The sequence below is a fragment of the Arthrobacter sp. 10T416 genome, assembly GCF_056394165.1.
The window spans coordinates 166,028-221,952 of record NZ_JBFTHI010000003.1; the positions used below are offsets into that span (position 1 = coordinate 166,028).

Sequence of the window (55,925 nt, forward strand, 5' to 3'; positions counted from 1 at the left end):
ACCCCCAGATAGGCGAGTGACCGGCGGCTGCCCAGCACGGTGGGCTCCGCGGCGGGTACATCGTCGATCTCCGCGTCCACCAGGGTGTCCGCCTGCAGCGGCTGGCGGGCACGCGGGCCGGGCGCGTTCTTCGGTGCTGTCACGGTCCCATTCTGGCAGGCGGAGCGCGCAGCGCCGAAAGGATCCCCGTATTCTGGACGTGATGAGTGAAACCCCAGAATCCCCCGAAACGCCCGAGGGCCCCCGCCCGGTGACACCCGGCAGCCAGGCCTCTTTCGGCACCTACGGCGGCCGGCCGGTCAGCTTCGTGCGCCGCGGCACCCGGCTCCAGGGGCGCCGGCAGGCGGCCTGGGAGGAACACTCGGACCGGTGGGCGGTCGACGTGCCGCGGCACATCGCCAACACCTCCGTCCACCCCGACTACGTGTTCGACGCCGAGGCGGAGTTTGGCCGGAAGGCCCCGCTGATCGTGGAAATCGGCTCGGGCCTGGGCGACGCCGTCTGCCACGCCGCCGAGGAAAACCCGGACAAGGACTTCCTGGCCGTGGAGGTCTACACCCCCGGCCTGGCCAACACCCTCATCAAGATCAACAGCCGCGGGCTGACCAACGTCCGTGTGGTCGAAGCGAACGCCCCCGAGGTCCTCGCCACCATGCTGCCGCAGGGCTCCGTCACCGAACTCTGGGTGTTCTTCCCTGACCCGTGGCACAAGTCCCGGCACCACAAGCGCCGCCTCATCCAGCCGGCCTTCGCCGACCTCGCCGCCCGGGCGCTGCAACCCGGCGGCATCTGGCGGATCGCCACCGACTGGTCCAACTACGCTGTCCACGTCCGCGAGGTCCTGGCCAACTCGGTGGACTTCGAGAACCTCCATGAAGGCGAGCGCAGCGGCGATGACAGCCCGCTGACCCAGGTCTGGGAGTCCGGCGTCGAATCCGTGGTGGGCGGCGCCCCGGTCAAGGAAGGCCGGGCCCCGGTCAGCACCGAGCACACCGGGCCCAACGAGGGTGTGGACGGGACCGGGGGCTGGGCGCCCCGGTTCGACGGACGGATCCTGACAAGCTTCGAGGGCAAGGCCCACGAGGCCGGCCGGATGATCTTCGACCTCTGCTACCGGCGCCGCTGAGACCAGCCGACGGCCGGGCCGGCCGAGGCCAGGGCCCACCCGGACAACACCCGGACAACAGCTGCTTCCAAGGTGCTGTTCCGCGGCTGATTCCCGTGGCACGATTACCGGATACGCACGGCGGGCGAGGGCAAGCCGGCGAGAGCACAGCCAGAAAACGCGAGGGACCGACCATCAAAGAAGAACTTAAAGGCGCCGCGGACGTCGCCGAGGAAGTCACCAACTCCAAGCCGCTGGAATACGCGGCACGGGCAGGCTTCGCCGTCTCCGGCATCCTGCATTTCCTGATCGGACTTGTCGCGATCCGCCTCGCCATGGGCGGGCGGGGGCAGGCCGACGTCAGCGGCGCTGTGGCGGAACTCGCCAGGCAGCCGGGCGGCCCGCTGCTGTTGTGGAGCGCCTTCGTCGCCTGCGTGGCGCTTGCCCTCTGGCAGACCAGCGACGCCATCTTCGACTTCAGCCACCTGCCCACCAAAAAGAAGGTCGGCAAGAAACTCAAGGCCGCCCTGCAGGCCGTGGTCTACGCCGCCTTCGCCATCAGCCTGATCTCGGTGGCCCTGGGCACCCACGCCGACAACCGGCGCTCCACCAGCGACCTGACCGTGCAGCTGATGAAGGCGCCCGGCGGAATCCTGCTGCTCATCGTCATTGGAGCCGCCGTCGCCATCACCGGGGTGGTTTACGCCATCCGCGGTTTCCGGAAGTCGTTCCTCAAATACATCCGTCTGCCGTCCAACCAGCAGGCGCGCACCGGGGTGACCGTCGCCGGCATCGCCGGCTACGCCGCCAAGGGTGTGGCACTGCTGCTGACCGGCCTGCTGATTGTCATCGCGACAGTGAAGGCCAACCCCGCCGAATCAACCGGGCTCGACGGCGGCCTGAAGGCCCTGCGCGACCAGCCGCTGGGGGTCTACATGCTGGCGGCTGTCGGCGCGGGCCTGATTTGCTACGGGATCTTCCTGGCCGTCCGGGCCCGGCTCGGCCGGATGTAGGCCGTCCCGCGCCCGGACCTACGGGCGCGGGACCGTAATCACGGCCACCGTCTGCTGCCGGCCGTCGCGCATCTCAAGGCTCGCGATGCTGGCCAGCTGCAGCGGGGTGGCCCCGGTGATGCGGACCTTGCCGCTGGGCGTTGCCGTCCACGCGCAGGCCCGGTCCTCACCGCCGTCGCGGCCCTTCACCCAGAGCGAGAGGGTCCCGTCCACCGGCATGCTTTTGCCTTCGACCGCCAGCTCGGTGCCCCACGTCTTCTTGACCAGGCCCACCGTGACCTGCAGCCCGTTGCCGGCCGCGATGGAGTAGCTGGCGTCCGGTTTGGGCTGCGGCGTGAGCAAGGGTCCGGCCAGGAACCCAAGCGCCAGGCACGCGGCGGCCACGGCCGCCACCGCCGCGGACCAGAGGACGCGTGCTTTCCTCCGGCGGGCCGCGAGCGCGGCAAGGAGCCCCCGGGGAACAGCCGCCGGTACGGCGCCAGCGAGGGCCACGGCCGGGGATGCCGACGCGGGGACGGCCCGAGCCGGCCCGGTGAGGGCGACGGCATCGGCCACGGGGACCGCGTCCAGCAGCGCCGGAAGGCTGGCGAGTTCATCGAGCTCGCGGCGGCAGTCCCGGCAGCCAGCCAGGTGCTGTTCAAAGTCCGCGGCTTCGGCAGGCGGCAGACCGCCGAGCAGATAGGCGCCGAGTAACTGGTGGAGATCGGGCCCGCTCACTGTTGCACCCCCATTTCGTCGAGGATAGTCCGCAGGGCGCGGACGGCGTAGAAGGCGCGGGACTTCACGGTGCCGGCCGGGATGTTCAACTGTTCGGAGGCCTCCTGGACGGTGAAGCGGCGGTAGTGCAGGGCCACCAGGACATCCCGGTGCTCGGAGCTCAGGCGCAGCAGGGCCTCCTCCATCAGGACCCTGTTGAGCAGTTCATCGACCCGTTCCACCGCCCCGGCGGGATCCGCCATATCCCGCTCCGCGGCCTCCCGCGGGCGGCGCTGCGCCCGGCGGTAGTCGTCGATCATGATGTTGCGGGCCGTCCGGAAGAGGTAACTGCGCAGGCTGCCGGTGATCTGCGGCGCCTGCTGCCAGACGCGGAGCACCGTTTCCTGCACGACGTCATCCGCCTGCTGCGGGTCGTGGCAGGCGCCCAGCACGAACCGCCGCAAGGCGGGCCCGTGGTCACGGTAGATCGCGGCCACGACGTCTTCATCCAGCGGCATACGACACCTCCCGGGCTAAGTGCTGCTGCCCCACTAGGACGTACGTTCCGGCGAAAAAGTTCACCAAGCTTCTTTGAACCATTCTTCACCTGGCGCCGTCGTAACAGCTAGCCGGACTGCGAGAAGGCCGGCACCGAGCCAAGGAGCCAATAATGACCAAGCACTTCGGCGCCACCCTGTCCGCCCTCGCACTCGCCGTGGCCGTTTCCGGCTGTGCTGGGGGCAGCGGGACCACGACGACGCCCCCGGCCGCCGCAACGACGCCTGCCACGTCGGCGGCAAGCACACAGGCGTCCACCTCCGCCACCGCAGGGTCCGGCACCCCGGCGTCGGCCGCGGTACTCAAGACCGCCTCCACCAGCGCCGGGAAGGTGGTGGTGGATGCCAAGGGTATGAGCGTCTACTTCTTCACCAAGGACACGAAGGACTCCGGCACCAGCGCCTGCACCGGACAGTGCATCGCCGCGTGGCCGCCGGTGCTCACCGACTCCGCCACCCCGGCGGTGGACGGCGTCTCCGGAAAGATCGGAACCATCGCCACGCCGGACGGCAAGAAGCAGGTCACCATCAACGGGATGCCGGTCTACTACTACGTCAAGGACCGTGCCCCCGGCGACGTCGCAGGCCAGGGCGTCGGCAACGTCTGGTACCTGGTGAACCCTGCCGGCGACATGATCACCGCCGGCGCCACCGGCGGGTACTAGGCCCCGGCAGCCTCCGGGCCGCCGTCGGATTCGTCCTCGAACTCGACGGCGGCCACCACTTCACGGGTCTCGGGGTGGATCATGTACGCCTCGTCGTCATCCTCGAGCATCAGGAACTCGCCCTGGTCCGTGGTGAAGTGCCAGGCCAGGACCCGTTCGCCGTTGAGGTCGTAGTTCGGGTCGCCCATGGTGATCTTCAACAGGGTCTGCCCGGCCACCTCGCAGAGTTCCCGGATGATCAGCTCGAATTCCGGGGCGCTGGCGATCTCTTCCTCGGCCGCCTCCGCCTGGCGCTCGGCGAGGTTCGGGATGCGGGACACCCGCTCGTGGATGTGCCGGTCCAGTTCGTCCGCGTCCAGGACCAGCAGGTCCGGCTGGCCGCGGAGCCAGGCGGCGTTGAGGGCCACAATGTCCTCGGTTTCCAGCAGGGGCTCGAATTCGTCGTCGAGCTGTTCCAGGAGCTGGACCCCCTCCGATACCGGCGCCGCACCGGCGTCGGCCTCCAGCAGGGAGTCCCCGTCGAGGTAGGCGTCGGCTTCGTCCTCGGAGAGCGAGTCGTAGGCGGCGGCGCTCCGGTTGAACAGGTCCAGGTGCGCGGTGGCCCCCATCGCGGCCAGCCCCTCGCGGACGTAGGTGTCGATCTCTTCGCGTTCCGGCACGGTGAAGACGTACTGGGCGAATCCGCCCCCGAGGATCTGTGTCAGGTAGAAGTCCACGTAGTAGCTGCGCAGGGCGCTGGGGGCGATCTCCTCGGCGTCGAGCAGTTCGGCGTACATTGCGTTGACGACGTCGACGTTCGCATCCACCACGTCCACGTTGCCGCCGGAGAGGCTTTCCCGGGTCAGGACCGGGGCGTTGCCGGTGGCGGTCGGGCTCGAGGTCAGGCTGGTGCTCATGAAATTCCTCACGGTGGTGGTGATTGCTGCTCCGGTCCTTTCCACGGTATGTCCGGCCGGTTCCGCACCGGCCCAGCGGGAGGTGAACGTCAGGCGAAGTTTCCGGGCCCCTCCTGGCTGGTTAAGATGGATCAGATGACCAACTTCTGAAAGTAGTGCGCACATGCCATCCCATCCGGACGAGAGTGCGGCACTGGCAATACAAACTCCCGCGATCAACGACCGCTCCCTCGCGGCCGGACTCGCCTACGCCATGGGGAGCCGGGTCTCCGGGATCTCCTTCGACGCCGCCACCGGGCTCATGCTCGGAAAGGTCCGCGGCGGCGCAGACGTGCCCTACTCGACGACGGCGAAGCTGGTCCGCAAAGGCGGCGGCTGGAGCTGCACGGTGGGGGTGTGCAGCTGCCCGGTCCGCAAGGACTGCAAGCACGTTGCCGCGCTGTTGTTCGCTGCCGAAGACAACCCCGCAACCCGCGTCCAGCTCCTCACCCCGGCAGAATCCTCCCGGCTGTCCCGCCAGCCCTCGGCGCTGGAGCTGACGGACTGGGAACAGGCCCTGGGCCCGCTGCTTGCCCGGCCGGGCAGCACCCCGACCGCCAGCGGTGTTCCCCTGGCGCTGCAGTTCGAGATCGAGGAACCGGCGCCGCACTTTTCCTACACCGGCCGCCGGGATCCGCTGCGCAGCGTCCGCCAACTGAAGGCCCGGCCCGTCATCATGGGGGCCAAGGGCAAGTGGATCCGGGGGGACGTTTCGTGGAACACCCTCAGCTACCTCAACTACCGGCGCGAGTGCAATGAGGCCCACGTCGAGTGGATGCTGGAATTCCTCGCCTCCCACACCGCCGTCGCGAACCGCCAGCACGCCGGGACGGCCCCGTGGCTGGGGCTCAACACGTACGCCGGCAGGAACCTCTGGAGCCTGCTGGCCGAGGCCCGGAAGATCGGCGTTGCCCTGGTCCACGGCCGCGGCGACGAGCCCGTGCGGCTGGCGGACCAGCCGGCAGCCGTCGGGCTCAACCTGACCCGGTTCGGCGCCGGTGAGGCCGACGGCGGGCTGGCGCTCGCGCCGACGATCACGGTGGAGGGCACCGAGATTGATCCCGCGTCGGTAGGGACCATCGGCCGGCCGGCGCACGGCATCTTTTTGACCTCCGACGACGGCGCGCTGCCCGGCGTCGCCCCCGGCGAGTCCGCGATCACCCTCGCTCCCCTGGAGTCCGGCCTCAGCGAGGAACTGCTGACGTTCGTCACCGGCGGCACCACGCTGCACATCCCGGCCCGGGACGAAGGGCGCTTCCTCACGGGGTTCTACCCCAAGCTGAAGCAGAGCGCCCGGGTGACGGCCTCGGACGACTCGGTGGAGCTGCCCACCCTGGCCGTTCCCACCCTGTCCCTGCTGGCCAACTACGGCGCCGACCACCGGGTCCGGCTGCACTGGGAGTGGCATTACAAGGCCGGGACCCTGGTCACCGCCCAGCCTCTCTGGCGGCACCCCGGCGACCACGGCTACCGCGACGACACCGCCGAGGCGCGCATCCTGGAGACCGTCGGGCAGCCCTGGGACGTGGTGCCGAAGCTCGGCGAGTCGGCCACCGGCGGTTGGGGCACGCCGCGGCTGGCGGCGTCGGCGGAACTCAGCGGGCTCGACACCCTGGGCTTCACGGAGGAGGTCCTGCCCGCGCTCCGCGAACTGGCGGACGTGTCCGTGGACACGGCCGGGGAGATCGCCGACTACCGCGAGGCCGAGGAAGCCCCCGTGGTGTCCATCTCCACCAAGGCCACCGACCAGCGGGACTGGTTCGACCTGGGGATCCAGATCTCGCTCGAGGGCCAGCCGGTGTCCTTCGCCGCCGTCTTCTCCGCCCTCGCCGCGGGCCAGACGAAGATGCTGCTGCCCAGCGGCGCTTATTTCTCCCTGGACCTGCCCGAACTGCACCAGCTCCGAGCGCTCATCGAGGAAGCCCGGGAGCTGCAGGACAACAAGGATGCGCCGCTGCAGATCAGCCGGTTCCAGGCCGGCCTCTGGGACGAACTGGCGCAGCTGGGGATCGTTGACGAACAGGCAGCCGCCTGGCGCGAGGCCGTCGGCGGCCTGCTGGAAGGTGGCGTCAAAGGACTTCCCCTTCCGGACACGCTCGACGCCGAGCTGCGCCCCTACCAGCTCGAGGGCTTCAACTGGCTCAGTTTCCTCTACCGCCACGGACTGGGCGGGGTGCTGGCCGATGACATGGGCCTGGGCAAGACCGTGCAGGCGCTGGCGCTGATCTGCGCCGCCAAGGTCGCCGCCGCGGAAGCCACCGACGCCGAGGCATCGGACAACGCCGCGGGTGCCGGGGCGCCCGCCGGCGCCCCCTTCCTGGTGGTGGCGCCCACCAGCGTGGTGGGCAACTGGCAGGCCGAAACCGCCCGGTTCGCGCCGGGACTCACGGTCCGGGCCATCAGCGAGACCTTCGCTAAGAGCGGGTCGGTTCCCGCCGAGGCGATGGCCGGGGCCGACATCGTGATCACGTCCTACGCCCTCTTCCGGATCGACTACGAGGCCTACGCCGCGCAGCAGTGGGCCGGCCTGGTGCTGGACGAGGCGCAGTTCGTCAAGAACCACCAGTCCAAGGCATACCAGTGCGCGCGGAAGCTCCCCGCCAGCTTCAAGCTGGCCATCACCGGCACGCCGCTGGAGAACAACCTGATGGAGTTCTGGGCGCTGACCTCGATCGTGGCGCCCGGGCTGTTTTCCAGCCCGAAGCGCTTCGCCGAGTACTACCAGAAGCCCGTGGAGAAGAACGGCGACAAGGCGCAGCTGGACAAGCTCCGGCGCCGGGTCCGGCCGCTGATGATGCGCCGCACCAAGGAGCAGGTCATCCACGACCTGCCGCCCAAGCAGGAGCAGATCCTCGAGGTGGTCCTGAACCCGCGGCACCAGAAGGTCTACCAGACGCACCTGCAGCGCGAGCGGCAGAAGATCCTGGGTCTCATCGAGGACGTGAACAAGAACCGGTTCACGATCTTCCAGTCCCTGACTTTGCTGCGCCAGCTCAGCCTGGACCCGTCACTGATCGATCCCTCGCTCTCCGGGGTGCGCTCGAGCAAGCTAGACGTATTGTTCGAACAGTTGGAGGATCTGGTGGCGGAGGGGCACCGGGCCCTGATCTTCAGCCAGTTCACCGGTTTCCTCGGCAAGGTCCGTGAGCGCCTCGTCGAGGAGGACATCGAGTTCTGCTACCTGGACGGCGGCACCCGCAACCGTACGGACGTCGTCAACGAGTTCAAAAACGGCGCGGCGCCCGTCTTCCTCATCAGCCTCAAAGCCGGCGGCTTTGGCCTGAACCTGACCGAAGCCGACTACGTGTTCCTGCTGGACCCGTGGTGGAACCCGGCCTCGGAGGCGCAGGCGGTGGACCGGACGCACCGGATCGGCCAGGCCCGCAACGTGATGGTCTACCGGCTGGTGGCAAAGGACACCATCGAGGAAAAAGTCATGGCGCTCAAGGCGAAGAAGTCCCAGCTGTTCGCGGACGTGATGGAAGGCGATGCCCTCTCGGGCGGGGCCCTGACGGCGGAGGACCTGGCCGGGCTGTTCACCGACTGACGGCCCGCGCCGGAATTCTTCCGGCGGCGCTCCACAGCCGGTTCAGGCGTTGACTTATGCGGCGGCCGGGGCCACCAGGGGCGGGAGCGCCAGGTTCGTGCGCAGCCAGCGGCCCAGCGCCTTGCCTTTGCCCGTCCACCAGCTGTCCTCGTCCGTGCTGTGGTGCCAGCGGAAGATCACGGCCACCAGGACAAAAACGCCTCCGGCCACCTGTTCCCAGGCGCCGGATGCGGCGTAGACCAGCACGGCCACGCCCATGCTGACGGCGGCCGGCAGCGCCAGGGTCCGGAACACCGTGTTGGCGACGTATCGGCGGCGCGAACGCGGCACGGACACGGCCCGCACCAGGTCCGAGCCCATGCAGGCGACCACCACGACGTGACCGAACGTGAGCAGCAGCAGCCCCGGAAGCGAGTTCCCGAAGAAGGCGACGGCCTGCAGCCCGGTATTCATGGCCCGCCCGGGATCTCTGCGGCCACGTGTGCCGTTATGGCTGGAATTGAAGTGAACATGCGCTGCCCCCCGACAGTTTGTTCCCAGGCATCTCCGGGCTGAGACGTTTTGTGACTGAGACCTTCGAGACTGAGACCTTCGTACTGGCGGCCAGCTAGCCGCCAATACAATTCAACCGGCAGCCAGGGAGGGAAGTCACGACCCTCCAGTACCCGACTATGGCCCAAACGCCACGTGACTTTGCGCGCGTGTACTCAGTCCGGCCCTGCCCGCTACTTGTCCAGCGCTCCCGGGCGCCACACCACGAGGGCCTGCGACCGTGCCCGGGGGCGCTGGCCGCGGGCCAGGCTGACGACGTCGCCCGCGGTTCCGGCGGCGAAGATCCGGGAATCGAGGGACCGGGGCCGCCGTCCGAGCTCGTCGGTCAGCTCGGCGACCCGGCGCTGCAGGGCGTCGACCTGGTTCTCGAGCTGCAGGATCCGTTTGATCCCCTCTAGCGAGACACCCTCGTGCGAGAGCCGCTGCACCTCGCGGAGCATGTTTACATCGCGCTGCGAGTACCGGCGGGACTTACCCGGGGCCCGGCTGGGGGAGACGATGCCGAGGCGGTCATACTGGCGCAGCGTCTGCGGATGCATGTCCGCCAGTTCCGCGGCGACGGAGATGACGAAGATCGGCTGGTCGAACTCGATGTCCATGCCAGGACTCCTACAAGCGGGCCCTGGCTGCCAGCCCGGCCCGGACGTCCTCGCCGGCGGTGGCCGCCGCGAAGGCCTTCACGGCCTCTTCGGCGTCCTTGTTCAGCTTTTTCGGCACAGCGACGTCGATGGTGACCAGCAGGTCCCCGGTGGCTTTGGTGTGCTTGACGCCGCGGCCCTTGACCCGCAGGGTCCGTCCGGCGGGGGTCCCGGCCGGAACACGGACCCGGACCTTGTCCCCGTCAATGGTCGGAACCTCAATGTCGGCACCGAGGGCCGCCTCGGCGAAGGTGACCGGGACGTGGATGCGCAGGTTGTCGCCGTCGCGGGTGTAGAAGTCGTGGGGTTTCACGGACACGGTGACCATGAGGTCGCCGTTGCCTGCCGGGCCGTACTGCCCCTTGCCGCGGACGCGGACCTTCTGGCCGTCCTTGATGCCGGCCGGAATCCGTACGTCGATGATTTCGCCGTCGGGTTCGCGCAGGCCGATGGTGGTGCCGCGGATGGACCCGGCGAAGGAGATGCTGGTTGACGCGGTGCGGTCCGCGCCCTTCTGCGGGCCGCGCTGGAACGATTGTCCGCCGCCGCCGTAGCCGCCGCCACCAAACAGGTCGGCGAACTCGGGCGGAATGCCGCCGGCGGTGCTGTAGCTGCCGGAGTGGCGTCCGCCGCCGCCGGTGAAGAGGCCGCCGAAGAGGTCCTCGAAGCCGCCACCGGCCGCCGCGCCGGGAGCGCCCGGGGCGAAGCGTGCGCCACCACCCATCGCCCGGATGGCATCGTACTGCTGGCGTTCATCGGCATCGGAAAGCACAGAATAGGCCTCGGAGATGTCCTTGAACTTCTTCTCCGACGCAGTGTCCCCGGCGTTGGTATCCGGGTGGTGCTGCCGCGCCAGCTTCCGGTAGGCCTTCTTGATGTCGGCGTCGGAAGCGTCCTTGGCGACACCAAGGATCTTGTAAAAGTCCTTGTCCACCCAGTCCTGGCTAGCCAATGGCGTTTCCTTTCAAAAAAAGCGTTAAGGCGAGATTACCGCGGAGCGGAGCGAGACAAGGGGCCCGGGAGTGGCATCGGGCCTGCCGGAGCCGGGTGGCCGAGGATCGCAGATCCTTGGCCACCCGGCGCAGGGGCGGGGCCCCTTGTCTCGCTCCGCGAAGGTGACTACGCCGGAACAGACACGATCACTTGGGCGGCGCGCAGGACCCGTTCGCCGGACTTGTAGCCCGAGCGCAGGACCTGGCTGACCGTGTCGGTTTCGACGTCGGCGCCGGGCTGCTGGATGAGGGCCTCGTGGATCGTGGGATCGAACTCCACTCCGGTCTCATCAATGCGCACCAGACCGTAGGTCTTCAGCGCATTCTCCAGCTTGGCGGCAATCGCGGCGAACGGGCCGTCGGCGAGGTCGCCGTGCTGCCGGGCGGCGTCGACGTCGTCCAGCACCGGAAGCAGGGCGTTCAGGACGCCAATGACGGCCATCTCCCCTGCCACGGCGCGGTCACGTTCGACGCGCTTGCGGTAGTTGACGTACTCGGCCTGCAGGCGGCGGAGGTCGTTCTTCAGTTCCTCCGCCTCCCCGGCTCCCACGCCCTGCGCCACCGAATCGGCGGCCGGGACGTCCACGCTGTTGAGGATGTCCTCGGCCTGGGACAGTGCGTCCCCGGACTCGGCTTCCCCGGCAGCGGCACGTTCCTGGTCGGGATGGCGGGCCTCGCCGGTCTTCGGATCAACCTTGCGGTTGTCGTGGATCACCGGCTTCTGGCTCTCGTCCCGGTTGTCGCGGCGGTCCCCGGAAGCGCCGTGCTCTTCTTCGTTACCGTGGTGCGGCATGGTTACTTCTTCTCGTCTTCGTCAACGATCTCGGCGTCAACGATGTCTTCGTCCGCGGCGGCCTGCTCGCCGGCCGGGGCACCCTGTGCGCCTTCGGCGCCGTCGGGGGAACCGGGCTGCGAGTAGATGGCCTCGCCGAGCTTGGTCTGGGAAGCCTGAAGCTTCTCAAACGCGGTCTTGACGACGGCGTCGTCCGTGCCTTCGAGGGCTGCCTTGAGGGCGTCGACGTCGGCCTGGACCTCGGTCTTGACCTCTTCGGGCAGCTTGTCGGCGTTGTCGGCGATCAGCTTGTCCACGGAGTAGGCGAGCTGCTCTGCCGAGTTGCGGGTGTCGGTCGCCTCGCGGCGGGCCTTGTCCTCGGCAGCGTGCTCCTCGGCGTCACGGACCATCCGGTCGATGTCTTCCTTGGAGAGGCTGGAGCCGCCGGTGATGGTCATCGACTGTTCCTTGCCGGTGCCCTTGTCCTTCGCGGAGACGTGCACAATGCCGTTGGCGTCGATGTCGAAGGTGACCTCGACCTGCGGGACGCCGCGCGGGGCCGGGGCGATGCCGGTCAGCTCGAACGTGCCCAGCGGCTTGTTGTCCCGGGTGAACTCACGCTCGCCCTGGAAGACCTGGATCGCCACGGAGGGCTGGTTGTCGTCAGCCGTGGTGAAGGTTTCGCTGCGCTTGGTCGGGATGGCCGTGTTGCGCTCGATCAGGTGCGTCATAACACCGCCCTTGGTTTCGATGCCCAGGGACAGCGGGGTGACGTCGATCAGCAGCACGTCCTTGCGCTCGCCCTTGAGGACACCGGCCTGCAGGGCGGCGCCGACGGCGACGACCTCGTCCGGGTTGACGCCCTTGTTCGGCTCCTTGCCGCCGGCGAGTTCCTTGACCAGCTCGGAGACAGCGGGCATACGGGTGGAGCCGCCGACGAGCACAATGTGGTCGATGTCGGAAAGCTTGATGCCGGCTTCCTTGATGACGTCGTGGAACGGCTTCTTGGTGCGCTCCAGCAGGTCCTTGGTCAGGTCCTGGAACTTGGCGCGGGTCAGCTGCTCGTCCAGGTGCACCGGGCCGTCAGGGGTGACGGAGAGGTACTGGAGCGAGACGTTGGTGCTGGAGGAGGAGGACAGTTCCTTCTTGGCCTGCTCAGCGGCCTCGCGGAGGCGCTGCAGGGCGATCTTGTCCTTGGACAGGTCGATGCCCTTGACCTTGAGCTGGTTCAGCAGGTAATCCACAACGCGCTGGTCCCAGTCGTCGCCGCCGAGGCGGTTGTCACCGGCGGTGGCGCGGACCTGGATGGTGGAGAAGTCGTCCTCGTCCTTGCCAACCTCGAGGAGCGAGACGTCGAAGGTTCCGCCGCCGAGGTCGAAGACCAGGATGAGCTCGTCTTCCTTGCCCTTGTCCAGGCCGTAGGCGAGGGCGGCCGCGGTGGGCTCGTTGACGATGCGCAGGACCTTGAGGCCCGCGATTTCGCCGGCTTCCTTCGTGGCCTGGCGCTCGGCGTCGTTGAAGTACGCGGGAACGGTGATCACGGCGTCGGTGACCTTTTCGCCGAGGTAGGACTCGGCGTCGTTCTTCAGCTTCATCAGGATGCGCGCGGAGATTTCCTGCGCGGTGTACTTCTTGTCATCGATCGCGACGTTCCAGTCGGTGCCCATGTGGCGCTTGACGGACGCGATGGTGCGGTCGATGTTGTTGACGGCCTGGCGCTTGGCGATCTCGCCGACCAGGACCTCGCCGGACTTGGAGAAGGCAACAACCGACGGCGTGGTGCGGCCACCCTCGGCGTTGGCAATAACGGTGGGCTCGCCACCTTCGAGAACGGAGACGACGGAGTTGGTGGTTCCGAGGTCAATACCTACTGCACGTGACATGTGGTGCTTCCTTCTTTCCGTGGAAACTTGCTGCCCCGACCACCGGGCGGCGGCCCGCTCCCAGGCATTAGCCGGGGGTTGGGCCCGTCGATGACGGGGGCGCGCCCACCTATTGAGCGCTCTGCACTCAACTTTACTCAGCCGGAAATAGATGTCAATCCAAAGTTGAGTCAACTCCACTCAACTTTGGTCGCCGGCAAACCTCGCGCTCCCGCGGGCAGGCCCGGACCCGCGGAATTTCGCGGTTTTTGGCACGGCACAACAACCCCCGGAGGGGATTTCGCTGTGCGTGAACGGTGCCTGGTTAGCGGTGCCGGGCCTTACTGGCCGTCGCGGCCCGCGTCACGGGCCTCGTCTGCCCGTGCGGCGCCATCGCGCGCGTCGCCGTCGCGAGTGTCGCCATCGAGCCGTCCCGTGCGGCGGGGACCGGTGGCCCCGGCCGCGCCGTAGTCGCCCTCGGGGTAGTCCCCCTCCTCGACGACGGGGGCCTCCGGGGTGTCGACACCGGCCGCACCGTAGTCACCTTCGGGGTAGTCCCCCTCTTCGGTTCCTACCGTGGTGCCGGGCGCCACGCCCGCCCTGCCGTAGTCGCCTTCCGGATACTCGCCCTCGGGCGCCCCGGCCGGGTTCTCCCCCGCGACACCCGCCAGCCCGTAGTCGCCCTCGACGTACTGGCCGGCGTCGCCTTCGGCTGCCCCTTCGTCGGCGGAGGCCGGTACCGGGGTGGCCTGGTGCTTCTTCTCTGCCGGCGTTTGATCAAACCCACTGTTGTCAGACATGTTTGGATCCCTCCTGCAAGCCTCGGGCGCCCGCTCGGGCGCAGTCGCAGTCTATCGAGCGCCGCCGGGAGGCAACAGGGGGGGCCGGAGCGGGTTTACGACCGGAAAAGGCAGCCGCCGCCACCGCGGCCCGGTGGGGGGACCAGGGGCAGTGACGGCGGCTGCGGTCAGGGGCGCGGCCTACCGGATTCCCGCCTCCGCGGATTCCGGTTCCGCCTCGGCCGGCAGCGTCCGGGCTGCGGCGTCGGCCTCGGGCCGGCCCGGCTTCCCGGGCCACCAGATCCGCGGACCGATGTCGTAGGCCAGGGCGGGGACCAGCAGCGAACGGACCAGCACGGTATCCAGGAGCACACCGAAGGCAACGATGAAGGCCAGCTGCACCAGGAACATGATCGGTATAACGCCCAGGGCCGCGAAGGTGGCGGCGAGCACCACTCCGGCCGAGGTGATCACGCCGCCGGTGACGCCCAGCCCGCGCAGGATACCGGCCCGGGTACCGTGCTTAAGCGACTCCTCCCGGACCCGGCTCATCAGGAAGATGTTGTAGTCCACTCCGAGCGCCACCAGGAAGACGAAGCCGAAGAGCGGAACCGTCGCGTCCGCCCCCGGGAAGCCCAGGACATGGTTGAACACCACGGCCGAGACGCCCATCGCGGCCCCATAGGACAGCACCACCGAGGCAACCAGCAGGACCGGCGCCAGGATGGACCGGAGCAGCAGCATAAGGATGACGAGGATGACCGCGAGGACCACGGGAATGATGGTGACGAGGTCGCGCTGGGCCGTGGTGTTGGTATCCAGGGCCGTGGCCGTCACCCCGCCCACCAGCGCGCCGTCGTCGACCTGCTTGAGGTCCTGGCGGAGCTTGACCACAACGTCTTCGGCCTCGTTGGAGTCGGCGGCGAAGTCCAGGGTGGCGTTGATGAGCACCCTGCCGTCCCGCACCGCGGGCTCGGTGGGAGCTGCCGGCGAGCCGGGCGCGCCCCGGGCCGGGACGATTGGCACGTTGCCCTCGGCCAGCAGGTAGGCATCGCCGACGCCGGCGGTCGCCTTGGTCTTGGCCAGCACCTCCTGGGCTTTGGCGGTATCCGCGACGATGACGGCGGGGCTGCCGGATCCGGCGTCGAAGTGCCGGGCCAGCGCCTTCTGGCCGTCGACGGCGTTGGAGGCCGCGAGGATGACGTCGGTTTGCGGCACCCCGTTGGCCTTGAGCTGGAGCACGCCGGCCGAGGCTACCAGGAGCAGCAGCACCGACGTGATCCAGACCGTGCGGGGCCGGCGCGAGACCAGGGAACCGGTGGCACGCCACAGGCCCTTCTGGCCTTCGAGGCCCGTGACGAGTTCGGGTTCGCGCTCCGTCGCCGGGAGCAGCTTGGGCCGGAAGGGCCAGAAAGCTGCCCGGCCCAGGAGCGCCATCATCGCGGGAAGCAGGGTCAGTGCCGCGAAGAGCGAGCACAGGATGCCGGCGGCTGCGACCGGGCCGAGGGCCTTGTTCGAGTTGAGGTCGGAGAAGAGCAGGCAGAGCAGGGCGATGATGACGGTGGCGCCGGAAGCCAGGATGGGTTCCCAGGCGGCTTTCCACGCGGTGAGGGCGGCCGCGGTGCGGTTGGTGGTGTGCGTCAGCGCCTCCCTGAAGCGGGCCACGTAGAGCAGGGCGTAGTCCGTGGCCGCGCCGATGACCAGGATGGAGAGGATGCCCTGGCTTTGGCCGTTGAGCTGGATCCAGCCCAGTTTCGCCATTCCGAAGACCAGGAGGATGGCCGCGCAGAGTGCGAAGACCGAGGTGAACAGCACGGCAACCGGCAACAGCAGCGAGCGGTACACCACCAAGAGGATCAGGAAGACTGCGCCGAGGGCGACCAGCAGCAGGATGCCGTCGATGCCGGCGAAGGCGCTGACCAGGTCCGCGGTGAGCCCGGCCGGTCCGGTCACATAGGTGCGCATCCCGTCCGGAGCGGAGGCCGAGACTTCGTCGCGCAGCTCCTTGATGACGGCCTTGACCTCGTCGGAAGAGGCGACCGGAACCACGAACTGCACCGCTTTCGAGTCCTCCGAAGGGATCGGACCGATCACTGCACTGCCGACCTTCAGGGCCTCGAGTTTGGTCTTGAGGGCCGCCGCCTCGCCGAGCTGGGCCCGCGTGAAGGCGGAATCGCCTTCGATCACAATGACCGCGGGAATCTCCTTGGAGTCGCGGAACTTGGCCTGCCAGTCCTGCGCCGCGGTGGCCTCGGCGCCTGCCGGCAGGAATGACGCCTGATCGTTGGAGGAGACTTCGCTGAGCCGGCCAAAGGTGGGGCCGCCGATCCCCGCGATGGCAAGCCACGCGAAAACCAGGACGGCAGGAACCAGCCACCGTAGCCAGAAGGGGACACGGGTTGAAGCAGGCCGGTTGCGATTCATAGCGTCCTTCTCGGAGTGGCGTATCGGAGTACGATTAGTAAATCATAGATTATCTCCATCATGGATATAAGTGTCAGACTAGAGAAAATGGGGATGAGAAAACTGCCGCGGCCGCCGGACAGCCCGGAGGGCGTGCTGGAGTAAACTCCGGAGGGCGCAAAGCGCTCAGGATGTGGCGGGACGAATCAGAGAGGGTGCAGTGTCAACTGAACGGTCAAGCGGACAGCCAAGCGAACAGCCGGTGGGCGCCGACGCCGGCCCTCCGCCGCTGGTCCGGCTGCTTCAGGACTTCAGCCTTGAGGCCAACCGGTACGCTGACGCGGCGGGCAGCCGGAATGACATGCACCGTACGGACCTGAATGCCCTTGCCGTCATCATGGAACACACCGCGAAGAACCAGGTGGTCACACCGGGCGTGCTGCGCAGGGAACTCCACCTCAGCTCCCCGGCCACCACGGCCCTGATCGACCGGCTGGACAAGTCCGGGCACGTGATGAGGGAACGGCAGGGCCCGGACCGCCGGCAGGTGCAGCTCCGGATGACGCCGAAAGCCTACCGCGACGGCGGGGCCATGTTCCTTCCGCTCGCCCGGCATATGGGGGCGGCCATGGCCGGGTTCACACCGGCTGAACTGGAGACCGCCACCCGATTCATCACCGCAATGATCGACGCCACGGTCAAAGCCGGGCAAGAAGCCGCCGCTCCCCCGGCCGGCCCGCCTGACAAGAACCGCGGCGGGGACTGAACCGCAACAAGTACCTGCCGGTTCGGTCCGTCCCGGCCGCGGCAGGCGTAGCGTTCCCTTATGAGCGCCCAGCAGCCCGACGACGTCTACACCCACGGCCACCACGAGTCGGTGGTCCGTGCCCATGCGGCCCGGACCGCGGAGAACTCCGCGGCCTTCGTCCTCCCCTACCTCGCACCCGGGGTGTCAGTGCTCGACGTCGGCTGCGGGCCGGGCAGCATCACCTGCGACTTCGCCGTGCTCGTCGCCCCCGGCGAGGTCACCGGACTGGACCGCTCCCCGGAGGTCATCGCCCATGCTGCCGCCCTGGCCGGGGAGCGCGGGGTGCCGAACGTGAGCTTCGTCGCCGGGGACCTCTACCGGCTTGATTTCCCGGCGGAGACGTTCGACGTCGTCCATGCGCACCAGGTCCTCCAGCACCTCACCGATCCGATCGCTGCCCTCCGGGAGATGCGCCGGGTCGCGAAGGCGGGCGGGATCGTGGCCGCCCGCGACGCCGACTTCCACGGAATGAGCTGGTACCCGGCACTCCCGGAGCTGGACGAGTGGATGGAGCTGTACCAGAACATCGCCCGCCGGAACGGCGCCGAGCCCGATGCCGGCCGGCGCCTGGTTTCCTGGGCGCAGGCCGCCGGGTTTACCGACGTCGCACCCACCAGCAGCAACTGGCTTTACGCCACGGGCCAGCAGCGGCGGTGGCAGGCACGGGTCTGGGGTGAACGGGTACTTCATTCGGCTTTTGCCGAGCAGGCGCTCGAGTACGGCTTCGCCACCGCCGCGGACCTGGCCCGGATCTCCGCGGGCTGGCACCGCTGGGGCTCCACTGACGACGGCTGGTTCCTGATCCCCAACGGCGAGATCATCGCCCGCGCCTGAGCGGGACGCCGTAGCCACAGTGGCAGCCGCCAAGCCATTCCCTGCTGCCCGATCTGGCGCTAGGGTGCACTCAAAGGCCCTATCGATAAGGAAAAAGCATGCGCAAAGTGACGGCCGGCCTGTTCAGCTCCGTGGACGGCGTGGTGGAGGACCCGTTCCTGTGGCAGTTCGACAGCTTCGACGACGAGCTGGGTGCGGGGATGGGCGAGATGATGGGCCGGATCGATACCGGGCTCCTGGGCCGCGTGGGGTACCAGCAGTGGGCGGAATACTGGCCCAACGCCGAAGCCGACGCCGATTTCGGCGGGTTCATCAACCCGCTGCCGAAATTCGTGGCGTCCCGGACGCTGACGGGTGACCTGGAGTGGAAGAACTCCCGGCTGATCGAAGGCCCACTGGAAGACTTCGTCGCGGACCTGAAGAGGGGCGACGGCGGCGACATCGGCGTCTTCAGCAGCATCTCGCTGGTCCGCCAGCTGCTGTTCGCCGGCCTGCTGGACAGCCTTATGCTGATCGTCCACCCCGTGGTCGCCGGCAGCGGGCGGCGGCTGTTCAACGACGGCGATCCTTTGACCCGGCTCGAACTGCAGTCCTCCCAGCAGACCAGCAAGGGCAACATGATCCTGGACTACGCCCTCCGCAAGGACTGACCGCCGGCCCGGACGCGTCATCATGCGGAGTGGGCCGGGCCGGAACCGTAAACTTTTCAGGTGCAACTCTCCCTATGGCTGGCGCTGGCCGGCGCCGGCGTCCTGATCAGTTTTACTCCCGGCGCGGGTGCCATCAACACCATGAGCAACTCCCTGAACTCTGGCTTCCGCCGGTCCATCTGGGGCATCCTCGGCCAGCAGGCCGCGCTGGTGGTGCACATCCTGATCGTTGCCCTCGGCGTCGGGGTGCTGGTGGCGAGCTCCCCGGTGGCGTTCAACATCATCCGCTACGCCGGAGCCGCCTACCTCGTCTACCTGGGCATCCAGCAGTTCCGGCACAAACCGGACCTGGACCAGGAAAAGGCCGCGGCGCTGCGCAATGAACCGGCACTGTCCATGTTCCGCCGCGGGCTGTGGGTGAACCTGCTCAACCCGAAGGCGATCGTTTTCTTCCTCGCCTTTATGCCGCAGTTCATCCGCCCGGACCAGCCGCTCGTGCCGCAGTATCTGGTGCTATCCGGCACCGTGATCGTCATCGACATCCTGGTCATGTGGTTCTTCTTCGCCGCGGCCGCAACGACGTTCCAGCGATTCACCCACGATGCCCGCGGGCAGCGGATCCTCAACCGGACCTTCGGCGTCCTGTTCGTCGCCGTCGGCGTCCTGCTGGCCCTCATCCACTAGCGCGCCCAACGGGCCCTGCTAGCCGCCCGCCCGCAGAGCCGGGAGCAGAGACTTGACCGTGTCCGAAGAGATCGCGAAGCCGATACCGTTCGCGGCGGTCTGTGAGGTGGACATGGCCACCATGGTGTTGATGCCGATCACCCGGCCGCCGGCGTCGAGGAGGGGGCCGCCCGAGTCCCCGGAACTGATCGACGCGTCGGTCTGCAGCAAGTTGGCCAGCCGCGAATTCCGGCCGAAGCCCGACTCGGCTGTGGTGCTCCGGCCGGTGGCCGAAATGATCCCGGTGGTCACGCTGGGCCCGCCCGCCAGCCCGAGGGCGTAGCCGATGGCGACCACCGCGTCGCCCGGCGCCACGGACGCGGAGTCGCCAAGTTCCAGCATGGGCAGCTCCGCCGCGCCGGCAACCTGCAGCAGGGCGAGGTCGTGGTCACTGTCCACGCTGACGATCCGGGCGGTATGGCTGGTGGCGTCATGGAAGGTCACCGTCAGGGTCGAGGCCCCGTTGACCACGTGGGCATTCGTCAGGATCTCCCCCGCGGCGCTGATCACCACGCCGGTTCCTTCCGAAGTCAGCCGGCTGCCCCCGCCGGGGTCCAGGAACGGATTGGCCTGGGTGGCGCCGGCTTTCACGGCGACGACGGCGGGCAGCGACGCCGCCAGCAGCCCCTTGATGTCTGCGGGGTGGTCTGACACGCCGCCGCCGGGCGCGACGTACTGCCTGACTACCGTTTGGGTACCCCAGCCGCTGGACCGCGCCACCAGCAGCGCCGAACCTGCGCCCGCCAGCGCGGCGACCAGGACCACACCCAGCAACTGCAGGACGCCGAGCGAAAACCGGCCCGCCCGGCCGTGGGGAGTATTCGCGGGCGGCGCTCCGGCGGCGGGAGGCTCGGGTTGCGGTTCCCCGCCCGGGTCCGGCGCCGGCTCCGGGTCATCACCTGACCCGTAGGGCGCATCCCCGTCGGCGCCTCCGAAGGCGGCCGGCGGAAGGGCCACCGGCTCCGGATCCGTCATGGCTTCAGTCTGCGGCCGGCGCCGGTGGCAGTCCAGAGCCGAACGGCCCGCGGGAGCCCGGCGGCCCGGGCCGAAATCACCCCCTTCGCACGCTGACAAGCCCGACAATCCATGTGACAAAACTTGTAATACCACCGGACGCCCCGGCTAGCCAAGGCGCCTCCGGATCCGCCATGCTTAGTCATGACCTCAATGTCGAGCCAGTACCGGATCATCACGGTCTGCACCGGAAACATCTGCCGGTCCCCGATGGCCGAACTGATGCTCGCAGAGGCTGCGGCCGCGGCGCAGCTCACCGGGGTCGACGTCGACTCGGCCGGGATCACGGCGTATGAGGCGGGCCGCCCGATCGACCCGAGGGCCGCGCGGAAACTCGCGGCGAACAACATCGCCTCCGAGCAGCACATAGCACGCGAGTGGCGCAACGAATGGTTCCAGTCCCGGGACCTGATCCTGGCCCTGGATGTGGACCACTACGGCTGGCTCCGGCAGGCGGCCCCGGACCAGGCGGCGCTGGCGAAGATTCGGATGCTGCGCAGTTTCGACCCCGCCGCGGCCGGGAAAGACCCGTTGGACCAGGGCATCGAGGACCCCTGGTACGGCGGACACACCGATTTCGACACCACCTGGGACCTCATCCGGGCCGCGGTCCCCGGCATCCTGGCCCATGTCCAGGCCGCCCGGCAGGACGCAGGGCAGCGGGTACGCTCTATTTCATGAGCCAAGCACCCGTCATCATCGCCATCGACGGGCGCTCCGGCGCAGGAAAAACCACGTTGGCCATCGAGCTCGCTGCGCGCCTCCGCGAGCATCACAAGGTTTCCCTCTTCCACCTCGAGGACATCTACCCCGGCTGGAACGGCCTGTCCGCCGGCGTCGACCGCTACATCGCCACCGTGCTCACCCCGCTGCGCCGCGGTGAAACCGCCCGCTGGGTCAGCTGGGACTGGGACCGGCACTACGACGGCGAGATCCGCCTCACCCAGCCTGCCGAGATCGTCGTGGTCGAGGGGGTGGGTGCCGCGTCCGCGGGCGCCGCCCCGTTCCTCGACGCCGTCATCTGGGCCGACTCCCCCGACGGGGAACGGCGTACCCGCGCCCTGGCCCGGGACGGTGCGACCTATGAGCCGTACTGGGATCAGTGGGCCGGCCAGGAAGACCAGTGGCTGGCACTGGACGATGTCCCCGCCCGTGCCGACGTGCATGTGCTCAACCGCGCCGACGGCGCAGCTCCGGCCGAGGTGCTCCAGGCCCTGCAGTACCTGCCCTCCCTGGCGGGGGTGCTGGTACCCGAATTGTCCGCCCGCCGCGGGCTGCAGCTCCGGGCCGAGCGGATCGAGGCGACGCCGGACGCCGCCCTGCTGTTCACCAAGCTCTACGGCAAATCCCCGAACGCGGTCTGGCTGGACTCCTCGCTCCCCGGAGCCGGCGAACGCAACCGCTTCAGCATCCTGGCGGACGACGGCGGCAGTTACGGCCAGTCGGTCCGGCACAGTTCCGGCCGGACCCGGGTGAGCGTCGGGAGTACCGCCGTCCACACCGAAGGCGGGTTCTTCCGGTGGCTCGACGGGGTCTGGGGCCGCCGCGCGCTGCGGGCCCCGGAAGGCTACCCCTGCGAGTTCACCCTCGGCTGGCTCGGCTACCTCGGCTACGAACTCAAGCGCGAGACCGGCGGCAGCGACGTCGCCTCCCCCACCCCGGATGCCTGCCTGATCTTCGCCGGCCGCGCCGTCGTCCTGGACCACCGGGAACGCACGGTGTGGCTGCTGGCCCTCGACACCCCGGACGCCGGGGACTGGCTGGCCGCGGCACGGACCGCCGTCACGGCGTCGGGCGCGGCCGCCGCACAGGATACCGGGCAGGACCCCGGCGCCTCTGACGTCGGTGCCCCCGACCCCGGCACCCATGCCGTCCACGCCCCCGCCTTCCATGCCAGGAACCGTGAAGCCGCCTACAAGGACAAAATCGCCGCGGCCCAGCACCAGATCGCCGAAGGCAACACCTACGAGGTGTGCCTGACGACGGCGCTGACAGCCGCCGCACCGGCCGGATTTGATGCCTGGGCAGCCTACCTGGAGCTGCGCCGGCGCAACCCGGCCCCGTTCGCGAGCTACCTCCGGTTCGCCGGCGTGACCGTGGCCAGCACCTCGCCCGAACGCTTTCTGCGGGTCGCGGCCGGCGGGGCGATGCGCGCCGAACCAATCAAAGGCACCCGCCGCCGGGACGCCGATCCGGGACGGGACGAGACCCTGCGGCGCGAACTCGAAGCCTCGCCGAAGGACCGGGCCGAGAACATCATGATCGTGGACCTGCTCCGGAACGACCTCAGCCATTTTGCGGTCCCCGGTTCTGTCACTGTCAGCCGGCTGTGCGCGATCGAAACCTACGCCACGGTCCACCAGATGGTCAGCACCATCGACGCGCAGCTGCGGGCCGGCATGCCGCGGGCCGAGGCCGTGGCGGCCTGCTTCCCGGCGGGCTCCATGACGGGCGCGCCCAAGGTCAGCACCATGGCCATCCTGGACCGGCTCGAAGCCGCTCCCCGGGGCGTCTACTCCGGCGCGATCGGCTACTTCTCGCTCAGCGGTGCCACCGACCTTGCGGTCGCGATCCGGACGCTGGTGGTGGCCGACGGCGGCGGGTCCGGCAGCACGTTGAGCCTCGGCATTGGCGGGGCCATCACCGCCGATTCCTCCCCCGAAGAGGAATATGAGGAGATCCGGACCAAGGCCTTCGGGGTGCTTTCGGCCCTCGGCGCGGACTTCCCGGCGGCCTAGCCGGGGGAACGGGTACTGCTACTGCAGGGTGGCCGTGAGCCGGGCGACGTTATCGACGTACTTGACCAGCTTGGGCCGCTCCATCCAGTCCTCCAGCTTTAGCTCCCGGGAGATCCCCCGGTAGGTGTCCTCCACAGCGCGGATCCGCTTGACGATGTCCTCGCCCAGCAGCATCACGGACACCTCAAGGTTCAGCGAGAACGACCGCATGTCCATGTTGCTAGAGCCAAGGACGGCAACCTCGTCATCGACCGTGAAGTGCTTGGCGTGCAGGACGAACGGGGCCTTGTAGAGGTAGATCCGCACCCCGGCTTCCAGCAGCGCCTCGTAGTAGGACTGCTGGGCGTGGTGGACCAGGAACTGGTCCCCCTTCTCGGAGACGAACAGCTCGACGTCGACGCCGCGCTGCGCCGCCGTGGTCACGGCGTACAGCAGCGAATCGTCGGGCACGAAGTACGGGCTGCAGATGGAGAGCTTGTGCTGCGCCGAGTAGATCAGGGTGTTGAACAGGCGCAGGTTGTTCTCGGTGATAAAGCCGGGCCCGCTGGGCACCACCTGCGCCGTAACGTGGCCGGGGGTCGACTTGAACTGGTGGGCCAGCTGGTGTTCGAGGGATTCGTCGGTCTCGCTGAGCCAGTCCGTCGCGAACACCACGTTCAGGGTGGTCACGATCGGGCCGCGCATACGCGTCATGAGCTCGACCCATTCCCGGCCGACCTTGCGGTGGCGGGGGTTGTTGTAGGAGGGCTCGATCAGGTTCTGCGAGCCGGTGAAGGCCACCTCGCCGTCGATCACCATGATCTTGCGGTGGTTGCGGAGATCGGGACGGCGCCACTGGCCGTGCACCGGCCGCAGCGGCAGCATGGGGCGCCAGCGGATCTTGCTGGCGTTCAGCCGCGCGGTGAGCTTGCTGTAGCCCTTGATCCGCATGGTCCCGAGGTGGTCGAAGAGGACGCGGACCTCGACGCCGCGTTCGGCGGCCTCCTCGAGGGCGGTCAGGAGTTCGTCCGTCACGTGGTCCGAGCTCATGATGTAGAACTCGGCGTTGATGAAGGACTTGGCCTCGCGGGCCGCGGCAGCCATCGCCTTAATGGAATCCGGGTAGCCGGGGAGCAACTCCACGCTGTTGCCGTCCACCATGGGCAGCGAGCCGAGCGTCTTGTTCAGCTCCGCCGCGGACGCCACCCATTCGGGCCCGTCATACTCGCTCTCGACGGCGGCCATTTCCGAGGTGCCGGCCCTGATCCGGGTGTTCACCGCCTCCTGCTGCGCGCGGCGGCGGCGGGAGAGCCGGAAGTTGCCGAAGAGCAGGAACAGCACCAGTCCGAGCGCCGGAACGAAGAAGATGCCCAGCAGCCAGGCCATGGCGGTGGTGGGGCGCCGGTTCCCCGGGATGATGCCCAGGGCGAGCACACGGATGGCGAGGTCGATGACTGTCAGGATGAGGACCACCCAGGACGGGAGTGTTCCCACAAGCGGAAATGGCCACAGCACAGGCGAACCCCTCAAATTCCAGACCCGCGGAACAGTTCCGGAACGGGCAATCCGCAAATCCTATCCCGCCGTAGGCCGCACTAAGCTGAAGGCATGACTACCCCCGCCGCTGATCCGGCCCGCAGCACCGTGCTGGTGTTCCTCGACCCCGCCTTTGAGCACGGCCGCGTCGCCGATGCGTCCCGCCCGCAGCTGATGGCCACGGACCAGGGCGCCACCCGCGGCGACGGCGTCTTCGAGTCGCTGCTGGTGGTGGGCGGACGCCCGCGGAAGCTGCAGGCCCACCTGACCAGGCTGGCCGGCTCTGCCCGGTCGCTGGAGCTGGATATCCCCGCCGAGGACACCTGGCGCCGGGCGATTGACACGGCCATCAGCGAGTTCCGCGGCAGCGCGGGCGGCGACGACGACGAGGTGGTGGTCAAGCTCCTGGCCACCCGCGGGGTCGAGGGCGCGGCCCAACCGACCTGCTGGGTGCAGGCGTCCCCGCCCCCGGCGGCCGGCCGGCGGCAGCGCGAGACCGGCATCGACGTCGTACTGCTGGACCGCGGCTACGACAGCGAAGTGGGCGAACGCGCCCCCTGGCTGCTGCTGGGCGCCAAGACCCTGTCCTACGCCGTCAACATGGCGGCGCTGCGCTACGCGCACCACCAGGGCGCGGACGATGTCATCTTTACGTCCGCCGACGGCCGGGTCCTGGAGGGCCCGACGTCGACGGTGTTGCTGGCGCACCTGGAAACCATTGACGACGGCGCGGGCGGGGTCCGCACCGTGCGGCGGCTGATCACGCCGCAGCTGGATAGCGGAATCCTTCCCGGTACCTCGCAGGGCGCCCTGTTCACCGCGGCCAAGGCTGCCGGCTGGGAACTGGGCTACGGCCCGCTGGTCCCGGCCGACCTCTACGACGCCGACGCCGTCTGGCTGATCTCGAGCATCCGGCTCCTGGCCGCCGTGAACCACATCGATGGCAAGGAAATCGGCACGGCGGGGCTGCGCGCCCAGCTCACGGCCGAGCTCAACGAACTCTTCGCCACCATCGAGTAGGACGCCGCTCCGGCCGGCCGCTCAACGGCCCAGGGACCTCCCTAGCCCTGGCTGGCGAAGACCTCATTGACCATCCGCGCCAGGTCGGCCGCCGCGGCCTTCGTGACGCCCGGGCCGGTGGCGACGGCCGTCGCGGCGAGTCCGCCACGGACACCCATCACCACAACCGTGCTGATGGTCATGTTGTTCGGCAGGTTCTGGGTCATCATGGCGGAGTAGGACTTCTCCGCTTTCGTTTCCACGGGGAGTACGACGGTTTTGTTGGTGACCTTCTGGCCCTGGATTTCCATGGTGAAGTCGGAGCACTTGTTGCTGTTGACGGCGGATTCGTCGAGGTTCTTGGCCAGGACTGCCGGGTCCTTGAAGGCCACGAGGGTTACCGCCGTAGCGGCTTGGACCTTGGCGGCCTGGGACGTGCCGCTCGCGTAGGTGCTGCCGGCGGGGATCTGGGCGTTGCTGTCCGCCACGGCCGCACACGCCGCGGGGGTGATCTTGACCGCCTTCATCATCTCCTTCGACGCCGTGATGCCCTGGTCCAGCTGCGAGGCGGGGATGGCGGTCAGGCGCTTGCCTTCGGCATCTTTGAGGCCGGCGATGATTGCCGCCAGGTCACCCCGGGTGTACGTCTTGGCTTCGGCTGTCGGCGTCGGGGTTGGGGTCTGGCTCGCGGCCACGGATGCGCCCTGCGATCCCGTAGCGGGGGCGCCGCCGGTCGATGCCGGGGCCGTGGAGCCGCCGCATCCGGCGAGCGCGAGGGCTGCCGAAATCAAGAGTGTGGCCGGCGCGATGCGTCGCAGGTTCATGAGGATCCCCAATTCGGTGAGAGTGAGCGGCGGTTCGCCGGCAGAGGACCGGCCCGCAGCTGCGATACCGGGAGCATACGACATGCAGCCGGCAGGGCCTAGCACCGGCGCGAAATCAGCCCCCTGGCAGCCTGCGGCGTCCGCCGGAAGCCGTAACCGGGGCAGGCCTCACGCCGTGATGCGTGCCCGCGGCAGGCGCGCTGGCCGCCCCGGTCCGGGGGACCTTGTTCCGGCGGACCCTCTTGCCGCGGGTTTCCTGGCCGACGGCGGCCACCATGGCGAGGGCGGTAAACAGGGGGTAGAGGGCAACCAGCGGCAGGGCCCAAATATGCCGCAGGTCCCGCCAGGCCCGGTTGAGTGCCAGCCCGGACAGGGTCAGGACCACCGTCACGGCCAGCCCCACCCAGCCGATCAGCGCCCAAACTTCGGCACTGAGCGGACTCCGTCCCGCCGCCAGCAGCAGGGCCAGGTCCGCCAGCAGGACGATCTGCAGCACGGGGGCCGCCACCACGGTCATGGCGCTGAACATAACGCAGGCACCGAAGAAGCCTTTGCGGGGGTGGCCGGTCATGTCCTTGTGCACCCTTATGGTCTGCAGCAGCCCGCGGGCGCGGCGGACCCGGTGGCGCCAGAGGGCACCGATGGTGGAGGGCGGCTCGGTGTGCACCAGGGCGCTGGGGGCGAAACCCACCCGGTACCCGGCACGGCGGACCCGCCAGGTCAGCTCCAACACCTCAGCCATGGTGTCCCCACGGAACAGGCCGATTTCCTCAATGACCGAACGGCGGACGGCCCCGATGTTCCCGCAGACCGCGGGCAGGCAGCCGACCACGGCGACGGCCCGCCGGGCCATGCCGGTGCCGACCTGGCTGACGAATGCCAGCCTCCGGGTCTGGGCCCGGTTCAGGTTGATGGGCCGGTCAGCGCCGCAGACGGCCCCGGTCTTCTTGTCCGGGAAGCCCTGCAGCATCCTTTTGACGGTATCGCGGGTGAAGAGCCCGTCCGCGTCCGCGAACATCAGCACGTCCCCGGTGGCCCGCCCCAGCCACAGGTTCAGGGCCGCCGCCTTCCCGTCGTTGGCCTGGCTCAGCACCGTAATCCGGGGATCGGCGGCGGCCAGCCCCCGCATCAGTTCGGCAGTGTTGTCGGTGGAGCCGTCGTCCACCAGCACCACCTCGTACCGGTCGTAGCGGGTCAGCTGGATGGACCGGACGCAATTCTCAATGACCGTTGCCGCGTTGAAGGCGGGGACAATGATGGACACGGTGGGCCATTCATCGAACAAGGTCGGCGCGCCCTTGCGGTGGCGCTGCACCGCGAGCACCTCAAAGCAGAGCGCCAGTGGCAGCACCAGTAGCTTCACCAGCCCGAGCACCAGGAGGGGCAGGCCCAGAACCGGCAGGAGCAGGTCCGCGGCAGGGAGAACCGCGGCCAGTGCCGTTTCATACCAGGACATCCGCGTACGCTCCGGTGCTTTGGCGGAATGACGCCGGGTTGAACGAGGGCAGGTTGAAGGACGCCAGGACGGCGTCAAGCAGCTCCGGTGCGTGGCCGCTGTGGGCGCCGAACCGGGCGCTCACGTCCAGGACCACGGGGGTCCCGTCCGCGCGTCGGCGTACGTCGACCTCCACCGGGCCGGTCAGCCCCAACATGCGGACCGCGGCCATGGCAACATTCCCCACGTCAATGTCCTTCCCCGCCTCGACCCGGCGGGCGCTCACGCCCCCACAGCCCTGGGCCGGCTCCGCTTTTTCCACCACGACGACGAACGGTGCGGCAGTGTTGTGCGCCGGCATCCCGAACACCATGGGGCCGTATTCGGTGCCGGGGATATATTCCTGCACGATCTGGCCCTCCGGCAGCCGGTGCCAGTCCACCTGGGCACTGCCGTCAACCACCAGGACCCCGCGTCCGCCGCCGGAGACCCGGGGCCTGACCACCACGGGTCCGCCCAGCGCCTCCATGGCGGCGGCGGCGCCGGCGAAGTCCCGCGGAACCCCGAAGCGGGGCACGGGAACGCCGGCGGCCTTCAGCTGCGTGGCGGTGTAGAGCTTGTCGTTGGCGATGGCCACGGGCCCGGGGCTGCCGACGATAACGCGGACCTCCGGACCGAAGCCGGCCCGGAACGCCGCCAACTGCGGGAGTTCCTCGCTCACCGTGGGGATGATCAGGTTGACGCCCTCGGTGGCCACCAGCCGGCGGAGGGCCGAGACCATCTCCGGGTCACGCGCCTCGGGGACACGGACCACGGTGATTCCCGAGCCGGGCGGGAGTTCGCGGATGTCGGTGCCCAGGACGGGGATCCCGCGGGCCTTCAACTGCGCCGCGATGGCCCTGCCTGCGCGGCCGCCGGCGCCGGTGACCAGCACCCGGGGCTTCACTGCTTGTCCGTTCTGGAGCTCAGGAGACGGCCGGGTTCGTGGGCGCCGGCCACCGGACGCCCCAGGAAAACGTAAATCGAGACCATGACAATCCAATTCCTTCGTTGAAGTTCCGACGGCCCCTCCAGAGCATCGCCGGGCAAATTGGCGGATCAGCAACCCCGTCCGGCCAGCACCGGACTCTGGAGTGGGATTGCGCTTGCCCTGGCCCCCTGATGCCCCCGCACTTCCCGTCCCGGGACCCCTGGACTAGCTCTCCCAGTAAAGGTGAGGGCGCTATCGGATATCCCGAGTAGGGACTACCCGATTCGGCGCCGTGGCCGTGGGCCGGCCTTGCAGGTAGTACTTAGGGATAGCTCCGGGAGTACCCGGCGGCGCGGCGTGCGGTCCGCCGGGACTCGTGCCTCGTGACTCAACATGACGGCCCCGCCGCGGCGGCCGCCACGGTTGGTGCTACGTTTTTGGGGAGTAATGAGACCCGGCGCCAAGCCCTGACTTGCCGGTCGGCAACCCTCCCTTTCGCGGCGGGGTGCCTCAGGTGAATACTCGGCATATCGACCACTCGAGCTGCAAGCGTGAAAGTAAGGAGATCCGTCATGCCCGACGCATCCGCCCCCTCAGTGCCCGCCACTGAGCCCGCACCGTCCCCCGCCGCCTCTGGCCAGGCCGCGGAAGAAAAGCTGGCCTACCGGCTCTTCACCGGCCCCGACGACCGCAGCTTCTGCGAGCGCGTGTCCGCCGCCTTAGCCGAGGGGTACGTGCTGCACGGCAGCCCCTCCGCAACGTTCAACGGCAGCACCGTCATCGTGGCCCAGGCCGTCGTCCTGCCGGCCGCCATTGCTAGCGCCGACGCCGCCGTGGCCAGCGCCGTCGATGACCTCGACGGCGCCGACCTGTCCGGGGCCGACTTTGCCGGCGAGGGGCACGCATGAGCTACGCCGGAGACCTGAGCCCGCAGGACGCCTGGGCCAAGCTGGAGGCGGGCGCCGTGCTGGTGGACGTCCGCACCGAAGGAGAGTGGTCCCGGATCGGCATCCCGGTCACGGCGCCCGGCACCGGCAGGGAGCCGCTCTTTGTGCAGTGGACCCTGGCAGGCGGCGCTCCGAACCCGCAGTTCCTGGACCAGCTGCAGCGCCAGGCGCCGGCGGCCGGGACCGCCGAGTTGGTCTTCCTGTGCCGTTCCGGCGCCCGCTCCATCGCCGCGGCAACGGCGGCCACCGCGGCCGGTTTCACTGCCTACAACGTCTTGGAGGGCTTCGAGGGCGAACCCGGCCCGACCGGGGCGCGGACCGTGAACGGCTGGAAGAACCGCGGCCTCCCGACCAGCCTGGAAAGCACCCCGTGAGCTTTAATCCCGACGCGCAGGACTGGAGCGCGGAAACCCAGGCCGTCCGTGGCGGGCTGGACCGCACCGGGTTCCAGGAAACCACCGAGCCGATCTTCCTGAACTCCGGGTTCGTCTACGAATCTGCCGCCGCGGCAGAGCGCGCCTTTACCGGTGAAGACGAACGGTTCGTCTACTCCCGCTACGGCAACCCCTCCGTGGCCACCTTCCAGGAACGGCTCCGGCTGCTCGAAGGCACCGAGGCCTGCTTCGCGACGGCGTCGGGCATGTCCGCGGTGTTCACCGCGCTCGGCGCCCTGCTTGGGGCCGGCGACCGCGTCGTCGCAGCGCGTTCGCTGTTCGGATCCTGCTTTGTGATCCTCAACGAGATCCTGCCGCGCTGGGGTGTGGAGACCGTCTTCGTGGACGGCCCTGACCTGGAGCAGTGGCGGGCGGCGCTGGCCGAGCCCACGACGGCGGTGTTCTTCGAATCGCCGTCGAACCCCATGCAGGAAATCGTGGACATCGCCGCGGTGAGCGAGCTCGCGCACGCCGCCGGCGCCACCGTGGTGGTGGACAACGTATTCGCCACCCCGCTGTTGCAGCGGTGCGGGGAACTCGGAGCGGACGTTGTGGTGTACTCCGGCACCAAACACATCGACGGACAGGGCCGGGTGCTGGGCGGTGCCATCCTGGGTACCAAAGAGTTCATCGAGGGCCCGGTCAAACAGCTGATGCGCCACACCGGGCCGACCCTGTCCGCCTTCAACGCCTGGGTGCTGAGCAAGGGCCTGGAGACAATGGCCCTGCGGGTGAACCACTCCGCCGCCTCCGCGCTGCGGCTGGCCGAATGGCTGGAGGCCCAGCCCGCCGTGAGCTGGGTGAAGTACCCCCTGCTGGCCTCCCACCCGCAGTACGAGCTGGCCGCCCGGCAGATGAAAGCCGGCGGCACTGTGCTGACCCTGGAGCTTGCGCCCTCGCCGGGGCGTTCGGCCAAGGACGCGGCGTTCGCGCTGCTGGACGCGCTGCGGATCATCGACATCTCCAACAACCTCGGCGATTCGAAGTCGCTGATCACTCATCCGGCCACCACAACACACCGCGCCATGGGCCCCGACGGGCGGGCAGCGATCGGGCTGAGCGACGGCGTGGTGCGGCTGTCGGTGGGCCTGGAGGACGTTGAGGACCTGATCGGCGACCTGGAGCAGGCGCTCAAGCAGGTGTAGCCCCGCACGCCGTCACTTCGACGGCCCGCTCGACGACGGCGGACATTCCGCGGGCATTGAACTGTTCGCGCTGCAGCTGGGAGCCGGTGCCCTCGGCCAGCAACCGGGTGATGCCCCGGCGGACCAGCTCCAGTTCGCCCTGCTCGGCCAGCACCGGCGCCACGAAGTCCACCAGCGCGTGCACCACCTCGGCTGCGGGGGCGGGGGTGAAGGTGCCAAAGTCCAGCAGTTCCCCGCGGAGCCCGCAGTTGCTGGCCTGCCATGCGGCCATCCGCAGCAGCAGGGTCGGCACCGGGGCGGGGTCCACGCCGTCGTCCCATTCGCGGGATGCCGTCTCGACCAGCGCCCGCACCAGCACGGCTATCAGGGCGGCGTCCTCCGCCCGCAGGCACACATCGGCGACCCGGATTTCGACGGTGGGATGGTGCCGGCACAGCCGTGAATCGAAGTAGACCATCCCCTCATCCATCAGCACCCCGGTCTCGACCAGCCGGTTCACCACCCTGCGGTAGACGGGGAGGCTGCCAAAGATCATGGTGGGCCCGGACCCCGGCCAGCGGTTCCACGCCTGGGTGCGGTAACTCTCGAACCCTGTCTCGGCCCCGTTCCAGTAGGGCGAATTGGCGCTGAGCGCGATCAGGACGGCGAGTTTGTCCCGGATCCGGTCGATCACGGCCACCGCCTCCTCCGGCGACTTCACCAGGGTGTGGACGTGGAGGCCGCAGGTCAGCTGGTTGCGGACCGTGCGTCCGAACCGCTCCTGCATGGTCACGTACCGCTGCTTCGGTGTCAGGTGACTCGAGGAGGCCAGCGGCGAGGTGGCCAGGGCCGCCACCCGGGCGCCGTGCCGGCGGGCGGCGGCGTCCGCTGCCGACCGGGAGCGCCGGATCTCGCGGAGGAGGCTGGTGTGGTCCGCGCAGGGCGGGGTCTGGATTTCGAGCTGTTCGAGCTTGAGCTCGAAACTGAAGCCGGAGTCATCGTGCCGGGTGTCGGCGGGGTCGACGCCGGGCTTCAGGTCGCGCAGCACGGTGTCAGCAAGCGCCAGCGGAACCCCGGTGGCGGGGTCCACGATCAGCAGTTCCTCCTCGACGCCAAAGGTGCGCATGCAACCATTGTGCGCCAGCACCTGCCCTAGACCGCTGTTTCGCGGGAGCGCGGTATCAGTCCTGGAAGTACTCGACCTTGGCGCCGATGGTGTTGAGCCGCTCGGCCAGGTCCTCGTACCCGCGTTCGATCACGTAGATGTTGCGCAGTTCGGACACACCCCGCGCTGCGAGCATGGCCAGCAGCAGGCAGGCGGCCGGGCGCAGGGCCGGCGGGCAGCCGACTTCCGCGGCCCGCCACTTGGTGGGTCCGTTGACGTAGATCCGGTGCGGATCCAGGAGCTGGACCTGCGCGCCGAGCTTGTTCAGTTCGGTCAGGTAGATGGCCCGGTTCTCGTAGACCCAGTCGTGGATCATGGTCTGGCCCTGCGCGTTCGCGGCGATCACGGCGAAGAAGGGCAGGTTGTCGATGTTCAGGCCGGGGAAGGGCATCGGGTGGATCTTGTCCTCCGGCGCTTTGAGCTCCGAGGGCTTGGTGGTGACGTCCACCAGCCGGGTGCGGCCGTTGCGGGCCACGTATTCGGCCGAGACCTCCAGTTGCTGGCCCATCTGCTCGAGGGTGGCCAGCTCGATTTCCATAAACTCGATCGGCACCCGGCGGATGGTGACCTCGGAGTTGGTCACGATTCCGGCGGTGATCAGGCTCATCGCCTCGATCGGGTCCTCGGACGGGAAGTACTCGATGTCGACGTCGATTGAGGGGCGTCCGACGATCTTCAGCGTGGTGGTGCCGACGCCGTCGATCTCCACGCCCAGCATCTGCAGGTAGAAGCAGAGGTCCTGGACCATGTAGTTCGGGCTGGCGTTGCGGATGATGGTGGTGCCGCGGCGGTGGGCGGCTGCCATGATTGCGTTTTCGGTCACGGTGTCGCCGCGTTCGCTCAGCACGAAGGAACGGTCATGCCCGTCCGACGGCGGCGCCTGAACACTGTAGAAACCGGACTTCGCCTCGACGGACAGATCGAACTGGCGCAGGGCCTGCATGTGCGGCTCCACGGTGCGGGTGCCGAGGTCGCAGCCGCCGGCGTACGGCAGCCGGTATTCGGTGGACTCATCCAGCAGCGGGCCCAGCAGCATAATGACGCTGCGGGTGCGGCGGGCGGCCTCGACGTCCATCGCGTCGAGGTCCAGGACGGCCGGGCGCCGGATCTGCAGGTCGTTGTCGTTGAGCCAGGTGCATTCGACGCCGATGCTGGTGAGCACCTCGACGATCCGGTTGACTTCCTCGATCCGGGCCAGCCGGCGCAGGACGGTGGTGCCGCGGTTGATCAGGCTCGCGCACAGCAGGGCCACGCCGGCGTTCTTGCTGCTGTTGACGTCCACGGCGCCGGCGAGCGTGCGGCCGCCTTCCACCCGGAGGTGGGTCATCTGCGGCCGGCCCACTTTGACGATCGCCCGGCCAAAGATGGTCTCGAGCCGCTGGATCATTTTCAGGCTCAGGTTCTGCTTGCCCTGCTCCATCCGTGCGATGGCGCTCTGGCTGGTTCCCAGCTCGGCGGCCAGCTGTCCCTGGGTCCAGCCCTTCTCGCCGCGGGCATTCCGAAGGACGGCGCCGACGTATTCAGCAGTCTGTTGAGTCATATTCAATAAATATCACGGATGAGTTATTTTGGCCTGCTCATGGGCGTGAATTGCAGTGAAGCTCACAAAATATCCATTCTGTGCGATATGCTCTCCTCCCGCCGAGGGCCCGGGGCCCAGCCCTCTGGCGCCACCTCCGGCGCTACTGCTGGCCGAGGAAGACCATGTTCCAGGTCCCGGCGCCGAGCGCTGCCGCCACCGCGCCGCCCGCGATCAGCACGCCGCCGAGGACCACCCACACGTCCAGCGGCGTGAATACTGCTGGCCGTGCCCAGGTCCGCGGCGCCCCGCCGAACCCGCGGGCTTCCATGGTCACGGCGAGCCGGGAGGCGCGGCGGACTGCCTGGACCAGCAGTCCGAAGCTTTGCCCCAGTGTGGCCCTCAGCCGCTGCCCCGGGTTCCCGTGCGAGCCGACCCCGCGCGCCCGCCGCGCCATGCCGATGGTCTGCCATTCCTCGGCCATCAGCCCCACCAGCCGCATCGCGGCGAGGGTGCCGAGGACAAAGCGGTGCGGCAGTTTGGCCTGCTGCGCCAGGGCGTCGGCGAAGTCGGTGGGGTCCGTGCAGCTCATCAGCAGGACCGCGGGCAGGGCGATCGCCAGACCGCGCAACAGGAAACCGAGGCCCAGCGCCAGCGAGCCTTCGCTGATGGACCAGACGCCGACGTCGAGCAGGGTCCGTCCGTGGTCCGCGGCCAGGATCGCAGTGCTCCAGCCGCCCAGGGCAGCGGCGAGGATCAGCGGCCAGCCGCGCTGCCAAAGCAGGGCCAGGGTCAGGCCGGCGAGCGGGAACAGCAGGAGTTCGAACCCCAGCGCCACGGAGGCGGATACCCAGTCGATGGAGAGCGCCAGGACGAGGGTGATGAGCAGGACGCCGAAGAACTTGGCCAGCGGATTCGCGCGGGTCAGCACGGCCCCGGTTCCGGGCAGGATCAGCGGGGCCCTCACGGCGCCGCCACCCCCGGGATCGTCCGGCCGGCGCTGTCCGGCTGCCGCGCATGCGGCGCGGCGAGTGTCAGTTCGGTGCCGCCCAGGACGGCGCTGAACTCCGCGTCGTGGGTCACCGAGACCACGGCGGTCCCGGCGTCGAGGAGCTCCGAGAGGAGGGACGCCAGTTCCGCCCACGTGTTGGCGTCCTGGCCGAAGGTGGGCTCGTCGAGGACCAGCACCTGCGGGTGGGCGGCCAGCACGGTGGCCACGGAGAGCCGGCGTTTTTCGCCGCCGGAGAGCGTGTAGGGATTGGCGTCCACCAGGTCGCGCAGCCGCAGGCGTTCCAGGAGCTCGTCCACGCGTTCTTCACCATGGCCCAGGTGGCGCGGGCCGAACTTCAGCTCGTCCAGCACCCGACCGGTCACGAACTGGTGCTCGGGTTCCTGGAACACGGTGCCGATCCTGGCGATCAACTGCTGGGCCTTCCACTTGTAGGGGTCGATGCCCGCGCCGGCGCTCAGCTCGGTGGTGGCCGATACTGTTCCCGCCACCGGGGCCAGCAGGCCGGCCAGGGTCAGGGCGAAGGTGGACTTGCCGGAGCCGTTCGGGCCGGTGATGGTCAGGGCCTCTCCAGCCCGGACCTGGGCCGCGAGGCCGGTCTGCACCGGCGCCGGCGGGATGGCCCTGAAGCCCTGGAGCAGGCCCGAGCGGCGGGTCCGCTCGCGGGACACGGCGAGGCCTTCGGCGGCCAGGAGCAGCTGCCCGGACTGGACGCCGCCGGACTGGATCCCGCCGCCGGGGACGCCGCCAGACTGGACGCCGTCCCCACCGGGTTGCCGGCGGGGACGGGTGGGCGGCACGTGGCCCGGCACCCAGACCCCGGCAGCGATGAGCATGTCCCTCGCCTGCGCCAGGACCTGGTCCGGGGCGCCGTCCAACAACACGGCCGGCTCCGTGGCAGAGCCCGGCTGCAGCACCACGATCCGGTCGACGAGGTCCTTCCACACGGCCACCCGGTGCTCCACCACCACCAGCGTGGCTCCGGTCCGGTCCAGGCACCGTGCCACGGCGTCGCGGACTTCCAGGACACCCGCGGGGTCGAGGTTGGCCGTGGGTTCGTCCAGCAGCAGCAGCCCGGGCCGCATGGCGAGGATCCCGGCGAGCGCCAGGCGTTGCTTCTGTCCGCCCGAGAGCGCGGACGTCGGGTGCTGCAGCGGCAGGCCGGCCAGCCCGACGTCGTCGAGCGCCTCCGCGACCCGCCGCCAGATCTCCGCCGGGGGCACGGAAAGGTTCTCGGCGCCGAAGGCGACGTCGTCACCCAGCCGCGAGAGCACCACCTGGGTTTCGGGGTCCTGCTGGACCAGGCCCGCCGTGCCGCGCCGGGCCCGGGGCGGGGCGCCGTCGATCAGCAGGCTGCCGGTCTCGTCCGAATCCTCGGAGTCCGCGGCCGGTCCCGCGCCGGCGCTGTCGCCGAGCACCCCCGCCAGGGCGTGCAGCAGCGTGGATTTTCCCGCGCCGGACGGCCCCAGGAGCAGCACGCGTTCGCCGGGGCTGATGTCCAGGTCCAAGCCGCTCACGGCCGGGCGGGTGCGGCCGGCATGCCGCCAGCCCCAGCCGCGGGCGGTGACCGCAGCCGGGCGCACGTCGTCGAGGGTTCCCATACGTGTCCGGGCCCTAGGAGAACACGGGTTCCGTTGCCGCCTTGCGGGACGCGAAGGAAGCCAGCACACCGGTCCGGGCCAGGCCGCGGGTGGCGATCCAGGCCAGGGCGCCGGCGATCACGGCCCCGGAGATGGCGCAGAAAATGATGTAGGCGAGCTTGTCACCGGTCTCGTACGCGATGTTCCAGCCCCAGGGCAGGAAGGAGTCGTTCAGGCCGCAGAACAGGCCGGCGCCCGCTCCGGCCAGCAGCGAGACCGGCAGGTTGAACCGCTTATAGAGGAACGCGGCGAAGATGAGCTCCGCGCCGAGGCCCTGCAGGAAGCCGGAGAACAGCACGGACGCGCCGTACTGCGAGCCCATGATCAGCTCCCCCGTGGCGGCTACGGTTTCGCAGAACACGGCCGCTCCCGGCTTGCGGATAACCAGCATGCCCAGAATCGCGGGGATCATCCACCCGCCGGCGTACAGCCCGGTCAGTGGCGGGTAGACCGCGTTCAGCGGCGTGGTCACCACGTTCGCGCCCTGGTCCCAGGCCCAGAAAATTACGCCGCCGGCAACAGCGATCAACGCCGCCACCACAATGTCCACCACCCGCCAGGTGTATTTGCCCGCGGTCAGTGTCTGCTTTGCAGAAATATCAGTCATGTCTTCCTCCTGAGGTACAGGAGGGGAGGGCGCTCCGGTGGCGCCGCGGTTTGCACCGCGGGTGCCGGGCACCCTGAGAACTCGACTCCCTTGCGCCGGTACTAACCGGATCAGGTTCGAGGGTCTGCGGCTGTCCGCACTCTCAGCGCCCACCTAAGGTTCCGGACTGCTCCGGAAGGCCCGACGGCGGCGCTCCCCTGTCGTATGCAATTCACCCTTGTGGGCTGGCTCAGTTTACACCCGGCAGATCGCCCGCACGAGCCGGTGACCGGGATCGGCCTGCTTGGTAGAGTCTGCTCAGATCGCGAGCATCGGCCGCAGCCGCGGCCGGGCCCCGGCCGCCACTGACGGAAGGTGATTCCTTTGACCGACTCCCCAGCGCCTTCCCCCGACTTCGACCCCGATTCCGCGGAGCCCCAGCCGCCGGGTTCCCTGGCGGAGCTCATCGGCCGCATCCTCACCGAAATCGAGGAGCTCCAGTTCCGGTCCTTCAGCAAGGACGACGCCCTGGACCTGGGGCTGCTCCTGGTGGAACTGGGCCGGGAGCGCTCCCATCCGATCGCCATCGACATCACCAAGGGCGAGCAGGTGCTCTTCCACGCGGCGCTGGAGGGCGCCACCCCTGACAACGGCCGCTGGATCAAAGCCAAGCAGCGCACGGCCGTGCGGTACGAGGTCCCGTCCCTGCTCGTGGGGCTGCGGGCGCGGGCGTCCGGGCGGCGGATCGAGGACAACGCCTGGTTCGACCAGCTGGAATTCGCGGCCCACGGCGGCTCCTTCCCGATCTACCTGCGCGGAACCGGAATGATCGGCACGGTCACCGTATCCGGCCTGCCGCAGAAGGCTGACCATGAGCTGGTGGTCGAGGCGCTGTCGGAAATCCTCGGACGGCAGGGACGCTAGGCTAGGGGGAGCCCTGTTTCCGCCCGCAAGGAGTACGACGCATGAACATCCTCATCAAGTTGCTCGGCACCGGCATCAGCCTCGTCGCCGGTTTCGTCGGGACCAAGCTGGTCGACACCGCGTGGGAGAAGACCACCGGCAACAAGCCGCCGAAGGGCCACGACGACGACGTCCCCACCACCCTGCGCCAGGCCCTGACGTTCGCGCTGATCTCCGCTTCGGTCAGCGCCATCATCCAGGTCCTCGCCAACCGCGGCACCCAGCGCGCCATCAGCCGCTTCGCCAAGACCCAGGACATCGTCTAAGGGCACACCGCTATGGGCACACCGCCCGGCGTCACTCGCCGTCGTCGGTGAACCCGCGTTTCCCGGCCGCCTGCTGCACCACGGCTTCGAGCTCGTCGGCGCTGAGCAGTTCCGGGTGCAGGTGCTTGGTCCGGTAGCCGGCCCGGCCCACCATGTGGGCCGAGACCGGCACCGTGAGCAGCTGGAAGATCCACGCGACCACCAGCACCGGCCACACCCACCATGTGCGCATCTGCAGCCCGACGGCGCACAGCAGCAGGAACAGCCCCAGTACCTGCGGCTTGGTGGCGGCGTGCATCCGGCTCATCAGGTCCGGGAAGCGCAGCAGGCCGATCGCGGCGCCGAGGGACATGAGCGCCCCCACCACCATAAAGACGGCAGAGACTGCGTCGATCACGGTATCCACGGAGCTCGTCTCAGGATTCATTGGGCTGCTTCCTCCGGTCCGCCACGAACCGTGCCACCGTCACCGAGCCGACGAAGCCGATGATGGAGATGGCCACGAGCAGCATCAGGTTGTTCAGGTGCCGGTTGACGGCCATGTCGATGCAGAGCGCCGCGCCGAGGATGGCCAGCAGGACGTCCGCGGCCAGCACCCGGTCCAGCAGCGAGGGCCCGCGCGCGATGCGGATGATCGCCCCGGCCGCGGCAAGGGAGAGCACGACGGCGGTGATGATCAGGACGAGGGGCATCATCCGGCTACCTCCTGCTGGAGTGCGGTCAGTTCGGCCGGGGTGCCCATGATCCGGATCAAGCCCGCTTCGGTGTCACGCACTTCCTTGCGGAGCCTGGCAGCGTCGTCGGCGTCACGGACGTTGATGCCGTGGATGTAGAGCGTGGACGTGGATCGGTCCACCTCCACCACCAAGGACCCGGGGATCAGGGAAATGACGTGTCCGGTCGCCGTCACCAGCAGGTCGGAGTGGCTGCGGAGGGGGACGGCGACGACAGCGCTGATCACCCGCGGCCCGCGCACCACGGCCAGGAAGAATACCTGGAAGCTGGCCGCGACCACTTTGCCGAGGAAGACCAGGGCGAAGGGGACGGCCCGCAGCACATTAAAGCGGCCGCCCAGTTCCACCGGCGGCAGGTAGAGCAGCCGGGCCACCACCACGGCGATCAGGGCGCCGAAGAGCAGGTTACCGGGGCTGAAGTCCTGCCACAGGGCACCCCAGACGATCACGAGCCAGACAAGCAGCGGCAGCTCCTGGCGCAGGGAGATTCGCTTGCGGGTCATTTGCCGCCCTCCTGTCCCGGCGGCTGGGCTATGGCCGGGACCGGCGCCTGGTCACCCAGCACCGCATGGATGTAGGAGGTACGGTCCAGCATCACCCCGGCCGACTGGCCGGCAACCTGGAACAGCGGCCCGGCAAAGACCGTCAGCGCCACCCCGAACAGCACCAGCCCGAGGGTGGAACCCACCATGGTGCGCGGCAGCAGGGTCACGCCCTGGCTTTCGGAGCCGCCGGCGGAGGCGGCCAGGAGTACGGGATCAGGATGTTCGGCGTCCTCGGGCTTGCGCCAGAACGCACGGTTCCAGACCCTTGCGATGGCCAGCAGCGTCAGGAGGCTGGTCAGCACGCCGCCGGCCACTAGCGCGTAGGCCAGCGGCGTGCCCAGGGCGACGCCGGCCTGCAGCAGGCCGACTTTGCCCAGGAAACCGGAGAACGGCGGGATGCCGGCGAGGTTCATGGCCGGCACGAAGAACAGCACGGCCAGCAGCGGGGAGAGCTTGGCGAGCCCGGCGATCCGGTCCACCGAGGAGCTTCCGGCCCGGCGCTCGATCAGGCCGGTCACCAGGAAGAGGCTGGTCTGAATGGTGATGTGGTGCGCCACGTAGAAGACGGCCGCGCCCAGCCCGGCCACGGAGGACATCGCCAGGCCGAAGACCATGTAGCCGATATGGCTGACCAGGGTGAAGGAGAGCAGACGTTTAATGTCACTTTGGGCCAGCGCGCCAAGGATCCCCACCACCATGGTCAGCAGTGCCGCGACCATCAGCGGGGTGTTGAACGTGTCCCCGGGGAAGAGCAGGGTCTCGGTCCGGACCATCGCGTAGACGCCCACCTTGGTGAGCAGGCCGGCGAACACGGCCGTCACGGGGGCCGGCGCCGTCGGGTACGAGTCGGGGAGCCAGAAACTGAGCGGGAACACGGCCGCCTTGATGCCGAACGCCACCAGCAGCAGCACGTGCAGCAGGTTCCGGGTGCCCTGGTCCAGTTCCATTAACTTGATGGCCAGGTCCGCCATGTTGATGGTGCCGGTGGCGCCGTAGATCATGGCGATCGCGATCAGGAACAGCACCGAGGACACCACGGAGACCACCACGTAGGTCACGCCGGCGCGGATCCGCGGCCCCGTTCCGCCGAGGGTCATCAGCACGTAGCTGGCCGTCAGCAGGATCTCGAAGCCCACGTACAGGTTGAAGAGATCCCCGGAGAGGAAGGCGTTGGACACGCCTGCCACCAGGATCAGGTACGTGGGGTGGAATATCGACACGGGTGCGTCGCTGTCGCCGTCGGCCATGCCCTGGCCGGTGGCGTAGACCAGCACGGCGAGGCTGATGGTGGAGGAGACCACCAGCATTAGCGAGGAGAACTGGTCCACCACCAGCACGATGCCCCAGGGCGGCAGCCAGCCGCCGATGTTGACCGATGCTGTCCCGCCCTGCCAGACGGAGGCCAGCAGCAGGCACTCCAGCAGCAGGGTGAGCGAGAGCAGGGCGATGCTGACGGTGCGCTGGGCCCGGGGATGCCGGATTAGCAGGAAGGTCAGGGCGGCGCCCAGGATCGGGAGGACGACGGCGAGCGGGGCAAAGCTTGCGATGTTCACTTGGTCCCTCCTTCCGGGCCGGGGGTGATGTTGCGGGAACCGGGTTGTTCCTCCGCCGCGGCTGCGGCGGCCGGCATCGGCCGGGGGCCGGCCTGCACGGTCTCTACGCCGTCCACACCGCCCACCAGGGGGAATTCCGAGGTTTCGACGGGGATGACGGCGTCGTCCTCGGCGTCGAAGCTGGGTGTCTCGGCCACGCGGCGGTCTTCGGCGTCGTCCTGGATCTCGTCCTGCCGGGCCAGCACCCAGGTGCGGTAGATGATGCCCAACATAAAGGCCGTGACGGCGAAGGAGATCACGATCGAGGTCAGGATCAGGGCCTGCGGCAGCGGGTCGCTGTAATCCCCCGCGGCGGTGCCCTTGCTGTACAGCGGGGCCAGGCCCGCGTACCCGCCGGTCGCCAGGATCAGCAGGTTGGTGGCGTTGGCCAGCAGCATCAGGCCCAGCAGGACCCGGGTCAGGCTGCGCTCCAGGATCAGGTAGATGCCGCAGGCGTACAACGCGCCCATGACCGTCAGCAAGGTCAGATTGACGTTCATGAGATGCCCTTCGCGGTGGTTTCGGCCGCGAGGCCGTCGATCTCCGGGGCGCCGGACGATTCGCCGGGGCCGTCCTCGGGTTCCTCTTCGAAGTGCTCGTCGATTTCGGCGCCCAGGCTGCGCAGCACGTCCAGGGCCAGGCCGACCACCACAACGTACACGCCGATGTCGAAAATGGTGGAGGTGACGAACTTGATGTCGCCGAAGACCGGCAGCCAGAGTTCGATCACGGCGCTTTGGAAGACCTGGCCACCCAGGAGGAGCGGTGCCACACCGGACGCGGCGGCGGTGGCCAGCCCGATGCCCAGCAGCGCACCGGCGCTGACTGGGGTGGCCTCGCGCAGTTCGAAGCGGCCGCCCGCGAGGTAGCGGATGGTCAGCGCCAGGCCGGCCATCAGCCCGCCGGCGAACCCGCCGCCGGGCAGGTTGTGCCCGGCGAGCAGCAGGTAGATCGAGAACACGATCATGGAGTGGAAGATCAGCCGGGTGATGACTTCGAAGATGATGGAGCGGCGTTCGGGCGCCATGGTCCGGCCGGCCACCAGCCAGGCGTCCCGGGTGGACGCCGCGAAACGGCGGCTCATGGCGAGGGCCGCGTTGTCCCTGGTATGCGCCGGCACGCGGGTCCTGCGGCCGACGGTTCCTTCTGCCACCGAGGAGGCGGGGCCGATGCGGTCGCCGCGGCCGCGGACGAAGATCAGGCTGGCGACGCCGGTGGCGGCGAGGGCCAGCACGGAGATTTCGCCGAAGGTGTCCCACGCCCGGATGTCCACGAGAGTCACGTTGACCACGTTCAGTCCCCCGCCGCCCTCGTAGGCCAGGCGCGGGAACTCCAGGGAGACCGGCGTCGCGACCCGGGCGCCCAGGGCGTAGATCGCCACGAAGATCATCGTGATCCCGAAGGCCGCGCCGATGATCACGCGGACCACCCGGTATTTGCCGCCGGTGCGGTCCCGGAGTTCGGCCGGCAGGCTGCGCATGGCGAGGACGAAGGCCACCAGGATGATGGTCTCCACCAGCATCTGCGTCAGGGCCAGGTCCGGCGCGCCTTGCAGCGCGAACATCAGGGCGATCCCGTAGCCGGTGACCGACACCATCAGCACGGCCAGGAACCGTTTGTTGGCCCGGACGGCGGCGAGCGCACCGATCACGATGCCGGCGCCGGCCACAAGCTGCAGCGGCGAGCCGGGATCGATGAAGTACAGGCCGTCGGGCAGGGGCTTGTTGGCCAGGACCAGCGCCGTGAGCGGCAGGGCGAAGGCGACGGTCAGGATGACCGCCAGGTAGAAGTAGAGCGAGCCCCGCTGGGTGCGGCCGGTGATCCACACGGCGGCGTCGTCGAGGGCGCCGATGGTCAGCTGGTAGGCGCGGTCGCCGTCGACCCAGCCGGGGACCAGGGCCTGCACCCGGGAGACGGCGTTGCGGCCGTAGAACATCGCCAGGCCGAGGGCGAACGTGACGGCAGTCAGCCCCAGGGCCGGGGTGAGGCCGTGCCATAGTGCCAGGTGGCCGGCGTCGGCCTCACCGCCGGCGGCACCGGCATGGCCGGAAAAGAGCGCAGCGTACGGCTGGATCCAGCCGTCCACCGGGTCCGGCCACACGCCGTAAACCACGGTCAGGAGGCTGAGCAGGGCGGGGGTGGCCAGGAAGGCGGGTTGGATCGCTTTGAACGGGGTGGCCGGCACGCCGGGCTTGACCGCGAAGGCGCCCCACATGAACCGGGCACTGTAGGCGAACGTCAGGATGGAACCGAGCACCAGGCCACTAAGGAGCACGAGTCCCCACGGTCCGGTCCCGGCGCCGGAGTGGTGCACGAAGGCCTCGAAGACCGATTCCTTCGCCACGAAGCCGGCCAGGGGCGGGACACCGGCCATCGAAGCAGCGCCGATCGCCGCCACCACGGCCAGCGCACGGGAGGACTGGTAGACGCCCGAGAGCTTGCGGATGTCGCGGGTCCCGGCCTGGTGGTCGATGATGCCGACCACCAGGAACAGTGTGGCTTTGAAGAGGCCGTGGGCCAGCAGGAGGGCGAGCCCGGCGAGCGCCGCATCCGGTTTGCCGAGGCCGACCACCATGGTCAGGAAGCCCAGCTGGCTGACTGTGCCGTAGGCGAGGATGAGTTTGATGTCCGTCTGCCGCAGGGCGCGGTACCCGCCCACCAGCATGGTCGCCAGGCCCAGGCCCAGCACCACCGGAAGCCAGTACGCCGTCTCGGCGAAACCGGGAGCCAGCCGGGCCACAAGGTAGATCCCGGCCTTCACCATGGCGGCGGCGTGCAGGTAGGCGCTGACCGGCGTCGGCGCCGCCATCGCCCCGGGGAGCCAGAAGTGGAAGGGCACCAGGGCGGACTTGGTGATGGCGCCCACCAGGACAAGGACGACGGCGGCGGCCACGGCCGCCGCCGCCGGGCCGGCCACCAGGTCCGGCGCCATCTGCAGGATCGTGGAGATCCGGTAGGTGCCTGCCGTCGCGCCCAGCATGATCAGCCCGACCAGCATCGCGAGGCCGCCGGCGGTGGTGACCACCAGCGCCTGCAGCGCCGATCGCCGGGCCGAGAGGCGGGTGCGGGCGTAGCCGATCAGCAGGTAGGACAGGACCGTGGTCAGTTCCCAGAAGATGAACATCAGGAGCAGGTCATCGGCGGTGACCAGGCCGAACATCGCACCGGCGAAGGCCAGCAGTTGGGCGCCGAACCCGCCCAGGTAGCTGTCTTTGTCTTTGAAATAGCGCGCGCAGTAAACCAGGACCAGGGTGCCGACGCCCAGGATCAGCAGGGACATGACCCAGGCCAGGGCGTCCATGCGGAAGGCCAGCTCCAGGCTCAGGTCAGGGATCCACGGGATGGACACCGCGGTTGACCCGGCGGCCGAATAGACCATTCCGTGCTGGAAGACCAGCCACACAAAGGAACCCGCGGGCACCGCCGCCAGCGCGAAGAACGCGTTTCTACCGAGTCTGCGGAAGAGGAACGGGGCCACAGCAGCCACCGCGAAGTGCACGGCAAGGACTGTGATCACTGGTATCTCCGCAACGTCGGGAATGCGATTATCAAAAAGTTGGAGCAGGCGGGGCAATTGGTTAGGTTCGGTGCGGCTAGTTTACCAAGCGTTGACAAATTGTTTTGACCGTGACGGGCCAGACCACCCGCGGCGGCCGCCTCCCCGCACTCGCCGAGGACCCGCCGGCGTCAGGGCCGTTGGTTCCAAGGCCCCGGCATGCGGACGGCTACCATCAGGCTATGAACTCCGCCATACCCCAGGCCACGCGCCCTGCTTCGGAACTCGAGTCCGGCGCGCATGCCACGGGCAAGGGCCGCGTCCTTGCCTGGGCTGCGTGGGACTGGGGCTCCGCGGCCTTCAACGCCGTGATGACCACCTTCGTGTTCACGGTCTACCTGACCTCCAAGGCCTTCGGCGGCGAGGACCAGGCCTCCGCCGTCCTGGGCTCGGCCCTCGCGATCGCCGGGGCGGCCATCGCCCTGCTGGCACCGGTCACCGGCCAGCGCTCGGACACCGGCGGCCGGCGGAAACTCTGGCTCGGCGTCAACACGGCCGCCGTCGCGCTCCTGACCGGCCTCTGCTTCTTTGTCTTCCCCCGCCCCGAGTTCCTGCTGCTGGGCGTGACACTGATTGCGCTCGGCAACGTGTTCTTCGAATTCGCCGGCGTCAACTACAACGCCATGCTCGCCCAAATCTCCACCCCCGCAAACATCGGCAAGATCAGCGGCTTCGGCTGGGCCTCCGGCTACCTCGGCGGAATTGTCGCGCTGCTGATCGTGCTGCAGCTCTTCGTCCAGCCGACCATCGACTGGGTGGGCGCCTCCACGCAGGACGGCCTGAACATCCGCCTCGTCGCCGTGTTCTCCGCGCTCTGGTTCCTGGTCTTCGCCATCCCCGTGATGTTCGCGGTGCCCGAGGTACCCAAGGCCCGGCACTCCAACCTGGGGTTCTTCGCGTCCTACGGCCTGCTGGGCCGCCGGATCCGCGCCATCTACCGGACCAGCCCGCACACCATCTACTTCCTGCTGGCCAGCGCCATTTTCCGCGACGGGCTCGCCGCCGTGTTCACCTTTGGCGGCATCATCGCCGCCGGGACCTTTGGCTTCGAACTCAAACAGGTGATCTTCTTCGCCATCTTCGGCAACATCGTGGCCGCCGCCGGGGCCCTGCTGGGCGGGTTCCTCGACGACAAGGTGGGACCCAAGGCGGTCATCATTGGCTCGCTGGCCGGGTTGCTGGTCTCCGGGAGCGTCATCCTCATCCTCGGCAACGGGAAGTATTCCTTCTTCGGCATGGACTGGGCCGGGAGCACGACGTTCTGGGTGTTCGGGCTGTTCCTGTGCCTTTTTGTCGGTCCGGCGCAGTCCTGCTCCCGCGCCTATCTGGCTAGGCTCGCCCCGCACGGCGAGTCGGGGGAGCTCTTCGGCCTGTACGCGACCACCGGCCGGGCCGTGAGCTTCCTGGCCCCTGCGCTGTTTACGCTATGCATCACCGTCGCCACGCCCCTTGTTGCTCCCGGCGAAGCGCAGCGCTGGGGCATCCTGGGCATCATGGTGGTCCTGCTCGCCGGGCTGCTCGTGCTGCTACCGGTCAAAGCGCCCGGCAAGACGGAGATCGCGGTGGTACCCGAGGCCTGAAGCTGCCCGAAATCCGGGTCGGCGCACTAGGCTGGAGGCATGAACGTGGATGAGACAGACCTGCCCGGCCTCGGCCGGCGCAAGGACTTCATGACCGCCTCGGGGCGCCGGATCGGCGTCGTCGAATACCGCGAAGGCCAGACCGAGCTGATCGTCTCGACCTGGGACGACCCGGACACCTGCCAGGCCTCCATCCCGCTGACGGCCGACGAGGCCGCTGCCCTCGGTAACCTGCTCGGCGGACAGCGCCTGGCAATGCAGCTCTCCGAGGCCCACCGCGAGGTCCCCGGCATCGTCACCCGGCAATTTTCCATCGGCGCCGACTCCCCCTTCCAGAACCAGCCCATGGGCAAGGCCTGCATCCGTACCCGCAGTGGCGTCTCGATCGTGGCCATCATGCGCGAGGGTGAAGTGCTCCCTTCGCCTGGCCCCGACGTCGTCCTGCATCCGGGCGACCTGCTCGTGGCCGTTGGCACCCAAGAAGGCCTGGATACGGCAGCCGGCATCCTGCGCAACGGATAAGCGGCATGGATCCGCTCGCCCTGACCCTCATCGAACTGGGGGCCGTCGTGTTCTGTCTTGGCCTGCTGGCCAGGCTGGCCGGGCGGATCGGCATGTCTCCCATCCCCCTCTATTTGATCGGGGGCCTGTTCTTCGGCGCGGGCGGCCTGGTCAAGCTGGAGGGAATGCACGAGTTCGCGCACCTCTCGAGCGAGATCGGCGTTATCCTCCTCCTGCTTATGCTCGGATTGGAATATACGGCGGCGGAGCTCGTGACCGGCCTACGCCGCTCCTGGCAGGCCGGCGTGCTGGACCTCGTCCTGAACTTCCTTCCGGGAGCGGGCCTTGCCGTGATGCTGGGCTGGGGGCTGGTGGGCGCCATGGTCATGGGCGGCGTCACGTACATTTCCTCGTCCGGCATCGCCGCGAAAGTCATCACGGACCTTGGCCGGATCGGTAACCGCGAAACACCGGTCATCCTGTCCATCCTCGTCTTCGAGGACCTCGCGATGGCCATTTACCTGCCGATCCTGACGGCCACCCTGGCCGGGGTCACGTTCCTCGTGGGCCTGCAGACCGTCGGGATCTCCCTCGCCGTCGTCACCCTGGTGCTCGTGGTTGCACTGCGGCACGGGCACCACGTGTCCAAAGCAGTGCACAGCGAAAACTCCGAGGTTTTCTTGCTCAACCTGCTGGGCGCCGCGCTGCTCGTCGCCGGGCTGGCCGCCGCCATGCAGGTCTCCGCCGCCGTGGGCGCCTTTATGCTGGGCATCGCGATTTCCGGCGCCACCGCGCACAGTGCAACCCGGATCCTCGAGCCGCTGCGCGACCTTTTCGCGGCGATCTTCTTCGTCGTTTTCGGCCTCAACACGGACCCCACCTCCATCCCGCCGGTGCTCGGGTGGGCGCTGGCGCTGGCCGTGCTGACGGCCGCGACCAAGATGATCACCGGGGTGTGGGCAGCCAAGCGGGCCGGGATCGCGCTCCCCGGCCGCTTCCGTGCCGGGGCCGCACTGATCGCCCGCGGGGAGTTCTCGATCGTGATCGCCGGGCTCGCCGTGGCATCCGGGGTGGTCCCCCGTGAACTGGCCGCCCTGGCCACGGCCTACGTCCTGATCATGGCCGTGATGGGTCCGTTGGCCGCCCGCTTCGTGGAACCGATCGTGAAGGTCCTGCGGCGCCCGGCCAAACGTGCCGGATTGCCGGTCCGGCCGGTCGCTTAGGAACCGGCGCCGGCTAGATGTCGGTGCGGTGGAAGTTCAGGTGGCTGCGGCTCGCCGTCGGGCCGCGCTGGCCCTGGTAGCGGTTCCCGTACTCGCCGGACCCGTACGGGTGCTCGGCGGCAGAGCTCAGGCGGAAGAAGCATAGCTGCCCGATTTTCATGCCCGGCCACAGCTTGATGGGCAGCGTCGCCATGTTGGACAGTTCCAGGGTGACGTGGCCGGAGAAACCGGGATCGATGAACCCGGCGGTGGAGTGGGTCAGCAGGCCCAGCCGGCCCAGCGAGGATTTACCCTCCAGCCGGGCGGCAATGTCGTCCGGGAGCGTGACGGTCTCGTAGGTGGAGCCGAGCACGAACTCGCCCGGGTGCAGGATAAACGGCTCGCCGGAGTCGACCTCCACCAGCCGGGTCAGTTCCGGCTGGTCTTCGGACGGGTCGATGTGTGCGTACTTGTGGTTGTCGAACAACCGGAAGAAGCGGTCGATCCGCACGTCCACCGACGACGGCTGGACCATGTCCGGGTCGAAGGGCTCCAGCACAATCCGGTGGGAATCGATTTCGGTACGAATGTCGCGGTCTGAGATCAGCACAGGATCAAAAGTACCGCAGTAATCGCCGGGCCGTAGCCGTGCGTCCAGTGTTACCGCCGCGCGCCCCTAGGCGGCGGCCCGCTGCGCTTCCAGCACCGTCTTGAGCCGCTCCAGCTGCGCGACCTCGGCCTTCATGGCGCGGCGGAGCCTGCCGTAGGAGAGAAACTCGGCCGCCGAGGGCCGGTAACGGAGCGCAAACCGGACTCGGGTGCCGCCGCGCTCGGTGCTGAGGTAGTAGCCGCCGTGCGGACGGGCCTGTCCCACCACCACCTGGAACTGGATCTCGGCACCCGGCCGGGTGGCCGTGAGTTCGAAGTCCGCCGCTGCGGGCCGGAATCCGGCGCCGGCCAGGAGCGGGCGGTAGATGGCACCGGCGGAGCACGCTGCGCCGGAGATCAATTCAACGCCGCGGATGCCGTCGCGCCAGGCCGGGAGGTTCCCTGGATCCAGCAGGAAGTAATACACGCTCAACGCGTCGCGCTGGATCACGACGTCGTACTCTGCAAAAGCCAACGGGACTCCTCGCTAGGCGGCTGATGGACGTAGCCCGTTCCCCGGAGACTGCAGCTATCCCCTTCAGCGTATCGAGCAAAGCCGGCCCTGAGTCCCCTGCGCGGCGGGCCTTTATCGAAGAGTTACCCGGCCGGTCCGGGATTGGCCGGGGAATCAGTGCGAGACGCGGACGGATCGGAACCCGTGCCGCTGACGTGCTGGCGCATCCTCCGGACAGTGCCGGCCCAGGAGTAGTTAGCCAGCACCCGCGCCGCGCTGGCCGGATCCGGCTCGGCGTCGAGGACCGATCTGATGCCGGCGGACGCGGCGGCCAGGTCGGTGGGATCAACGAACATTGCGGCGTCGCCCATAATCTCCCTGAACACGGGGATGTCGCTGGCCAGCACTTTGGTCCCGAAGGAGAGCGCCTCCAGCAGCGGCATGCCGAATCCCTCATCAAGGGACAGGAAGATAAAAGCATCCGCAGTGGAGTACAGCCACGCCAGCTCTTCGTTGGAGGTGTAGCCGAGAAAACGGATCGCCCCCGACTCGACCGCTTCGCGGAGCCGCGGGGAAAACTCCGCACCTTTCCCCGATTCAGCGCCCACAACCACCAGCGGGTACTCTGCTGAGATCCGGCCCGACTCAAGGGCCGCGTCCAGGGTCATGCCCAGGTTCTTGCGGATGTTGAGGCGCCCCACGGACAGGATGAACCCGCGGAGCCCCGCAAGGTCAGGGACCGGCCGAGGTTCGGCATGGACAACCCCAATGTTGGGACCGAGCCCGATCGGATGAACCGGTTTGCCCCTCTTCGCGAAGCGCCGGATCCTTTGCGCCTCATTCTTCGACGACGTGAAAATCATCTTTGCGCGGCGGGCCAGCAGCGGCATAAAACCGAAGTACCGCCGCTCCGCAAAGGTGAACCACTGCGGATTGGTCAAAAAGAGGAAATCGTGGATAAACACCACCGATGGGCCAAAGGCCGGAGCGAAATTGTGCGCGATCATCAGGTCGGCCTTATGCCGCAGGTTCAAGAGTGGCAATTCAAGAATCGCACTGGCGCCGTGCGGGACCAGCCGCGACGGAACCACCCTGGCCGAGGGGCCGAGTTCGTTCTGCACCGCGCTGACGTGCTTCCGCGGCACGGCCAGCACAATCTCGTCATCGACGTAGTCGCGGATCCACGTCACAACTATTTGCCGGAGGACTTCCCGGTTCGAGGCCGGCCCGTCGATCCACCAATGTCCATCGAAGAGTATCCGCACGAAAGCTGCCTTTCCCTGAAGGGGTCGGAGTAATGCCTCACGCTTTTCTAGCAGGATTCTCGCTTATCCAACGCTCACTGTCACGCGCCGGAATTCCACCCCCGGCTGGCCGCCGTAGTTTTTGCAGAGGGAGAAATACTTTCCCTTTTCGGACGTGTCGTCGACGGATGCGACGGCGCGGCCCCCGTCCAGCCGCGCAATGCGGATTGAATCGGGCGACACGTCCACTTGGAATTCCATCCATTCCCCGGCAACGGGGGGAGCCGTATGGACCCTGGCCAACTTCGTGCTTTCGGAGGCATCTTCCGCCCGGCGGAACAGGGCCAAATCCCCCGATGGGTCCATTGTCACGTGGTAACCAGAGGGCCCCGACGTGGTGGGTACGTATGGAGCGTCACTGTGCTGCCCGAAGGCAAGCCCTGCCCGGGCCTGGGCGGATGGTTCTTCCGGCCACCGCATGTGGAAGGCGACGGTGTAGGTCCCGCCCGCCACTGGCGCCATGGATCCCAGGCAGTAACTCAGCGGCGGGTTACTGGCCAGGAGGACGGATTGGGTGTCCGCTCTGATCAGCGGTTGGGCTGTCCAGTTGATGTTGGACGGCAGGTCACCTGCGGCGCGTAATCCCGTGCCGAAGGCATCGGCGACGCCCAACGCGGCGCCACCCGTGACATAGGGGATGTTTGAACACATCATCCCGTGGACGCCCAGGCCCGTCAGCCGCTCACGCATCCACCGGGTGTGGACTTCCCAGCAAATTGTCGGTTTCCCGAAGGCGGCCAGCTGCCGGATCTCATCGTCGGTAGCGTTGTGGAAGATGCCGAGCAGGTCGTGCCTGCGGGCGTACCGGTCGAACTGGCCGTCCGAGCCGTCCATGAAGTATCCCCAGGTTTTGTAGCCCCGGTCCTGTGCCTGCCGGTAGGACGGCGACGCCGCGGGTTGTTTCCACACGAAATGTTCAGTGGCGTGCGGGTAGCTGTCCATCAGGTCCAGGAGCTGCTTGGTGTTGGTGCCCTGCTTGTCTTCGATGAAGATCACATGCGTGGCGGCGTGGGCATCCAGGACGTCCCTCAGCCTGGGAATGGGCTGGGGCGCGGCCGCGGGGCCCAGCCATTGGCGCGCATCGGCGCGGAGCCCAGCCACGGCAGGGTAGTCCAGGTCCTTGATCCTGTGGTCTTGCCCCGTCAGCCGCAGGGTCGACTCGTCGTGGTGGCAGACCAGGACGCCATCGCTGGTGGCGTGGACTGAAACTTCGATCGCCGTCGACCCTGCCGCGATCGCCTGGCTGTAGGCGGCCTCGGTGTGTTCCGTCCAGTTATCCCCGGAGCCCCGGTGAGCGATATAGAAGGGGCTGGAACGCAGCAGCCCGTCGATCGTGTGACTCTTGCCGTCGGGCCCGGACTTCGAGGGCGCGCAGGCCCAGACGGGCAGCAGGATCATTGAGCTTGCAGACAGCACCACCAACTGGCGCCTGGACAACCGGCTCGCCGCAGTGGCGCATTCTTCAGAACCCAAAAGCTTCCTCCCCAGCCTCGAGCCGCCGTGATTCCCTCAGCGTAGGCCCTGCGCGCAGATTTGCCGACACTGCGGCCCCGGACCGTCCGCCGTCGTTTTTCGGGCCGTTCCCCGCCTTGATACCGGACTTCAGGCCGCTTCCGGTAGCCACGCCGCCATGCAACAATCGTCGGACGGTCTCTCCTGTGGTCTCACCTCCAACCATTGCTCACTCAAGGACTGCGTATGGCTACCCTCAGGTTTAACGTCCCACCCCGGCTGCGCCTAAAGCGTCCTGTAGCGGGCGCGGCGGCCCTCACCCTCATCGTGGCCGCCCCGTTGTTGGCCTCGGCCCCGGGGCAGGCGGCGCCTTCGACGCCGCGGCTGGCCGCGGCTGCGACGGTAACGGATCCGCAGCCGGCCATGGACCTCACCGGGACCCGCCTGACGGCAGGATCCCCGGCCGTGGGTTCGACGGCGTATCCGGTGCCGGCAGGCGCGCTATTTGTCTCCCCCGGCGGGTCCGACGCCGCAACCGGCGCCCCGGGAACGCCCGTCCGGACGGTGGCCCGCGCCGTCGCCCTGGCCGCCAGCGGTTCGACCATTGTTCTCAGGCAAGGTCAGTACCACGAGAGCGTAACTGTCCCGGCGAACAAGAGACTGACCATTCAGCCTTACCCCCACGAGGCTGTCTGGTTCGACGGAAGCGTTCCGGTGCAGAACTGGGTTGCCAGCGGAAACCTTTGGGTTTCCAGCGGCTGGACCGCGCGATTCGATGCCAGCCCCACGTACACCCGCGGGGCCCCCGACGGCAGCACGGCCAACTGGACCTTCGTCAACCGGGCCCACCCGATGGCCGCCCACCCGGACCAGGTCTGGATCGACGGGAAAGCCGTCCCGCAGGTCCAGGCTCTGGACCAGGTCAAGACCGGTACCTTTTTCGTGGACTACGCCGCCAGGAAGCTGTATCTGGGGAGCAACCCTACGGGCCACAGCGTCCGCGCCAGCGACATTTCCAAGGCCGCGACACTGCAGGGCGGCGGCACCACACTCCGCGGAGTGGGGTTCCGCCGGTTTGCGCCGTCCATACCGGACATGGGCGCGATCACTGCGGAGAAAGACGGCGTCACGGTCGAAAACGTCGCCGTGACGGACAACGCCGGCACCGGCATCCACGCGGTCGGCGCCAACATCACCTTCCGCAACCTCACCCTGGCCCGCAACGGGATGCTGGGCGGCAGCGCTAGCACGGCGGACAACTTCAAGGCCACCTCGATCCTGGCCTACGGCAACAACACGGAACTGTTCAACCAGGCCCCGGTGTCGGGTGGCTTCAAGGTGACACGCTCCCGCGGGGTGAAGGTCAGCGACAGTTCGTTTGTGCGCAACGCGGGCCCGGGCCTGTGGCTTGACGAATCCGTCTACAACGGTGTCATCACTCGCAATGACATGGTCTCCAATCAGGGGCATGGCCTGACCATGGAGATCTCGGCCAAATTCCTGGTCGCCGACAACTACATCGCCGCGAACCTGGGCAACGGCATCAAGCTCAACGACACCAGCAACGTGGACCTGTGGAACAACACGGTGAGCGCCAACAGCCGGAATCTGAATATCGTCCAGGACGGCCGCCGGGCCAGCAACCGTGCGCTGCCCGGCCACGACCCCCGGCAGGTGTTCCCCGACCCGACCATGACGTGGATCAACTCCAGGATCGCCGTCCGCAACAACATCCTGGCCGGCGGGACCGGCAATTGCCTCCTCTGCGTGGAGGACTATTCGCATCAGTTCAGCGCCGAGCAACTAGGCATCACGGCCAACGGGGATGTCTATCAACGCCCGTCGGCCAGCAGCCCCTCGTGGGTAGTCGTGTGGTCGCGGGGGCCGGGCAATCCCGCCGTGTTCACCACCGTCCCGGGCTTCAGGTCCGCAACCGGGCAGGAATCCTCCCACCTCTTCGTGGACGGACGGCCGGCCCTGAGCGGCTGGCAGCCCACCTCCGAAGTCGCAGCGAGGGACACGACCCTCGGCCAGCCCCTACCGGGCGTTGTGGCGGCCGCCCTGGGCAGAAACCTGGGAATCCAGCACCTGGGCGCCTGGCCGGCCTAACCCGCCCGGAACGTGAGCGCCCCCGGGATGCGGGCCGCTACTCCTGACACGTTCGACCAGAAGCGACACCGTCAGGAACACGATGAAGGGCACGTTGGAATCGACCAGGCCATTTTCGAGGAAGCTCCGTATCAGGATGAAGGCCAGGATCGGGGTCGTGATGGAGCGGACATTCTTCGCGGACAGGCTCGCGAGGACGGCCGAAAGCGACCAGGCACCCAGCACCACCGTGCCGATGACCCCCGCCTGGGCCAGCGCGGAAATCCAACTGCTGTCCAGCACCTGGTCCTGCCAGTACTGGCCTTCAACAGCGACCTGTTTTACGGACAACCCGGCACCGACCCAGCGCTGCCAGGTATCTGCCGGCGTGCTGAGCACCGTGTCCCAGGCGATCGTGCGGGCGTTGAGTGTCAGCAGGTCCGCCCCGGCCGCATCTCCACGCTCCACGATGTTCGAGACCACTGTGGTCTCGGTCAGGACGTAGAAACCAACCGGAACAAGGGCGATCAGGGCCAGCCCGGCGCCGAGGCGAAGCCGCCGTGCGTGCATCAGGATCAGCACGCACGCCACAGCAAAAGCAAAGAAACCTGTCCGGGACCCGGTCATCCACACGGCGGCCAGCAGGGCGGCCAGGAGCGGCAGACCCACCCTGTTCTTCATGGTGCCGATACTCAGCTCGTGCACCACCCCCAGGGCCGGCAAACCGCAAAGCAGTGAAATTTCGTTGGGGTTCAGGGGAGGGAACACACCGTAGATCCTCCCCTCCGCCCCCATGGTTTCAAGCCCTGATGCCGTCGCGCACAGCCCCACCAGCGCCATCATGGCCAGCAGCGAATGCACCAGGGTCCGGGGCGGAAACGTGCCGGCCAGCAACACGATGGAAACGGCGATGAGCAGCACCCGGACAGTGAGGATCAGCGACGCCGGCAGGTTGCCGTCGGAGATCGCGCCGAGGATCGAGATCGATACGTAGACCAGAAGGAAGGCCAGGGTGCGGCTGCCGGCTCGCAGCTTGCCGTCGCCGCGACGGAAACTCCAGGCAGCGGCCGCCAGTGCCGCAAGTCCAACGGCGCCCTTGATGACCACCACGGGATCCAGGCCGCCGGAGAAATAAACTCCCCGCCGCCAGGAAACAACACTTGCCAAGGTCAACAGCCACACGATGTACGGCGCGGCGCTCCTCGGCGGCGCCGCGGCGCCAGCCAGCGGCGGCATCACCGATACTCGTGGACTCTTTGAAGTTCAAACTGCAGGTCTGTATCGCGGAAGTCGCCCGACCGCCATCCGTCGGTGACAGGCACCCGCCGGGAACCCGGCACCGACGTCATCACAACGCCCAACGGCCGCAATCCGAACGCCTTCACCTCAGCCAGCAGACGGGCGAGCTCGCGCTTACGGGTTTTGGAGTACTGGACGGCCAGGAGAACGCCGCCCGCACACGGGGCCACCATCGCGAGACTTAGCGGTTCCGAGCGTGGACCGGCCTCCGCCAGGATGACGTCGAAGCTTTCCCGCAGCCGGTTGGCCACCATGGGGAAGCGCTTCTGGATGACGAATTCGCTGGGCGCT

53 protein-coding genes and 2 riboswitches (2 of these 55 running past the window's edge) are annotated in these 55,925 nt (G+C 68.5%); of the genes, 20 read left to right on the forward strand and 33 right to left on the reverse strand.

Going from position 1 to position 55,925, the window contains the following annotated elements; genetic code table 11:
* Positions 1–98: the 5' end (the start) of an MFS transporter gene (locus AC1DBE_RS05980; protein ID WP_476969972.1), read on the reverse strand. 1,144 nt of this gene lie to the left of the window's left edge; only the first 98 of its 1,242 coding nucleotides appear in the window; it begins with the start codon at positions 96–98; its stop codon lies off the left edge, out of view.
* A 104-nt stretch (positions 99–202) separates the two neighbouring features.
* Between AC1DBE_RS05980 and trmB the strand changes: the two genes are divergently transcribed.
* Together trmB and AC1DBE_RS05990 are read left to right on the forward strand one after the other, a co-directional pair.
* Positions 203–1,126: a tRNA (guanosine(46)-N7)-methyltransferase TrmB gene (gene trmB / locus AC1DBE_RS05985; protein WP_476878590.1), complete on the forward strand. Its 924-nt coding sequence runs from the start codon at positions 203–205 to the stop codon at positions 1,124–1,126.
* A gap of 173 nt (positions 1,127–1,299) precedes the next feature.
* A complete protein-coding gene (locus AC1DBE_RS05990) occupies positions 1,300–2,118 on the forward strand; it encodes a DUF1206 domain-containing protein (RefSeq protein WP_476969973.1) in 819 nt (272 codons plus the stop codon).
* An 18-nt stretch (positions 2,119–2,136) separates the two neighbouring features.
* Here AC1DBE_RS05990 and AC1DBE_RS05995 read toward each other — a convergent pair whose 3' ends face one another.
* Together AC1DBE_RS05995 and AC1DBE_RS06000 are read right to left on the reverse strand one after the other, a co-directional pair.
* Positions 2,137–2,835, reverse strand: coding sequence for an anti-sigma factor family protein (locus tag AC1DBE_RS05995; protein ID WP_476969926.1), 699 nt, complete (start codon positions 2,833–2,835; stop codon positions 2,137–2,139).
* On the reverse strand, positions 2,832–3,332 hold the full coding sequence (locus AC1DBE_RS06000; protein WP_476969927.1) for a sigma-70 family RNA polymerase sigma factor: 501 nt from the start codon (positions 3,330–3,332) through the stop codon (positions 2,832–2,834). The genes AC1DBE_RS05995 and AC1DBE_RS06000 overlap by 4 nt, the downstream gene beginning before the upstream one ends.
* Before the next feature lie 152 nt (positions 3,333–3,484).
* On the opposite strand from AC1DBE_RS06000, the gene AC1DBE_RS06005 reads away from it, so the two are divergent.
* On the forward strand, positions 3,485–4,036 hold the full coding sequence (locus AC1DBE_RS06005; RefSeq protein WP_476969928.1) for a COG4315 family predicted lipoprotein: 552 nt from the start codon (positions 3,485–3,487) through the stop codon (positions 4,034–4,036).
* Here AC1DBE_RS06005 and AC1DBE_RS06010 read toward each other — a convergent pair.
* On the reverse strand, positions 4,033–4,932 hold the full coding sequence (locus AC1DBE_RS06010) for a DMP19 family protein (protein WP_476969929.1): 900 nt from the start codon (positions 4,930–4,932) through the stop codon (positions 4,033–4,035). The two genes, AC1DBE_RS06005 and AC1DBE_RS06010, sit on opposite strands and share 4 nt — an antisense overlap.
* Before the next feature lie 163 nt (positions 4,933–5,095).
* Here AC1DBE_RS06010 and AC1DBE_RS06015 point away from each other — a divergent pair, with 163 nt between their 5' ends.
* Positions 5,096–8,518: a DEAD/DEAH box helicase gene (locus AC1DBE_RS06015; protein WP_476969930.1), complete on the forward strand. Its 3,423-nt coding sequence runs from the start codon at positions 5,096–5,098 to the stop codon at positions 8,516–8,518.
* 54 nt (positions 8,519–8,572) lie between these two features.
* On the opposite strand, the gene AC1DBE_RS06020 is transcribed toward AC1DBE_RS06015, so the two are convergent.
* From AC1DBE_RS06020 to AC1DBE_RS06050, 7 genes are all read right to left on the reverse strand, one after another.
* Positions 8,573–8,971, reverse strand: coding sequence for a hypothetical protein (locus AC1DBE_RS06020; protein WP_476878795.1), 399 nt, complete (start codon positions 8,969–8,971; stop codon positions 8,573–8,575).
* Between the two features lie 272 nt (positions 8,972–9,243).
* Entirely contained in the window at positions 9,244–9,669 is a 426-nt protein-coding gene (locus tag AC1DBE_RS06025; RefSeq protein WP_476878794.1) for a heat shock protein transcriptional repressor HspR, read from the reverse strand.
* Between the two features lie 10 nt (positions 9,670–9,679).
* A complete protein-coding gene (locus AC1DBE_RS06030; protein WP_476903230.1) occupies positions 9,680–10,660 on the reverse strand; it encodes a DnaJ C-terminal domain-containing protein in 981 nt (326 codons plus the stop codon).
* Between the two features lie 167 nt (positions 10,661–10,827).
* Positions 10,828–11,493 (reverse strand): nucleotide exchange factor GrpE, encoded by a 666-nt coding sequence (locus AC1DBE_RS06035; protein ID WP_476903231.1) that lies wholly within the window; start codon positions 11,491–11,493, stop codon positions 10,828–10,830.
* Between the two features lie 2 nt (positions 11,494–11,495).
* Positions 11,496–13,355 carry a molecular chaperone DnaK gene (gene dnaK / locus AC1DBE_RS06040; protein ID WP_476969931.1) on the reverse strand — a complete coding sequence of 620 codons (1,860 nt, stop codon included), beginning with the start codon at positions 13,353–13,355 and terminating at the stop codon, positions 11,496–11,498.
* 320 nt (positions 13,356–13,675) lie between these two features.
* Positions 13,676–14,134, reverse strand: a complete 459-nt coding sequence (locus tag AC1DBE_RS06045; RefSeq protein WP_476969932.1) for a hypothetical protein — start codon at positions 14,132–14,134, stop codon at positions 13,676–13,678.
* A 180-nt stretch (positions 14,135–14,314) separates the two neighbouring features.
* Entirely contained in the window at positions 14,315–16,537 is a 2,223-nt protein-coding gene (locus AC1DBE_RS06050) for an MMPL family transporter (RefSeq protein WP_476969933.1), read from the reverse strand.
* 199 nt (positions 16,538–16,736) lie between these two features.
* Between AC1DBE_RS06050 and AC1DBE_RS06055 the strand changes: the two genes are divergently transcribed.
* The 4 genes from AC1DBE_RS06055 (at position 16,737) to AC1DBE_RS06070 (ending at position 19,492) form a co-directional block, all read left to right on the forward strand.
* Complete coding sequence (locus AC1DBE_RS06055; protein WP_476969934.1) at positions 16,737–17,282, forward strand: MarR family winged helix-turn-helix transcriptional regulator; 546 nt, start codon at positions 16,737–16,739, stop codon at positions 17,280–17,282.
* A gap of 60 nt (positions 17,283–17,342) precedes the next feature.
* A complete protein-coding gene (locus AC1DBE_RS06060; protein ID WP_476903234.1) occupies positions 17,343–18,158 on the forward strand; it encodes a methyltransferase domain-containing protein in 816 nt (271 codons plus the stop codon).
* A 98-nt stretch (positions 18,159–18,256) separates the two neighbouring features.
* The gene (locus tag AC1DBE_RS06065; protein WP_476969935.1) at positions 18,257–18,808 is read left to right on the forward strand and encodes a dihydrofolate reductase family protein; all 552 of its coding nucleotides are present in this window, start codon (positions 18,257–18,259) and stop codon (positions 18,806–18,808) included.
* Positions 18,809–18,868: 60 nt separating this feature from the next.
* Positions 18,869–19,492 carry a LysE family transporter gene (locus AC1DBE_RS06070; RefSeq protein WP_476878785.1) on the forward strand — a complete coding sequence of 208 codons (624 nt, stop codon included), beginning with the start codon at positions 18,869–18,871 and terminating at the stop codon, positions 19,490–19,492.
* A gap of 18 nt (positions 19,493–19,510) precedes the next feature.
* Here AC1DBE_RS06070 and AC1DBE_RS06075 read toward each other — a convergent pair whose 3' ends face one another.
* The gene (locus AC1DBE_RS06075; RefSeq protein ID WP_476969936.1) at positions 19,511–20,506 is read right to left on the reverse strand and encodes a S1C family serine protease; all 996 of its coding nucleotides are present in this window, start codon (positions 20,504–20,506) and stop codon (positions 19,511–19,513) included.
* A 183-nt stretch (positions 20,507–20,689) separates the two neighbouring features.
* Between AC1DBE_RS06075 and AC1DBE_RS06080 the strand changes: the two genes are divergently transcribed.
* Positions 20,690–21,226 carry a low molecular weight protein-tyrosine-phosphatase gene (locus tag AC1DBE_RS06080; protein ID WP_476878783.1) on the forward strand — a complete coding sequence of 179 codons (537 nt, stop codon included), beginning with the start codon at positions 20,690–20,692 and terminating at the stop codon, positions 21,224–21,226.
* Positions 21,223–23,283, forward strand: a complete 2,061-nt coding sequence (pabB, locus tag AC1DBE_RS06085) for an aminodeoxychorismate synthase component I (protein ID WP_476969937.1) — start codon at positions 21,223–21,225, stop codon at positions 23,281–23,283. Before AC1DBE_RS06080 ends, pabB begins: the two co-directional genes overlap by 4 nt.
* Positions 23,284–23,301: 18 nt before the next feature.
* Here the strand turns inward: pabB and cls are convergent, their stop codons facing one another.
* Positions 23,302–24,777 carry a cardiolipin synthase gene (gene cls, locus AC1DBE_RS06090; RefSeq protein WP_476969938.1) on the reverse strand — a complete coding sequence of 492 codons (1,476 nt, stop codon included), beginning with the start codon at positions 24,775–24,777 and terminating at the stop codon, positions 23,302–23,304.
* A gap of 93 nt (positions 24,778–24,870) precedes the next feature.
* Here cls and AC1DBE_RS06095 point away from each other — a divergent pair, with 93 nt between their 5' ends.
* On the forward strand, positions 24,871–25,818 hold the full coding sequence (locus AC1DBE_RS06095) for an aminodeoxychorismate lyase (protein ID WP_476969939.1): 948 nt from the start codon (positions 24,871–24,873) through the stop codon (positions 25,816–25,818).
* Positions 25,819–25,859: 41 nt separating this feature from the next.
* Here AC1DBE_RS06095 and AC1DBE_RS06100 read toward each other — a convergent pair whose 3' ends face one another.
* From AC1DBE_RS06100 to AC1DBE_RS06110, 3 genes are all read right to left on the reverse strand, one after another.
* Positions 25,860–26,621, reverse strand: a complete 762-nt coding sequence (locus AC1DBE_RS06100) for a hypothetical protein (protein ID WP_476880305.1) — start codon at positions 26,619–26,621, stop codon at positions 25,860–25,862.
* 115 nt (positions 26,622–26,736) lie between these two features.
* Complete coding sequence (locus tag AC1DBE_RS06105) at positions 26,737–28,077, reverse strand: glycosyltransferase family 2 protein (RefSeq protein ID WP_476969940.1); 1,341 nt, start codon at positions 28,075–28,077, stop codon at positions 26,737–26,739.
* Positions 28,064–29,002: an ATP-grasp domain-containing protein gene (locus tag AC1DBE_RS06110; RefSeq protein WP_476969941.1), complete on the reverse strand. Its 939-nt coding sequence runs from the start codon at positions 29,000–29,002 to the stop codon at positions 28,064–28,066. The genes AC1DBE_RS06105 and AC1DBE_RS06110 overlap by 14 nt, the downstream gene beginning before the upstream one ends.
* Before the next feature lie 467 nt (positions 29,003–29,469).
* A riboswitch (SAM riboswitch) is annotated at positions 29,470–29,584 on the forward strand.
* Between the two features lie 14 nt (positions 29,585–29,598).
* Here AC1DBE_RS06110 and AC1DBE_RS06115 point away from each other — a divergent pair.
* Genes AC1DBE_RS06115 through AC1DBE_RS06125 form a run of 3 tightly spaced genes read left to right on the forward strand, consistent with a single transcriptional unit; the run spans position 29,599 to position 31,552 of the window.
* Positions 29,599–29,934 carry a DUF1737 domain-containing protein gene (locus AC1DBE_RS06115; protein ID WP_476969942.1) on the forward strand — a complete coding sequence of 112 codons (336 nt, stop codon included), beginning with the start codon at positions 29,599–29,601 and terminating at the stop codon, positions 29,932–29,934.
* Entirely contained in the window at positions 29,931–30,347 is a 417-nt protein-coding gene (locus tag AC1DBE_RS06120; RefSeq protein ID WP_476969943.1) for a rhodanese-like domain-containing protein, read from the forward strand. The genes AC1DBE_RS06115 and AC1DBE_RS06120 overlap by 4 nt, the downstream gene beginning before the upstream one ends.
* Positions 30,344–31,552, forward strand: a complete 1,209-nt coding sequence (locus AC1DBE_RS06125; protein WP_476969944.1) for an O-succinylhomoserine sulfhydrylase — start codon at positions 30,344–30,346, stop codon at positions 31,550–31,552. The genes AC1DBE_RS06120 and AC1DBE_RS06125 overlap by 4 nt, the downstream gene beginning before the upstream one ends.
* On the opposite strand, the gene AC1DBE_RS06130 is transcribed toward AC1DBE_RS06125, so the two are convergent.
* From AC1DBE_RS06130 to AC1DBE_RS06150, 5 genes are all read right to left on the reverse strand, one after another.
* Positions 31,539–32,657 carry a glutamate--cysteine ligase gene (locus tag AC1DBE_RS06130; protein ID WP_476879472.1) on the reverse strand — a complete coding sequence of 373 codons (1,119 nt, stop codon included), beginning with the start codon at positions 32,655–32,657 and terminating at the stop codon, positions 31,539–31,541. The two genes, AC1DBE_RS06125 and AC1DBE_RS06130, sit on opposite strands and share 14 nt — an antisense overlap.
* 55 nt (positions 32,658–32,712) lie before the next feature.
* Complete coding sequence (locus AC1DBE_RS06135; RefSeq protein WP_476969945.1) at positions 32,713–34,236, reverse strand: UDP-N-acetylglucosamine 1-carboxyvinyltransferase; 1,524 nt, start codon at positions 34,234–34,236, stop codon at positions 32,713–32,715.
* A gap of 142 nt (positions 34,237–34,378) precedes the next feature.
* Positions 34,379–35,182, reverse strand: coding sequence for an energy-coupling factor transporter transmembrane component T family protein (locus AC1DBE_RS06140; protein WP_476969946.1), 804 nt, complete (start codon positions 35,180–35,182; stop codon positions 34,379–34,381).
* Entirely contained in the window at positions 35,179–36,825 is a 1,647-nt protein-coding gene (locus AC1DBE_RS06145) for an ABC transporter ATP-binding protein (RefSeq protein ID WP_476969947.1), read from the reverse strand. Before AC1DBE_RS06145 ends, AC1DBE_RS06140 begins: the two co-directional genes overlap by 4 nt.
* Before the next feature lie 13 nt (positions 36,826–36,838).
* Entirely contained in the window at positions 36,839–37,471 is a 633-nt protein-coding gene (locus AC1DBE_RS06150; RefSeq protein ID WP_476969948.1) for an ECF transporter S component, read from the reverse strand.
* 69 nt (positions 37,472–37,540) lie between these two features.
* Positions 37,541–37,680: riboswitch (TPP riboswitch) on the reverse strand.
* A 154-nt stretch (positions 37,681–37,834) separates the two neighbouring features.
* Here AC1DBE_RS06150 and AC1DBE_RS06155 point away from each other — a divergent pair.
* Positions 37,835–38,374: a heme-degrading domain-containing protein gene (locus tag AC1DBE_RS06155; protein WP_476969949.1), complete on the forward strand. Its 540-nt coding sequence runs from the start codon at positions 37,835–37,837 to the stop codon at positions 38,372–38,374.
* 41 nt (positions 38,375–38,415) lie between these two features.
* Positions 38,416–38,679: a DUF4235 domain-containing protein gene (locus AC1DBE_RS06160; protein ID WP_476879466.1), complete on the forward strand. Its 264-nt coding sequence runs from the start codon at positions 38,416–38,418 to the stop codon at positions 38,677–38,679.
* A 31-nt stretch (positions 38,680–38,710) separates the two neighbouring features.
* Here AC1DBE_RS06160 and mnhG read toward each other — a convergent pair whose 3' ends face one another.
* From mnhG to AC1DBE_RS06190, 6 genes are read right to left on the reverse strand one after another with little or no spacing between them, the layout of a single operon-like run.
* Complete coding sequence (gene mnhG, locus AC1DBE_RS06165; protein ID WP_476879465.1) at positions 38,711–39,106, reverse strand: monovalent cation/H(+) antiporter subunit G; 396 nt, start codon at positions 39,104–39,106, stop codon at positions 38,711–38,713.
* The gene (locus AC1DBE_RS06170; protein ID WP_476879464.1) at positions 39,096–39,374 is read right to left on the reverse strand and encodes an MrpF/PhaF family protein; all 279 of its coding nucleotides are present in this window, start codon (positions 39,372–39,374) and stop codon (positions 39,096–39,098) included. Before AC1DBE_RS06170 ends, mnhG begins: the two co-directional genes overlap by 11 nt.
* Positions 39,371–39,916, reverse strand: coding sequence for a Na+/H+ antiporter subunit E (locus tag AC1DBE_RS06175; RefSeq protein ID WP_476969950.1), 546 nt, complete (start codon positions 39,914–39,916; stop codon positions 39,371–39,373). The genes AC1DBE_RS06170 and AC1DBE_RS06175 overlap by 4 nt, the downstream gene beginning before the upstream one ends.
* Positions 39,913–41,511, reverse strand: coding sequence for a Na+/H+ antiporter subunit D (locus tag AC1DBE_RS06180; RefSeq protein ID WP_476969951.1), 1,599 nt, complete (start codon positions 41,509–41,511; stop codon positions 39,913–39,915). The genes AC1DBE_RS06175 and AC1DBE_RS06180 overlap by 4 nt, the downstream gene beginning before the upstream one ends.
* Positions 41,508–42,050: a Na(+)/H(+) antiporter subunit C gene (locus AC1DBE_RS06185; RefSeq protein WP_476878654.1), complete on the reverse strand. Its 543-nt coding sequence runs from the start codon at positions 42,048–42,050 to the stop codon at positions 41,508–41,510. Before AC1DBE_RS06185 ends, AC1DBE_RS06180 begins: the two co-directional genes overlap by 4 nt.
* Complete coding sequence (locus tag AC1DBE_RS06190; protein WP_476969952.1) at positions 42,047–45,067, reverse strand: Na+/H+ antiporter subunit A; 3,021 nt, start codon at positions 45,065–45,067, stop codon at positions 42,047–42,049. The genes AC1DBE_RS06185 and AC1DBE_RS06190 overlap by 4 nt, the downstream gene beginning before the upstream one ends.
* 221 nt (positions 45,068–45,288) lie before the next feature.
* On the opposite strand from AC1DBE_RS06190, the gene AC1DBE_RS06195 reads away from it, so the two are divergent.
* Genes AC1DBE_RS06195 through AC1DBE_RS06205 form a run of 3 tightly spaced genes read left to right on the forward strand, consistent with a single transcriptional unit; the run spans position 45,289 to position 48,410 of the window.
* Positions 45,289–46,686: an MFS transporter gene (locus AC1DBE_RS06195; protein WP_476903242.1), complete on the forward strand. Its 1,398-nt coding sequence runs from the start codon at positions 45,289–45,291 to the stop codon at positions 46,684–46,686.
* Positions 46,687–46,725: 39 nt separating this feature from the next.
* Positions 46,726–47,208 carry a cation:proton antiporter regulatory subunit gene (locus AC1DBE_RS06200; protein ID WP_476878657.1) on the forward strand — a complete coding sequence of 161 codons (483 nt, stop codon included), beginning with the start codon at positions 46,726–46,728 and terminating at the stop codon, positions 47,206–47,208.
* A 5-nt stretch (positions 47,209–47,213) separates the two neighbouring features.
* Positions 47,214–48,410, forward strand: coding sequence for a cation:proton antiporter (locus tag AC1DBE_RS06205; protein WP_476878658.1), 1,197 nt, complete (start codon positions 47,214–47,216; stop codon positions 48,408–48,410).
* A 13-nt stretch (positions 48,411–48,423) separates the two neighbouring features.
* Here AC1DBE_RS06205 and dcd read toward each other — a convergent pair whose 3' ends face one another.
* The 4 genes from dcd to AC1DBE_RS06225 all read right to left on the reverse strand — a co-directional run bounded on the left by dcd (position 48,424) and on the right by AC1DBE_RS06225 (position 52,214).
* Positions 48,424–48,999 carry a dCTP deaminase gene (gene dcd, locus AC1DBE_RS06210; protein ID WP_476878659.1) on the reverse strand — a complete coding sequence of 192 codons (576 nt, stop codon included), beginning with the start codon at positions 48,997–48,999 and terminating at the stop codon, positions 48,424–48,426.
* A 66-nt stretch (positions 49,000–49,065) separates the two neighbouring features.
* On the reverse strand, positions 49,066–49,512 hold the full coding sequence (locus AC1DBE_RS06215) for an SRPBCC family protein (protein ID WP_476878660.1): 447 nt from the start codon (positions 49,510–49,512) through the stop codon (positions 49,066–49,068).
* Between the two features lie 122 nt (positions 49,513–49,634).
* Positions 49,635–50,756 carry a glycosyltransferase family 4 protein gene (locus AC1DBE_RS06220; RefSeq protein WP_476969953.1) on the reverse strand — a complete coding sequence of 374 codons (1,122 nt, stop codon included), beginning with the start codon at positions 50,754–50,756 and terminating at the stop codon, positions 49,635–49,637.
* 63 nt (positions 50,757–50,819) lie between these two features.
* The gene (locus AC1DBE_RS06225) at positions 50,820–52,214 is read right to left on the reverse strand and encodes a glycerophosphodiester phosphodiesterase (RefSeq protein WP_476878662.1); all 1,395 of its coding nucleotides are present in this window, start codon (positions 52,212–52,214) and stop codon (positions 50,820–50,822) included.
* A 279-nt stretch (positions 52,215–52,493) separates the two neighbouring features.
* Here AC1DBE_RS06225 and AC1DBE_RS06230 point away from each other — a divergent pair, with 279 nt between their 5' ends.
* Positions 52,494–54,356 carry a right-handed parallel beta-helix repeat-containing protein gene (locus tag AC1DBE_RS06230; RefSeq protein ID WP_476878663.1) on the forward strand — a complete coding sequence of 621 codons (1,863 nt, stop codon included), beginning with the start codon at positions 52,494–52,496 and terminating at the stop codon, positions 54,354–54,356.
* Here AC1DBE_RS06230 and AC1DBE_RS06235 read toward each other — a convergent pair.
* The gene (locus AC1DBE_RS06235; protein ID WP_476878664.1) at positions 54,285–55,502 is read right to left on the reverse strand and encodes an O-antigen ligase family protein; all 1,218 of its coding nucleotides are present in this window, start codon (positions 55,500–55,502) and stop codon (positions 54,285–54,287) included. The genes AC1DBE_RS06230 and AC1DBE_RS06235 overlap by 72 nt on opposite strands.
* 68 nt (positions 55,503–55,570) lie before the next feature.
* Positions 55,571–55,925: the final stretch of a Wzz/FepE/Etk N-terminal domain-containing protein gene (locus AC1DBE_RS06240; RefSeq protein WP_476878665.1), read on the reverse strand. It continues 1,085 nt past the right edge of the window; 355 of the gene's 1,440 nt are visible here — the last part of the coding sequence; the start codon falls outside the window, past its right edge; it ends in the stop codon at positions 55,571–55,573.

Excerpts from the sequence above, each read along its gene's own strand:
- trmB (WP_476878590.1), top strand. The coding sequence starts at position 203 with ATGAGTGAAACCCCAGAATCCCCCGAAACGCCCGAGGGCCCCCGCCCG.
- AC1DBE_RS06000 (WP_476969927.1), bottom strand. The coding sequence starts at position 3,332 with ATGCCGCTGGATGAAGACGTCGTGGCCGCGATCTACCGTGACCACGGG.
- AC1DBE_RS06005 (WP_476969928.1), top strand. The coding sequence starts at position 3,485 with ATGACCAAGCACTTCGGCGCCACCCTGTCCGCCCTCGCACTCGCCGTG.
- AC1DBE_RS06010 (WP_476969929.1), bottom strand. The coding sequence starts at position 4,932 with ATGAGCACCAGCCTGACCTCGAGCCCGACCGCCACCGGCAACGCCCCG.
- AC1DBE_RS06015 (WP_476969930.1), top strand. The coding sequence starts at position 5,096 with ATGCCATCCCATCCGGACGAGAGTGCGGCACTGGCAATACAAACTCCC.
- AC1DBE_RS06020 (WP_476878795.1), bottom strand. The coding sequence starts at position 8,971 with ATGAATACCGGGCTGCAGGCCGTCGCCTTCTTCGGGAACTCGCTTCCG.
- AC1DBE_RS06025 (WP_476878794.1), bottom strand. The coding sequence starts at position 9,669 with ATGGACATCGAGTTCGACCAGCCGATCTTCGTCATCTCCGTCGCCGCG.
- AC1DBE_RS06035 (WP_476903231.1), bottom strand. The coding sequence starts at position 11,493 with ATGCCGCACCACGGTAACGAAGAAGAGCACGGCGCTTCCGGGGACCGC.
- dnaK (WP_476969931.1), bottom strand. The coding sequence starts at position 13,355 with ATGTCACGTGCAGTAGGTATTGACCTCGGAACCACCAACTCCGTCGTC.
- AC1DBE_RS06045 (WP_476969932.1), bottom strand. The coding sequence starts at position 14,134 with ATGTCTGACAACAGTGGGTTTGATCAAACGCCGGCAGAGAAGAAGCAC.
- AC1DBE_RS06050 (WP_476969933.1), bottom strand. The coding sequence starts at position 16,537 with ATGAATCGCAACCGGCCTGCTTCAACCCGTGTCCCCTTCTGGCTACGG.
- AC1DBE_RS06060 (WP_476903234.1), top strand. The coding sequence starts at position 17,343 with ATGAGCGCCCAGCAGCCCGACGACGTCTACACCCACGGCCACCACGAG.
- AC1DBE_RS06065 (WP_476969935.1), top strand. The coding sequence starts at position 18,257 with ATGCGCAAAGTGACGGCCGGCCTGTTCAGCTCCGTGGACGGCGTGGTG.
- AC1DBE_RS06075 (WP_476969936.1), bottom strand. The coding sequence starts at position 20,506 with ATGACGGATCCGGAGCCGGTGGCCCTTCCGCCGGCCGCCTTCGGAGGC.
- AC1DBE_RS06080 (WP_476878783.1), top strand. The coding sequence starts at position 20,690 with ATGACCTCAATGTCGAGCCAGTACCGGATCATCACGGTCTGCACCGGA.
- pabB (WP_476969937.1), top strand. The coding sequence starts at position 21,223 with ATGAGCCAAGCACCCGTCATCATCGCCATCGACGGGCGCTCCGGCGCA.
- AC1DBE_RS06095 (WP_476969939.1), top strand. The coding sequence starts at position 24,871 with ATGACTACCCCCGCCGCTGATCCGGCCCGCAGCACCGTGCTGGTGTTC.
- AC1DBE_RS06100 (WP_476880305.1), bottom strand. The coding sequence starts at position 26,621 with ATGAACCTGCGACGCATCGCGCCGGCCACACTCTTGATTTCGGCAGCC.
- AC1DBE_RS06105 (WP_476969940.1), bottom strand. The coding sequence starts at position 28,077 with ATGTCCTGGTATGAAACGGCACTGGCCGCGGTTCTCCCTGCCGCGGAC.
- AC1DBE_RS06115 (WP_476969942.1), top strand. The coding sequence starts at position 29,599 with ATGCCCGACGCATCCGCCCCCTCAGTGCCCGCCACTGAGCCCGCACCG.
- AC1DBE_RS06120 (WP_476969943.1), top strand. The coding sequence starts at position 29,931 with ATGAGCTACGCCGGAGACCTGAGCCCGCAGGACGCCTGGGCCAAGCTG.
- AC1DBE_RS06130 (WP_476879472.1), bottom strand. The coding sequence starts at position 32,657 with ATGCGCACCTTTGGCGTCGAGGAGGAACTGCTGATCGTGGACCCCGCC.
- AC1DBE_RS06135 (WP_476969945.1), bottom strand. The coding sequence starts at position 34,236 with ATGACTCAACAGACTGCTGAATACGTCGGCGCCGTCCTTCGGAATGCC.
- AC1DBE_RS06145 (WP_476969947.1), bottom strand. The coding sequence starts at position 36,825 with ATGGGAACCCTCGACGACGTGCGCCCGGCTGCGGTCACCGCCCGCGGC.
- AC1DBE_RS06150 (WP_476969948.1), bottom strand. The coding sequence starts at position 37,471 with ATGACTGATATTTCTGCAAAGCAGACACTGACCGCGGGCAAATACACC.
- AC1DBE_RS06160 (WP_476879466.1), top strand. The coding sequence starts at position 38,416 with ATGAACATCCTCATCAAGTTGCTCGGCACCGGCATCAGCCTCGTCGCC.
- mnhG (WP_476879465.1), bottom strand. The coding sequence starts at position 39,106 with ATGAATCCTGAGACGAGCTCCGTGGATACCGTGATCGACGCAGTCTCT.
- AC1DBE_RS06170 (WP_476879464.1), bottom strand. The coding sequence starts at position 39,374 with ATGATGCCCCTCGTCCTGATCATCACCGCCGTCGTGCTCTCCCTTGCC.
- AC1DBE_RS06175 (WP_476969950.1), bottom strand. The coding sequence starts at position 39,916 with ATGACCCGCAAGCGAATCTCCCTGCGCCAGGAGCTGCCGCTGCTTGTC.
- AC1DBE_RS06185 (WP_476878654.1), bottom strand. The coding sequence starts at position 42,050 with ATGAACGTCAATCTGACCTTGCTGACGGTCATGGGCGCGTTGTACGCC.
- AC1DBE_RS06195 (WP_476903242.1), top strand. The coding sequence starts at position 45,289 with ATGAACTCCGCCATACCCCAGGCCACGCGCCCTGCTTCGGAACTCGAG.
- AC1DBE_RS06200 (WP_476878657.1), top strand. The coding sequence starts at position 46,726 with ATGAACGTGGATGAGACAGACCTGCCCGGCCTCGGCCGGCGCAAGGAC.
- AC1DBE_RS06205 (WP_476878658.1), top strand. The coding sequence starts at position 47,214 with ATGGATCCGCTCGCCCTGACCCTCATCGAACTGGGGGCCGTCGTGTTC.
- AC1DBE_RS06230 (WP_476878663.1), top strand. The coding sequence starts at position 52,494 with ATGGCTACCCTCAGGTTTAACGTCCCACCCCGGCTGCGCCTAAAGCGT.